Below are 40,851 nucleotides of genomic sequence, written 5' to 3'. Positions count from 1 at the left end.
GCCGGGGCGGCCGCCGCCGGGGCGGGGGCAGCCGCGGCAGCCGGCGCGGCGGCGGCCTTGGCGGCGGTGTCGATGCGGGCGATCAGCTCGCCCGAGGTCACGGTGCTGCCGTCACCCTTGACGATCTCGGCCAGCACGCCGGCCGAAGGCGCCGGCACTTCCAGCACGACCTTGTCGGTCTCGATTTCGATCAGGATCTCGTCGGCCTCGACAGCGGCGCCGGGCTGCTTCTTCCAGGTGAGCAGGGTGGCTTCCGAAACCGATTCGGACAGCTGGGGGACAACAACGTCAGTAATAGCCATGGTGATGAATTCCGTTAGATAAGTATTCTGTGATCCGCGACCGCGTTTACTTGGTCAGCACGAAGCCCTTGAACTTGGGCGCGAAAGCCTGTTCGATCAGCGCCTTCTGCTGCTCCTGGTGCTTGGCCAGGTAGCCCACGGCAGGCGAGGCCGAGGCGGCACGGCCGGCGTAGCCCAGCTTCTGGCCTTCGGACATGTTCTCGTACAGGTGGTGCTGGATGTAGAACCACGGACCCTGGTTCTGCGGTTCGTCCTGGACCCAGATCACTTCGGTGGCCTTCGGGTACTTGCGCAGTTCGGTTTCGAACGCCTTGTGCGCGAAGGGGTAGAGCTGTTCGACGCGGATGATGGCGACATTGTCGGCCTCGCGTTCGCGGCGCGCATTGACCAGGTCGTAGTAGACCTTGCCCGAGCAAGCCAGCACGCGCTTGACCGAGCCGGCCTTGATGCTGTCGTCCAGCTCGCCGATGACCGGGCGGAAGCTGCCGCCGGCCAATTCGGTCAGGGGCGAACCCGCATCCTTGTTGCGCAGCAGCGACTTGGGCGTGAAGATCACCAGCGGCTTGCGGAACGGACGGATCATCTGGCGGCGCAGCAGATGGAAGATCTGCGAGGCCGTAGTCGGCTGGACGACCTGGATGTTGTTGTCCGCGCACAGCTGCAGGAAGCGCTCGATACGGCCCGAGGAGTGCTCCGGACCCTGGCCTTCGTAGCCGTGCGGCAGCATCATGGTCAGGCCGGATTGGCGGCCCCACTTGGCTTCGCCGGCGGTGATGAACTGGTCGATCACGACCTGGGCGCCGTTGACGAAGTCGCCGAACTGGGCTTCCCAGATGGTGAGCGTATTGGGTTCGGCCGACGAATAGCCGTATTCGAAGGCCAGCACCGCCTCTTCGGACAGCACGGAATCGATCACGGTGAACGGCGCCTGGCCTTCCGAGACGTTCTGCAGCGGAATGTAGGTGCCGTCGTTCCAGCGCTCGCGGTTCTGGTCATGCAGCACGGCATGGCGGTGCGTGAAGGTGCCACGGCCCGAGTCCTGGCCAGTGATGCGCACGGCATAGCCCGAGGCCACCAGGGTGGCGAAGGCAAGGTGCTCGCCCATGCCCCAGTCGAGGTTCTGCTCGCCCTTGGCCATGTTGCGTCGGTCGTTCAGCAGCTTGGCCACCAGCGGGTGCACGGTGAAGCCTTCCGGCACGGTCGTGATGCGCTCGCCGATGCGCTTGAGCTCGGCCAACGGCACCGCGGTGTCGGCCTGGTCGGTCCACTTGGCGCCCAGGAAGGGCGACCAGTCGATGGCGTACTTGCTCTTGTAGTCGGTCAGCACCGGCTCGATGGTGCGCTGGCCGTCCTCCATGAGCTGGCGGTAATCCTTGACCATCTGGTCGGCATCGCCTTCGGCCAGCACGCCCTGCGTGGTCAGCTTGTCGGCGTACAGCTTGCGGGTGCCCGGGTGATGGCCGATGCGCTTGTACATCAGCGGCTGCGTCAGCGACGGGGTGTCCTGCTCGTTGTGGCCCAGCTTGCGGAAGCACACGATGTCCAGCACCACGTCGTGGCGGAACTGCATGCGGTAGTCCAGCGCCAGGCGGGTGGCGAACACCACGGCTTCGGGATCGTCGCCGTTGACGTGGAACACCGGCGCTTCGATCATCTTGACCACGTCGGTGCAATACAGCGTCGAACGCGAGTCACGCGGATCCGAGGTGGTGAAGCCGATCTGGTTGTTGATGACGATATGCAGCGTGCCGCCCGTGCCGTAACCGCGCGTCTGGGCGAGGTTGAGGGTTTCCATCACGACACCCTGGCCGGCGAAGGCCGCATCGCCGTGCACCAGCACCGGCAGGACCTGCTTGCCTTCCTGGTCGCCGCGGCGCTCCTGGCGGGCGCGGACGCTGCCCTCGACCACCGGATTGACGATTTCCAGGTGGGAGGGGTTGAACGCCAGCGACAGGTGCACCGGACCGCCACGGGTCGAGACATCGCTCGAAAAACCGTTGTGGTACTTCACGTCGCCGTCGGTCAGGCCTTCGGCGTGCTTGCCCTCGAATTCGGCAAAGAGGTCGCCGGGCATCTTGCCCATGATGTTGACCAGCAGGTTCAGGCGGCCGCGGTGGGCCATGCCGACCACGATCTCCTGGACGCCCGAGTCACCGGCGTGGTTGACCACTTCGTCCATCGAGGCGATGAAGCTCTCGCCGCCTTCGAGGGAGAAGCGCTTCTGGCCGACGTACTTGGTGTGCAGGAAGCGCTCAAGGCCCTCGGACTCGGTCAGCTGCTGCAGGATGTGGCGCTTTTCTTCGGTCGAGAAGGAAGGCGCGGACAGCGTCGACTCCAGACGCTGCTGGATCCAACGCTTGGCGGTCGGATCGGAAACATGCATGAACTCCGCGCCGATCGAGCGGCAATAGGTGTCGCGCAGCGCCTTCAGGATGTCGCGCAGCGTCATCGTGCTGGCGGTCGTGAAATAGGTGTTGGTCGCGGAGTAGGTTTGATCCAGGTCGGCTTCGGTCAGGCCATAGAAGGACGGATCGAGTTCGGGGATCGGGGGACGCTCCTGGCGCTTGAGCGGGTCCAGATCGGCCCAGCGCGAGCCCAGCGAACGGTAGGCGGCGATCAGCGATTGGACCGAGACCTGCTTCGAAGCCACCGACAGGTCGGGCTCGGCGGCGCGCTGCAGGAAGGCATTGGCGCGGGCGCGTTGAGCGAAGGATTCGACGATGGGAGCGTGCGCCTGGTCGCGCGTGGATTCTTGCCCGTCGGTGGCCGGCGTGTGCTGCAGCTGGTCGAAGTACTCGCGCCACTGGTCGGGCACCGAGCCGGGATTGTCGAGATAGGCTTCGTAGAGCTCTTCGACGTAAGGGGCATTACCCCCAAACAAATAGGAGGTAGATAGGGATTCTGATTCCGTAGACATAATGTCGCTTCACCTTGGCGAGTGCTTCACTCGCATACGATGCAGGAAAACCTTCCGCGACACGGGCTTCCCGGTTAGCGGATAGCAGGGGCAGAAGGCACGTACAAGCCTCGAAAGCCGTGTGATGAGTATACTCCTTCGAGTTTGCCCCCGTCTCGCTGCAATCGCATGACAGGACAGGAAAGTCGGGCATGCCGATATTCCTGGGCAGAATGCCTGCGCCAAGCTGCGGGTTACGGGCGTCTACGCGGCCCTTACGCGCGGCTTCATGGTCTCATCTCGCGGCGCGTATCCTGGCGCGCCGCCCGGCCTTCAAGTGACGAGGATACGACGCCCGGCCTAAGCCGCCAAGTCCCCCCGTCCCAGCACCCGGCGGCCAAATCCGGCCACCACCAGGGCGAACGCCGCCAGCCCCAGCCATTGCGCCGTCCGGGCAAAGCCGGGGCCGGCCAGGGCCAGGGGGGCGTCTTGCTGCGTGGCCCCGATCACGGCGGCCATGAGCACGCCGACCAGGCTTTCTCCCACGATCAGCCCCGACGCCAGCAGCACCCCTCGCCGCCGCGCCGGCGCCGCGTACTCCGCCACGGGCAGTCCGCGCGCCTGGGCCCGGCGGCGCAACAGCCGGTCCAGGACCCAGGCGAGCACGGCGCCGACCACGATGGGCGCGCTCACCGAGGGCGGCAGATAGATGCCGATGCCCACGGCCAGCACCGGCATGCGGGCGACCCGGCAATGGCGCTTGAGCAGCTGGTCCAGGAGGATCAGCGCCACCCCCACCCCCATGCCGACCCATATCATGGTCCAGTTCAGGTCGCGCAGGAAGATGCCGCGCGCGATGGCCAGCATGAGCGAAGCCTGCGGCGCGGACAACGCCCGGTCCGGGTCCATGCCGGGCCTGGGCAGGGCGCCGGCAAAGCCATAGGCGTTGTAGAGCAGGTCCAGGACCGGGGAGATGACCGCCGCGCCGACCAGGCAGCCGATCAACAGGGCGACCTGCTGGCGCCAGGGCGTGGCGCCCACCAGCCAGCCGGTTTTCAGGTCCTGCAGGTTGTCATTGGCGATGGAGGCCACGGCGACGACCGCCGCCGTGGTGAAAATGGCCAGCGCCGTGGCCAGGCGCAAGCCTTCGGGGCTGGCCAGCAGGCCATCCTGGCGATGCGTGGCCACCATGAGAACGGACACCAGCACGATGGCGACGATGCCCACCCCGGAAATCGGGCTGGTCGAGGACCCCACCAGCCCGGCCATATAGCCGCAGGCCGCCGCCACCAGGAAGCCAAAAACAAAGGCGAACAGCACGGCGTAGGCCACCAGCGGCCAGAGGCGGCCCTGGGCGGCCGGGGCCTGGCCCAGGAAGCTGGCGAACACCCCGACCAGGACGGCCACCAGGCCCAGCGTGAGCAGCGCGATCCAGAAGCCGGGCAGATCGCGCTCGGTGCGCGGCAGCTCGCCGCGGGGCCGCCCACCCCCGGACAGGGAGCCGAACATGGCGGCGATGCCCCGCATCATGGGCAGAAACAGCAAGGCCAAGGTCCAGATCGCGCCTACGCCGATCACCCCGGCGCCGATGAAGCGGACCTGCGAACGCCAGACCTCGGTGCCGAACTCGGCCAGGCTCTGGCCGGCGGCCGGCGCCGCTTGCAGGGTCAACGCCGGCACGGCCACGCCCCAGGCGATGACCAGCCCGGTCAGCATGGCCAGGCCCGCGACGATGCCGATCAGATAGCCCGCGCCCAGCAGCGCCAGGGAAAAGCCCATGGGCAGGCGCAGCACGGCGCCGCCCAGCGACCACCAGCCGTTGACGGCGTCGCCCAGCACGCGCAGCCCGCTGGCGGCAAAGCTGAACAGGGCGGCCACGCCGCCGCCGGCCAGGATATGGCTCATGCCGGTGGGCGCCGCCGCGCCCGAGGCCGCCTGCGTCCGGGCGCTGCTGCCCACGCGCAGGATTTCGGCGGCCGCCACGCCTTCCGGATACGGCAGCGGACTCTTGACGACCATCAGGTGGCGCAGGGGAATGGAGAACATCACCCCCAGCATCCCGCCGGCCGCGCAAATCGCCAGCGTCTGCCAGAACGGGAAATGCTGCCAGTGTCCCAGCATCACCAGCGACGGCAGGATGAAGATGATGGACGACAGGGTGCCGGCCGCCGACGCCTGGGTCTGCACCATATTGTTTTCCAGGATGTTGGCCCCCGGGAACATGCGCAGGACCGACATCGAGATCACGGCGGCCGGAATGGCCGAGGAGAAAGTCAGCCCGACCTTCAAGCCCAGGAAGACATTGGAGGCCGTGAAAACCACCGTGATGGCCGCGCCCAGCAAGACCCCGCGCACGGTCAATTCCGGCAAGGACATCGCATCCGGAACCCGCAACCCCTCGGCCATAGATACCCTCCGTGTCAGTCCGACGGGAAAACGCCGGCTGCCCACCATGGTAGCGCCCGGCGGCGGCGGCGCTGTTTCAGAGGGCAACGGAAACCCTGATAGCAGCATATTCCTCTGCCAAACCGGAGGTCGGCGGCAGGCCATGCTGCCGCGGCCCGTGCCGCCGCGCCGCTTTCGGTCACCCATGCTGGGGACTCGGATCTAGGATTACAAGAAAAATCCCCCTCGGAGACAGACATGCCCGCCCTGCCAGCCGCCATCGACAGCGATGCCATCGAAACCGCCGAATGGCGCGACGCCCTGAGTTCGCTGCTGCACGCCGATGGCAGCGAACGCGCCGCCTATGTGCTGCATTGCCTGCTGGAGCATGCGGATAAGCTGGGCCTGCGGCTGCCGCGCCGCGTCAATACGCCCTACCTGAATACCATCGCCCGCGCCGACGAACCGGCCTTCCCGGGCGACCTGGAGCTGGAGGCGCGCCTGGCCTGTATCAACCGCTGGAATGCCCTGGCCATGGTGGTGCGCGCCAACCAGGCGCATGGCGAACTGGGCGGCCATATCGCCAGCTATGCCTCGGCGGCCGATCTCTTCGAGGTGGGCTTCAACCATTTCTTCCGCGCGGGCTCGCCCCAGCAAGGCGGCGACCTGGTCTATATGCAGCCGCATTCGGCGCCCGGCATCTATGCGCGCGCCTTCCTGGAAGGCTTTCTCGACGAAGAGGACCTGGCGCTGTTCCGCCAGGAAATCACCGCCCGCGCCCAAGGGCGACGCGGCCTGTCATCCTACCCCCACCCCTGGCTGATGCCGGATTTCTGGCAATTCCCCACGGGTTCCATGGGGATAGGCCCGATCAACGCCATCTACCAGGCGCGCTTCATGCGCTACCTGGAGCACCGGGGCCTGGCCGCCCCCTCCGAGCGCCGCGTCTGGGGAATTTTCGGCGATGGCGAGATGGACGAGCCCGAATCCATCGCCGCCCTGACCCTGGCCTCCCGCGAAAAGCTCGACAACCTGGTGTTCGTCATCAACTGCAATCTGCAGCGCCTGGACGGCCCGGTGCGCGGCAATGGCCGCATCATCGATGAGCTCGAAACACTGTATGCCGGCGCCGGCTGGAATGTCATCAAGCTGCTGTGGGGCGGCGATTGGGACGCCCTGCTGTCGGCCGACCGCGAGGCCGCGCTGGCCCGCGCCTTTTCGCGCACCGTGGACGGGCAGTTCCAGACTTTCGCGGCCAAGGACGGCGCCTACAACCGTGAACACTTCTTCGGCCAGGACCCGGCGCTGGCGGCCCTGGTCGCCGACCTGGACGACGACGCCATCGACCGCCTGCGCCGCGGCGGCCATGACATGGTGAAGATCTATGCGGCCTACCACCGGGCCGTGCGCCATCGCGGCCAGCCCACCGTGATCTTGGCCCAGACCAAGAAGGGCTTCGGCATGGGCGAAGCCGGCCAGGGGCGCATGACCACCCACCAGCAGAAAAAGCTGGACGACCAGGCCCTGCTGGCATTCCGCGACCGTTTTGCGCTGCCGTTGTCCGATGAGGACTGCCTGGGCCTGCGCTTTTACCGGCCGGCCGCCGACAGCCCGGAAATGCGCCACCTGCATGCGCGGCGCCAGGCGCTGGGCGGTTATATCCCGCGCCGCCCGCGCGGCGACCATCCGCTGGCCACGCCCGCGGCCTCGGAATTCGCGCCTTTTGCCCTGCAGGCCCAGGGCAAGGAGATGTCCTCGACCATGGCGGTCGTGCGCATGCTCACCCAGCTGCTCAAGCATGCCGAGCTGGGCCCGCGCGTGGTGCCCATCGTGGCCGACGAGGCGCGCACCTTCGGCATGGCCAATCTCTTCCGCCAGATCGGCATCTATTCCGCGCAAGGCCAGCTCTACGAGCCCGAGGACATCGGCTCGGTGCTGTCGTACCGCGAAGCCCGCGATGGCCAGATTCTCGAAGAAGGCATCACCGAGGCCGGGGCCATATCCTCCTGGACCGCCGCCGGCAGCAGTTACTCCACGCACGGCCTGCCCACCCTGCCCTTCTATATCTATTACTCGATGTTCGGCTTCCAGCGCATCGGCGACCTGATCTGGGCCGCCGCCGACCAGCGTTGCCGCGGCTTCCTGGTCGGCGCCACCTCGGGGCGCAGCACCCTGGGCGGCGAAGGCCTGCAGCACCAGGACGGCGCCAGCCATCTCATCGCCTCGACCGTGCCCAATTGCCGCGCCTACGACCCGGCCTACGCCTACGAGGTGGCCGTGATCGTCGAGGCCGGCATGCGCCGCATGCTGGCCGAACAGCGCGATGAGTTCTATTACCTGACCGTCACCAACGAAAACCTGCCCCAGCCCGATATGCCCCGGGGCGCGGCCGACGGCATCCTGCGCGGCATGCATCGCGTGCGGGCGCCGTCGGCGCCGCTGTTGCGCCTTTTGGGCGCCGGCCCCATGCTGCCCGAGGCCGAGGCCGCCGCCGCGCTGCTGCAGGCGCGCCATGGCATCGAGGCCGAGGTCTGGAGCGTGACCAGCTTCAGCGAACTTGCCCGCGACGGCCGGCGCGCCGAACGCGAGGCCGCCCTCGGCCTGGACGGCGAGCCCGCTTGGATACAGCAATGCCTGGACACCGCCCTGCCCACGGTGGCGGTCTCCGATTATGTGCGCGCCGTGCCCGACCAGATCCGCGCCTGGGTGCCCGGCGCCTACCGCTGCCTGGGCACCGATGGTTTCGGCCGCAGCGACACCCGCCAGCGCCTGCGCGATTTCTTCGAAATCGGCGCCGAGTGGATCGTGCTCCATGCCCTGGACCTGCTGGCCGGCCAGGATAGCGCCTGGCGGGCGGCCCGGGATGCCCAGCGGCAACGCCTGGACATCCGGGACAGCGCCCCGTGGCAGAGCTGATGCGGTAATCGCGCCGGGGGCGCGCTGCATTGCAGCAGCGGCGGCCCAAGCACGATTACGCGCTTTCTGTTGAAATACGTTGTTATCCCGAAGATTCGGGACGGGTCTACGCGCCCGTTCAACGGTTTTTCATAGTTGGCGCACTCGCACGCACAAAGGCAGTACCTCATGGACGAAACCCTCACCAAGCTGGCGTTGGACTACCACGCCTATCCCACTCCGGGCAAAATCTCCGTCACCCCGACCAAGACGCTGGCCAACCAGGACGACCTGTCGCTGGCCTACTCGCCCGGCGTGGCCGCGGCCTGCATGGCGATCTACGACAAGGGCAACGAGGCTGCCTCGATGTACACCTCGCGCGCCAACCTGGTCGGCGTGATCACCAACGGCACCGCCGTGCTGGGCCTGGGCAACATCGGCCCGCTGGCCGCCAAGCCCGTCATGGAAGGCAAGGGTTGCCTGTTCAAGAAATTCGCCGGCATCGATGTGTTCGACATCGAGTTGGCCGAAAACGACCCGGACAAGCTGGTCGACATCATCGCCGCGCTGGAACCCACCCTGGGCGGCGTCAATCTCGAAGACATCAAGGCGCCCGAATGCTTCTATATCGAGAAGAAGCTGCGCGAGCGCATGAAGATCCCCGTCTTCCATGACGATCAGCACGGCACCGCCATCATTTCGGCCGCCGCCATCCTCAACGGCCTCAAGGTGGTCGGCAAGGACATGGACAAGGTCAAGCTGGCCTGCTCGGGCGCCGGGGCCGCCGCCATCGCCTGCCTGGACCTGCTGGTGCACCTGGGCATCAAGCGCGAGAACATCTATGTGGTCGATTCGCGCGGCGTGATCTGGGAAGGCCGCGAAGAAAACATGGAGCCCAACAAGCGCCGCTACGCGCAGAAGACCGATGCGCGCACCCTGGCCGACGTGGTCAAGGACGCCGATGTCTTCCTGGGCTGCTCGACCGCCGGCGTGCTGACCGGCGACATGGTCAAGACCATGGCCGCCCAGCCGCTGATCCTGGCGCTGGCCAACCCCGAGCCGGAAATCCGCCCGGAGATCGCCCGCGCCGCGCGCCCGGATTGCATCATCGCCACCGGCCGCTCGGACTATCCCAACCAGGTCAACAACGTCCTGTGCTTCCCCTTCATCTTCCGCGGCGCCTTGGATGCCGGCGCCACGCGCATCACCGAAGAGATGAAGTTGGCCTGCGTCAAGGCCATCGCCGAACTCGCCCAGGCCGAGCAGAATGATGAAGTGGCCCGTGCCTACGCCGGCCAGGAACTGTCGTTCGGCCCCGAGTACATCATTCCCAAGCCCTTCGATCCGCGCCTGATCGTGCAGATCGCGCCGGCCGTGGCGCAGGCGGCCGCCGACTCCGGCGTGGCCAGCCGCCCCATCGAGGACATCGAGGCCTACCGCCAGAAGCTGATGGGCTTTGTCTATCACTCGGGCCAATTGATGCGCCCGCTGTTCAAGCAGGCCAAGACCGCGCCCAAGCGCGTGGTCTATGCCGACGGCGAAGACGAGCGCGTGCTGCGCGCCGTGCAGGTGGTGGTCGACGAGAAGCTGGCTCATCCCATCCTGATCGGCCGTCCCGCCGTCATCGAGATGCGCATCAAGAAGTTCGGCCTGCGCCTGGCCGCCGGCCAGAACATCGAGATCGTCGATCCCGAGGACGACAGCCGCTTCAACGACACCTGGCAGGCCTACTATCAGCTGCAGGGCCGCAACGGCGTCACGCCGACCGTGGCCAAGGCCATGATCCGCAAGCACAACACGCTGATCGGCGCGATGCTGCTGCGGCGCGGCGATGCCGATGCCCTGCTGTGCGGCGTGGCCAGCAAATACGACAACCAGCTCAAGTACATCGACGAAGTCATCGGCACCAAGCCGGGCCAGACTTTCGCCGCCCTCAACGTGCTGATGCTGCCCGACCAGACGCTGTTCGTGGCCGACACGCACGTCAACGAGAACCCCTCGGCGGAAGAAGTCGCCAACATCACCATCCAGGCCGGCGAGGAAATGATGCGCTTTGGCGTGGTCCCCAAGATCGCGCTGCTGTCGCACTCGAACTTCGGCAGCCGCCCGACCGAGTCCTCGCGCAAGATGGCGCATGCCCGCCGCCTGGTGGCCGAGCGCGCGCCGCACCTGGAAGTCGACGGTGAAATGCATGCCGACGCGGCGCTGTCCGAAAAGATACGTGTGCAGGCCTATCCCGACAGCTCGCTCAAGGGTCCGGCCAATCTGCTCGTGATGCCCAATCTGGATACCGGCAACATTACCTACAACATGCTCAAGATGACCGGCAGCAACGGTGTGGCCATGGGCCCCATCCTGCTGGGCGCCGCCCGTCCGGTGCATATCCTGACCACCAGCGCCACGGTGCGCCGCATCGTCAACATGACGGCGCTGGCCGTGGTGGACGCACAGCAGGAAGCCGAAACCCGCTAACAGCAGGTATCAGCATGACCCGCCGGGGCTGCCGCCCCGGCTTTTTTTTGCCCGAGGAAAGCCGGACCGCTCCCCATTCGCCGGGAAATTTCGCTCAATAAGAAAAGAATCGACTGATACCTCAGCAATCTGGCCGACCACATCATCGTGTCTCCCAGTTTTTGAATACAAATGAGTATCAGTTGCAAATGACTATTCCCGCCATCCGCGCCGCCGCGCTGCCGCCGTCCTGCCGCCTGGGCAGCGCCTTTGTCGCCCTGAGCCTGTCGGCCGCCACCAGCCATGCAGCCTCCCCCCCGCCGGCGCCGGCCGAACTTGCGCCGGTCGAAGTCAACGCGACGGCGGGGCCCAAGGTCGATCATTCGGCCTCCCCGAAGTACACGCAACCCCTGCTCGACATCCCCCAGACCATCAACATCATTCCCGACAGCCTGATGGAAGAGCAGAACGCCCATGGCCTGCGCCAGGTGTTGTCCAATGTGTCCGGCGTGACCTTCAATGCCGGCGAAGGCGGCGGCGGTTCGGGCGACAACATCAATATCCGGGGTTTCAACGCCAGCACGAACATCCAGTTCGACGGCCTGCGCGACAGCGCCCAGGCCTATCGCAGCGACCTGTTCAACATGGAATCGGTCGAGGTCATCAAAGGCCCGAATTCCGTCTTCGGCGGCGCGGGCACCACGGGCGGCAGCATCAACCTCATCAGCAAACGCCCCCAGCAAGAGGACTTCATCCATGCCGAGGCCGGACTGGGCACGGACCGCTATCGCCGGCTGACCCTCGACGCCAACCAGACATTGCCGGCGGCCGGTGCCGCCTGGCGCCTGAACCTCATGGCTCACGGCAACGACGTTCCCGGGCGCGGGCCGGTGGATCGCAAACGCTGGGGTTTCGCGCCCTCGCTGAAACTGGGTTTGGACGGCCCGACGCAATGGACGCTGAGCTACTTCTACCAGACCGACCGTAACCTGCCTGACTACGGCGTGCCGGCGCGGGACGGCCGGCCCCTGGCCAGCCGCCATGCCTATTTCGGCTGGCGCAACCTGGACCACGAGCGTGTCCATTCGCATATCGCCACCTCGGAAATCCAGCATCGTTTCGCCTCCGGCCTGACCGTGCAGAACCTGACCCGCTATTCGCAGCTGGACCGCGACACGGTGATCTCGGCCTCGCACATCAATGTCGCCGGCCTGCCGCCCGGCCGCTACAAGCCCGCCGGGCCGCAGGGCTATGGCCGCGACACCAGCACCAAGCTGTTCGCCAACCAGACCCATCTGAACATGAAGGGCGAGTTGCTGGGGATGACGCATGAGCTGGGCGCCGGGCTCGAACTCTCGCGCGAAACCTATCGCCTGCAGAACTCCAGCTACAACCTGAGCCGCCTTTTCCCCGCCGACGGCTATCCGCTGGCCAACCCGCCCGGCTACTGGCCAGGCCCGCGCCTGCGCACAGACTCGTCGCGCCAGCGCTCCACCCTGCTCACCCGGGCGCTCTATCTCACGGACAGCATCGCCCTGGCGCCCGCCTGGGATCTCTCCCTGGGCCTGCGACACGACTGGATCGAAGGCCGCGCCCGCGTCAGGCCCGCCGCCGGCGCGGAAAGCCGCGAGACCTCCAAGACCCGCGCCTTCAGCGGCCGCGCGGCGGTGACCTACAAGCCGGCCGACAATGGCCGTGTCTATCTGGCTTATGGCAATTCCTTCAACCCCTCGTCCGAGAACCTGGTCAGCAATGGGCGCGGCTTGAGCGCGGCCACCAGCGACTTGGCGCCCGAACGCAACAACAGCTGGGAACTCGGCACCAAATGGGATGTGCTGCAGCGCCAGCTCGCCCTGAACGCCGCCTTGTTCCAGGTCACCAAGCAAAATGCCCGTGAGCGGCAGGTCGACGGCAGCAATACCCTGAGCGGCAAGCAAAGAGTGCGCGGCCTGGAACTCGGCGCCACCGGCAAGCTGACGCCGCAATGGGAGATCTACACCGGCTATACCTATTTGCACAGCCGCACCCTGGCGTTTGCCAGCCAGCCTGCCCAGGAGGGCCGGCCACTGGCCAACACGCCCAGCCACAGCCTGAGCCTGTGGACCAGCTATGCGTGGCCCTCCGGCTGGAAAGCCGGCTATGGCATACGCGCCGTCGGCAAGCGCGCCGTCAGCTCATCGGGCGGAGGAGACATCGCCGGCTATGCCGTGCATAGCCTGATGGTGGGCTATACGGTCAACGCCCATCTCAGCCTGCAGCTGAACGTCGACAACCTGACCAACAAGGCCTATATCGAAAGGGCGCGCCTGAGCACCGGCAGCAACACGCGCTCCTCGGCGGTCGAGTTCGGCGATGGTCGATCGGCCATGCTGAGCGCCTTCTGGCGCTATTGAGGCCGGCCCATGTTGCTCCACATACCTGCCGTGCTGGAGCCAGCCGTGGCGCGCCAATACCTGCTCGATCTGGAGAACACCGCGTGGGAGGACGGCGCGCGCACGGCGGGCTTCCAGTCCGCCCTGGTCAAGCACAATCGCCAGTTGCCAGCCGACAGCGCGGTTGGCCGGCGCATCGCCGCCCATATCGAGCAGCAGCTGCTGCGTCATCCGCTGTTCATCTCGGCGGCCCTGCCCGCGCGCATCTTCCCGATGCTGTTCAATCGCTACAGCGCGGGCGACGCCTTCGGCATGCATGTGGACAATGCCATCCGCTACCCGCCGGGCGAGACGCGCGGGCTGCGCACGGATCTGTCAGCCACGCTGTTCCTGTGCGAGCCCGCGCAATACGATGGCGGCGAACTGGTGATCCGGGACACCTATGGCGAACATAGCGTCAAGCTGCCGGCCGGCCACATGGTGCTCTACCCGGCCACCAGCCTGCACCGTGTGACCGAAGTCACCCGGGGGGCGCGCGTCGCGGCCTTCTTCTGGGTGCAGAGCCTGGTGCGCGATGACGGCCAGCGCACCCTGCTCTTCGAGCTGGATGGCGCCATCCAGGAGACCGCTGCCGCATTGGGCGCGGGCAGTCCGCAGGCCGTCGCGCTCACGGGCGTCTACCATAACCTGCTGCGCCGGTGGGCCGACCCCTGAGCGCCAGATTCCGAGTCCGGCTGTTTTAAGGTAAAAACAGCGCATGGCCGGCGCCCGCCGGCCGCCAAGGACAAGGAAGTTCCCATGTTGCAAGACGCTCTGCTGGCCTGGCTGCACTATCTGGCCATCTTTCTCGTCGTGGTGCTGATCACTGCCGAATCCGTGCTGCTTCGCCCCTCGCTGACCCGCGAATCCATCACCCGCCTGGTCAAGTACGACCGGATTTACCTGCTGGCGGCCTTGCTGGCGCTGGGAACCGGCGTGCTGCGCTTCGCTTTCGGGGCCAAGGGCGGGCTTTTCTACATGGTCAACCCCTGGTTCCACGCCAAGCTCACCGTGTTCGTCATCATCGGCCTCTGTTCGATCAAGCCGACGCTGACGTATCTGCGCTGGCGCGACGCGGCCGCCAAAGATCCGGGCTTCCTGCCGGCGGCCGAGGCCATACGCGGCGCGCGCCGCTGGGTGCTGATCGAGGCGCACCTGCTCATTCTGTTGCCGCTGTTCGCCGCGCTGATGGCGCGCGGCATCGGCCTCTGATCATGAAGACCGGTGGCGATTTCTGGCGCGACCCGGCCCTGCCCTATGCGGAGAGCCGGCGCGCCTGCGACAGCCGGGCGGCCTATCGGCCGCATAGCCATGCCACCTGGTCCATAGGCGCGGTCGATGCCGGCCGCAGCCGCTTTCATGGCGCCGGCCCCGAAGCCCTGTTGCTGGAGCCCGGCACGGTGGTCATCGTGCCCGCGGGCCAAGTCCACGCCTGCAACCCCGAGCCGCGCCAGGCCTGGAGCTACCAGATGCTGCATCTGGATGCCGCCTGGGTCGATGCCATCCTGCCGGCCGGCACCGCCATCCGGGTATTGCGCGAGCCCTGGGCCTATCGTCTTTTCTGCCAGACCAATACGCTGCTGTTCTCGCACGCCAGCCCGGCCCTGAAAGAAAACGCGCTCATCGAATTGGTAGCCAAGCTGCATGGCGCGCCGGCCCAGATCCTATCTCACCCGCGCACCCCACGCGGGCTGTCCGGGCTTATCGCGGCCTTGCGCGAACAAGCCGCCGCGCCCCCCGCGCTCGGCGAGCTCGCCCGGCAGGCCGGGATGAGCCGCTATCAGCTGATCCGGACCTTCCGCAAGCTGACCGGCCTGCCTCCCCACGCCTGGATACTGGACCAGCGCATCATCCAGGCACGCGAACATCTGCGCGCCGGACGGCCCCTGGCCGAGGTTGCGCTGGAGCTGGGTTTTGCCGACCAAAGCCATTTCCAGCGCGTATTCAAGGCGCATACCGCCACGACCCCCGGCCATTACCGCGCGGCCGGCTGAGGCCGCGCAATTTCCTTCAATACGGACATGGCCGCCGGAAGGCAGACTGGCGTGTCTTGTGCGCCCAGGTCCGTCATGCCTTCCTTCCTGCTCATTGCCTCTGCCCATTTCCTGGCCTTGCTCTCGCCGGGTCCCGATTTCTTCCTGGTGGCGCGCAGCGCGCTGGCCGCCGGCTGGCGCACGGCCAGCGGCGCCTGCCTGGGCATCGCCCTGGCCAATGGGCTGTTCATCGTGCTGGCGTTCGGGGGCGTATCCAGCCTGCGCGACGGCGGCTTGCTGTTTCGGGGCCTGCAGGCCGCCGGCGGCGCCTATCTGGTCTACCTCGGCCTGCTTTTCCTGCGCCACGCCGGACGCACGCCGCTGGACGGCCAGGGCAAGGCCGCGGGCTCGTGGTGGCGCGCGCTCGGCATGGGCTTGTTCTCGGGCGTGTTGAACCCCAAGAACGCGCTCTTCTATGCCAGCCTGGCCACGCTCCTGGCGCCCGGCCTTTCGCCGGGCCGCCAGGCTGCCTATGGCCTGTGGATGTTTGGCGTGGTGCTGGGCTGGGACCTGCTGGTGGCGGTCCTGATCAGCCGGCCGCGGGTGCTGCGCCGCTTCGGCCGGATGCTGCCCTGGCTGGAGCGTGGCTGCGGGCTGATTCTGGGTGCCATGGGCGCGGGCTTGCTGGCGAGCCTGGCCCTCGCCTTCTGATTGCCGCGCCCCGGGCGCGCTCAGCCCAGCACATCCGCCACTGCCCGCTCGCCGATGGCCAAGCCTACCGTCATGCCCACGCCTGAATGCATGACCGCCACCGTGGTCTGCGCATCGGCCCGCATGACGGAGTAAGGCGCCGGGCCATGGGCGCCATAGACGCCCTGCCAGCGCTCCAACACCCGCAGGCGGGCGCCCAGCGCCTGCTGGGCCAGCGCCAGGAGCGCATCATCGATCGCCTCGTCATTGAAGGGCGGCGCGTCCGCGCCGTAGCGATGCGAATCGCCCACGATCAATTCGCCATAAGGCGTGGGGCTGATAAGCAGATGAATGCCCTCGCGCATCAGGAAGGGGCTGCGCGCCTCGAAGAGCGCTCGCAGGCGTTGCGCGCTGGGCAGATCCGAAAACGCGCCATAGTGCACGCAGGACAGCCCCGTCAATAGCGGCATGTCGAGGCTGAAAGCCTGTCCGGCAAACGCCGCGCGCAGCATCTGCAGGCGCGAGACCTCCAGGTCCAGGGGGGCGAACAGTTCCGGCCATAGTGTCAGGTAATCGTGTCCCGGGCAGACGAAAACATGGCGCGCGCGCAGATTCCCCGCGGTGGTATGGACCTCGCCGCCCTCGGCGCGGCGCGCCAGCGTGCCATCGATGACCCGCACGCCCATGTCTTCGGCCAGGTGGCGCGTGATGGCGGGCAAGGCCTCGCGCGAATAGATCTGCAGATCGTCGGTGCCGCGCAGGGCCGCGCAATGATGATCCAGGCGGCCGCCATAGAAGGCGCCGAGTTCGCGGCCACTGAGCAACTGGGCCGCATAGCCTTCAGTCTGCAGGCGCTCGCTGGCGAACTCTTCCAGCACGTCGCGCTCGTGCGCGTTGCGGGCCAGCACCAGGCAGCCGTTGGCCCGCACATGAAAACCCGCCTGCCCGGCGAGCTGCAGCCACAAGGCGCGTGTCTGGCGCGCCAGGCCGGCCATTTCGCCGGGCGCCTGGCCGGTCACCAGGACCTGGCCGAAGTTGCGGATGGTGGCGCCATGTGCCTGGCGGGCGCGTTCGACCACCGCCACGGACAGGCCGCGGCGGGCGCAAGCCCAGGCATGGGCCATCCCCAGCATTCCGCCGCCGACGACGACGGCATCAAAATCTCTCATTGCAATATCCCGTATCGACATGGGCGGGCGCGTCCCCGGCCGCGCCCGCCACGGCTGACTTACTTCTTCTTCGGCTCGGACTTGCTGTCGTAGCGCTTGGTCCACTCGGCGATGATGCGGTCGCGCTGCGTGGCGGCCCACACGAAATCGTTCTTGATCATGCGCGAAGCCAGGTCGGTCGGCAGATTGGGATTGGAGGTCGCTACCGAAGGAATGGCCAGCACGGCGAAATTGGCCTTGTACAGTTCATTGGCGGCGCGGCTGGCCGAGAAATCCGCCACCTTGCGCGCCGCGTCGGCATTCTTGGTGCCGCGCACGATGGCGGTAGCCTCCACTTCCCAGCCCAGCCCCTCGGAGGGAAAGATGGGCTGGACCGGAGCGCCGTCGGCCTTGAGCTTGGCGGCGCGGTAATCAAAGGACACGCCGATGGGGAACTCGCCCGAAGCCGCCAGGTTGCAAGGCTTGGAACCCGAATGCGTGTAGCTGCCGATGTTCTTGTGCAAAGCGTCCATGAACGCCCAGCCCTTGTCTTCGCCGAAGATCTGCAGCCAGGCGCTGACGTCCAGAAAGCCCGTGCCCGAAGAGGCGGGATTGGGCATCACGATCTTGCCGGCATACTCGGGACGGGTGAGGTCCTGCCAGGACTTGGGCTCCGGCAGATTCTGCTTCTTGGCCTCCACGGTATTGAAGCAGATCGCCGCGGCGAAGGCGTCCATGCCCACCCAGGCGGGCACGGGCTTGGCATCGCGCATCTGCGGCGAGATCTGATCCAGGCCTTTGGGCGCATAGGGTTCCAGCATCCCTTCCTTGTCCATCAGGCCCAGCGAGGTGCCGGCCAACCCCCAGATTACGTCGGCCTTGGGATTGTTCTTCTCGGCCAGCAACTTGGCGGTGATGATGCCGGTGGAGTCGCGCACCCACTGGATCTTGATGTCGGGATACTCGCGCTCGAAGGCGGCCTGGTAGGCCTTGATCTGGTCGGCTTCGAGGGCGGTGTAGACGGTCAGCGTGGTCTGCTGCGCCATCACGGGCGCGGCGGCCAGGGCCAGCAGGCCGACGGCGCGGCGCGCGAGCAGGTGAAATTCAGGCATGGTTCAACTCCGGTAGAGGGCAGGGGAAACTCAGGGCCGTTCGCCGCGCGCCAGGCGGGCCGAGATATCGCTCAGCACGCCGGGCAGCCCGGCCACGGTATCGATGAAATAGTGCGGTTCGGCGGCGGCGAAGGCCTGGCGCGCGCGCTCGCGGGCCGCGGCGCGGCCCGCCTCGTCCAGCGACCGGTAGGCATCCAGGCCGAGGCCGGCGGCGTTGCCCGACAGCAGCAGCCCCACCGACCACATGCCGGCGCGCCGGCCCTCCTCGACACCTACGCCGGTGTCATCGACTTTGACGCAGCCGGCCACATCATCGATGCCCAGGGCGACGGCGCTCTTGAGCGCCATGCCGGGTGCGGGACGCGCGCGCGGCACCTCGTCGCTGGCCACGACCGTTTCGATCTCGATGCCGCCGGCACGGGCGCGCTCCAGCACCCGGTCCATCACCGACGCCGGATAGCCCGAGCAGGATCCGATCTTCAGGCCGCGTGCGCGCAGCTCGCGCAAGACATCCGGCGCGCCAGGGATCACATCCGAGTACTGGGCGACCTTCTCCCGCTGCATCGGCAGGAAACGCTCATAGATGGCGGTGACCGCGGCGTCGTCGGGCAGCACGCCGAAGCGCTGCCGATACTGTTGCGCGATGTCCGGCTCGTTGCATAGGGCACGGATGTGGTCCCACTTGCCCAGGCCCATGGGGCCGCGCGCCTGCTCCAGGCTGAGCGAGACGCCAAACTGCGCGAAGGCCTCGACAAACACCCGCGTGGGCGCAAAAGAGCCGAAGTCGACCAGCGTTCCGGCCCAGTCGAAGATGACCGCCTCAAGACGGGTAGGAAGAGCGTTCATGGCATATCCAAGGTAAGCAAAAAAGGAGTTCAATCGCGCGGGGCCATGCGCCAATCCTGCGTGCGTCGCAGCAACGCGCGGCTGGCGCCATGCAGCAGCAGCGACACCACGGCGGAACTGGCCATGATCACGGTGCACATGGCGGCCGCCGGGCCGATGAAGCCGGCGTCGTCCATATTGAGCACAGCCACGGCCGCCAGGACCGTTGAAGGGCTGTAGAGAAAGACCACGGCCGAGACCGTGGTCATGGCCGACACGAAGAGGTAGCGCGCCGTGGCGAGCACGGCCGGCAGGCACATGGGCAGCGTCACGCGCCAGAAGGTCAGCAGCGCGGGCACCTTCAGCGCCGCCGAGGCCGCCTCGAACTCCGGGTCCAGCGCGCCCAGCGCGGTCACGGCGGTCAGGTGCGCACTGGTGTAGAAATGCACCACCGTACAGATGACCAGCAGGGCCATGGTGCCGTACAGGCCGCCCAGCGGATTGAGCGGACTGTTGAAAAAGAAGATGTAGCCCAGGCCCAGCACCAGCCCGGGCACGGCCATCGGCGTGAGCGCCAGCAGGCTGACCAGGCCGCGCAGCGGGCGGGCCACGCCGCGCGCCGGCAGTTTCTCTATCATCCAGGCGCCGCCGAAAACCAGGGCAGTGCCGATGACGGCGGTCAACGCCGCCAGCGTGAGGCTGTTGCGCCAGGCCAGCCAACCGCCGCCATCCATATTGTCGAAGTCATAGGAGCGCAGCGACAGCGACAGGTTGTAGGGCCACATCTTGATGAAGGAGGCCCAGACCGCCACGCCCACCAGCGCCGCCAGCATCAGCGCGATGCATCCGCCGGCCAGCAGGAAGGACAGGTCGCGCGCGCCGTGCCGGCCGGGCGCATAGCGCTGCGACCGGCCCGTCAGGCCGGCGCCCTGGCGGGTGCGCAGGCGGCGGTCCAGCAAGAAGGTGAGCACCGCCGGGATCAGCAGCATCAGGCCGATGGCCGCGCCTTTGGAGAAGTTCTGTTGGCCGACTACGGCCTTGTAGGCCTCCACGGCCAGCACGTTGTAATCGCCCCCCACCACCTTGGGCACGCCGAAGTCCGTCACCGCCAGGGTGAAGACCAGGCAGCATGCCGAAAACACGGCGTAGCGCGTGCCGGGCAAGGTCACCGTCAGAAAGGTGCGCAAGGGTCCCGCCCCCATGGCGCGCGCCGCGTCATACAGACGGCCGTCGGCCAGCGTCAGTCCCGTGACCAGGATCATCAGCGCATGCGGAAAGGTGTAAAACACCTCGCCGGCCACGATGCCCCAGAAACCATAGATGGTGGCGCCGCCCGTCCAGGTCTTGAGCAGGCCTTGGTTGCCCAATAGATAGATGAGCGCGATGCCCGGCAGCAGCGAAGGCGCCAGCAGCGGCAAGAGCGCCAGCATGCGCAACAGGCCCTTGAAGGGCATGAGCGTGCGCGTCAGGCCGTAGGCATAGCAATAGGCGCAGGGCACGACCACGGCGGCGGTCGTCAAGCCCACCGCCAGGCTGCGCCCCACCATGGCCAGGAAGTCGCTCTGCAGCACGATGTCGCGCATGAGGGCCAGGCCGCCCTGCTCGCCCATGGCCGCGCGCGCCAGGATAGCCGCCAGGGGCAAGGCCAGGCAGATCACCAGCGCCAGGGCATAGCTGCCCTGGCCGGCCAGGGCGGCCCAACGGCCTATCCAGCCGGGCAGGCGGCGCCGGGCGGGCACCTGAAGGCGTTCGGGCGAGGGCTTGCCCGCCGACACCGCGGCCGGGGCTTCAAGCGTAGGAACGTAGCGCATCACGCGGCAGCTCCACCCAGCACCGGCCGGCAGCGTATTGATCCAGCAGCGCATCGCCCGCCTGCGGCGGGACGATGGCCTGCAACACTTGTCCGGGCATCCCGTCGATGCGCAAGGTCAGGCGATAGTTGCTGCCCAGGAATACCCCATCCTGCACCTCGGCAAGAAAGGTATTGGCCGAAGGCAGCCCGCCGGATTCGGCCAGGCGTATGGCTTCGGGCCGCAAGAACAGACGTCCGCGCTCAGCGGCCGGCGCTTCATTCACTTCCAGCACCTGACGGCCGACGCGCACATGGCCGGCATCGATGCGCTCATAACCCAGCCAGTTGGCCTCGCCCACGAAATCGGCGATGAAAGCCGTGGCCGGGCGGCGATACAGTTCGCGCGGTGTGCCGAACTGTTCGATGCGCCCGCCGTTCATGACCGCGATACGGTCGGCCATCTCCATGGCCTCGTCCTGGTCGTGAGTCACCATGAGCGTGGTGATGGCCAGCCGGCGCTGCAGCGCGCGCAGCTCGGCGCGCAGATGCGTGCGCACCCGGGCGTCCAGCGCCGACATGGGCTCATCCAGCAACAACAGCGACGGCGCCGGCGCCAGCGCGCGCGCCAGCGCCACACGTTGCTGCTGGCCGCCGGACAACTGCCCGGGGTATTGGCCGGCCGCGCCGCTCAGCCCGACCAGGTCCAGCATTTCCTCCACGCGCGCGGCGACGCGCTGGCGATGGGCGCGCTGGCCGCTCAGGCCATAGGCGACGTTCTGCGCGACGGTCAAGTTGGGAAACAGCGCATAGGACTGGAACAGGATGCCGTAGTCGCGCTCGGCCGGCGCGGCGCGCGAGATATCACGGCCGGACAGGACGATGCTGCCGCTATCCTGGGGGTCCAGGCCGGCAATGGCGCGCAGCAACGTGGTCTTGCCGCAGCCCGATGGGCCCAGCAGGCAGACCAGTTCCCCGGCGCATATATCCAGCGACACATCCGCGAGCGCGGTATGGCCGCCATAGCGCTTCCCGAGATTGCGCACCGACAGAAATGTGTCGTCGGCTAGGCTCATTACCCCTCCCTACTGATGCGGTTTCTTGCCTGGCCGCCAGTATCGGGAGCTTGCATGGACTGTCTATGACAGTTCGCGCAAATGCAGTAATGAAATCATCAAAATATTTTGGTCTACTGGCCTACCTTGCCGCCACTTCGGACACGCCGCGCGCGTGCCATCGCCTTTGCTCGTCGCCGAACTCAAATCCTTTTATGCCGTCGCCCGCTGCGGATCCGTCACCAAGGCGGCCGCGCAGCTGGGAGTAAGCCAGCCCACCGTGACAGGCCAATTACGCCAGCTTGAATCCCGCTACGGTATCGAACTCTTTTATCGCCAGGGCCGCTCATTGCGCCTGTCGGATGCCGGCCACCGGCTCATGCCGCTGGTCGAACAGCTGATGCTCCAGGAAAGCGAGATTGAATTCCGCCTGCGCGATGCTTGCGAACTGCGCGAAGGCAATCTGCGCATCGGCGCCACCGGCCCCTTCTACATCATGGACACGGTCAGGCGCTACAACGAGCGCTACCCTGGCATAGAACTGCAGCTGACCATAGGCAATTCGCAAAGCATGCTGCAGGCCCTGCACGAATATCGCATCGAGATCGCGACCTCCTCCTACGCCACGGAGGACAAGCATCTCTACCGGCGCACGATCGCCGCCGACCCCTTGCGCGTGGTGGTGCACCGCGAACATCCGCTGGCCGACCGCGCCTCGGTCTCGCTGGCCGATCTGCGGCCCTATACCCTGCTGCTGCGCGAGCCCGGCTCCATGACCCGGCAATTGACCGAGCAGGCCCTGGCCGAGGCCGGCGTGACGCCCGCCACGATACTCGAAATCGGCAGCCGCGAATCCATCCGCCAGGCCGTGTTGTGCAATCTGGGTCTGAGCCTGATACCGGCCCGCGAGGCGCCCGCCCATCCTCAACTGGCCGCGCTGGAGCTCTCGGGCACGCGCATCATGATGCATGAGTATCTCTATTGCCTGCGCGAGCGCCAGCCCGTGCAGCTGATCGCACGCTTCCTGGAGCTGGCGCCGCAAACCTAGGCGGGACGCCGCCGCCCGGACCGCCTGCCCAAAAAAAAGCCCGGCCTGGGCCGGGCACCGCGCCGGCCGCCTGCGGCAGGCGGCCGGGGACTGCGATCAGCGCTTCGGGACGTTGCGCACGACCGAGCCGGTGTAGAGCTGGCGCGGACGGCCGATCTTGTAATCGGGATCGGACAGCATTTCGTTCCACTGGGCGATCCAGCCCACCGTGCGGGCCAGCGCGAAGATGGCCGTGAACAGCGAGGTCGGGATGCCGATGGCGCGCTGCACGATGCCCGAGTAGAAGTCCACGTTGGGGTAGAGCTTACGCTGCACGAAATAGTCGTCCTCGAGAGCGATGCGCTCCAGCTCCATGGCCAGCTTGAACAGCGGGTCGTTTTCCAGGCCCAGGGCACCCAGCACTTCCTTGCAGGTTTCCTGCATCAGCTTGGCCCGCGGGTCGTAGTTCTTGTAGACGCGGTGGCCAAAGCCCATCAGGCGCACGCCCGAGTTCTTGTCCTTGACCTTTTCCATGAACTCGCCGACCTTGGCCACGCCGCCGTTGGCTTGCAGTTCTTCGAGCATCTGCAGGCAGGCTTCGTTGGCGCCGCCATGGGCCGGACCCCACAGGCACGCCACGCCGGCGGCGATGGCGGCAAAGGGGTTGGTGCCCGAGGAGCCGCACAGGCGCACGGTCGAGGTCGAGGCGTTCTGCTCGTGATCGGCGTGCAGGATGAAGATGCGGTCCAGCGCGCGCTCGACCACTTCGTTGACCTTGTATTCTTCGCACGGCGTGGCGAACATCATGCGCAGGAAGTTGCCGGTGTACGACAGGTCGTTCTGCGGATAGATGAAGGGCTGGCCTTGCGAATACTTGTACGCCATGGCGACCAGCGTCGGCATCTTGGCGATCAGGCGGATCGCGGAGATGTGGCGATGCTGGGCGTTGGTGATGTCGGTGGAATCGTGATAGAAGGCCGACAGCGCGCCCACCAGGCCGGTCAGCACGGCCATCGGGTGGGCATCGCGGCGGAAGCCGCGCAGGAAGAAATGCAGCTGCTCGTTGACCATCGTGTGATGGGTCACTTGCGAGTCGAAGTCGGTCTTCTGTTCACCGTTGGGCAGGTCGCCGTTCAGGATCAGGTAGCAGATGTCGAGGAAGTCGCAGTTGACGGCCAGCTGTTCGATCGGATAGCCGCGATACAGCAGCTCGCCCTTGTCGCCGTCGATATAAGTGATGCCCGAGGAAGTCGCGGCGGTCGACATGAAGCCGGGGTCATAGGTGAACATGCCCGTCTGGCCATACAGCTTGCGGATGTCGATGACATCCGGGCCGAGGGTGCCCTTGTACACCGGGAGTTCGATAGGTGCGCTGCCATCCGATAGGGATAGAGTGGCTTTTTTGTCAGACAGGTTCATCGCTGTTTCCTCGTAATGAATCAGAGCTCTCGCATCCGGGCAATGATGGCGCGCAGCCTCGGGGTGTCCAATGCCCCCTCCGGCTCCTTGCGCGCCAGCAGCAGATCGAGCAGATCATTATCTCCAAGCTCGAAGAGCTGCGTCAGCGCCGATACGTCTTCGTCGGTAAGCTGGAGTTCATTGGCATCCAGGTACCGGGTGATGATGAGGTCATTCTCGAGCAAGCCACGGCGCGCACGCCAGCGTAGCCGAGCCCTTTGCAGTTCCGTGAGCTTGCTCATTGAAGGCCTTCGATACTAATAAGCACTAGACCGTACGCCGGACCATCAGTTCCTTGATCTTGCCGATCGCCTTGGTCGGGTTCAGTCCCTTGGGACAGACGTCGACACAGTTCATGATCGTGTGGCAGCGGAACAGGCGGTACGGGTCTTCCAGGTTGTCCAGACGGCGGCCGGTGGCTTCGTCGCGGCTGTCGGCGATGAAGCGGTAGGCTTGCAGCAGGCCGGCGGGGCCGACGAACTTGTCCGGATTCCACCAGAACGAGGGGCAGGAGGTCGAGCAGCAGGCGCACAGAATGCACTCGTACAGGCCGTCCAGCTCTTCACGCGCTTCCGGCGACTGCAGGCGCTCGCGCTCGGGCGGCGGCGTGTCGTTGATCAGGAAGGGACTGACCGAGTGGTACTGGTTGAAGAAGTGCGTCATGTCCACGATCAGGTCGCGGATCACGGGCAGGCCGGGCAGCGGCTTCAGGACGATGGGTTCCTTCAGTTCGCGCAGGTTGGTCGTGCAGGCCAGGCCGTTCTTGCCATTGATGTTCATGGCGTCGGAGCCGCAGACACCCTCGCGGCAGGACCGGCGCAGGGCCAGGCTGTCGTCGACGTCGTTCTTGATGCGCACCAGCGCATCGAGCAGCATCTTGTCGGTCGGCTGGAGCTCGACTTCCAGCTTCTGCATATAGGGACGCTCGTCCTTGTCCGGATCGTAGCGGTAGATTTCGAATTTAACGATTCGTTTGGTGCTCATACCGGCATCCTGCTTAGAAAGTACGGGCCTTGGGCGGGAAGGATTCGACCGTCAGAGGCTTCATCTGAACCGGCTTGTAGTCCAGGCGGCTGCCTTCGGAATACCAGAGCGTGTGCTTGAGCCAGTTTTCGTCGTCGCGGTTCGGGAAGTCGTTCAGGGCGTGCGCGCCACGGCTTTCGGTGCGGTTGGCGGCCGACTTGATGGTGGCGCGGGCCACTTCGGTCATGTTGGCCAGCTCCAGCGCCTCGACGCGGGCGGTGTTGAACACCTTGGACTTGTCCTTGAAGTAGATGCTGCCGGCCACCTTGGCCAGGTCTTCGATCTGCTGGACGCCTTCGTTGAGCAGGTCCAGCGTGCGGAACACGCCGCAGTGACGCTGCATCGACATGCGGATGGCGTTGGCCACGTCCTGGGTCTTTTCCCCGGAGGTGCGCGATTCCAGCTTGTTGACGCGGTCCATCGAGAAGTCGACGGCTCCCTTGGGCACCGGCTTGTGGGCGTGCTGGCGCTCGGGATGCGAGTTGACGATGTGGTTGCCCGTGGCGCGGCCGAACACGATCAGGTCCAGCAGCGAGTTGGTGCCCAGGCGGTTGGCGCCGTGCACCGACACCGCGGCGCATTCGCCGATGGCGTATAGACCGTTGACGATCTTGTTCTCGCCGTTGACGCGCTCGAGCACCTGGCCATGGTAGTTGGCCGGAATGCCGCCCATCTGATAGTGGATGGTCGGCACGACAGGGATCGGTTCCTTGATGGGATCGACGTTGCCGAACTTGATGGCGATTTCACGGATGGACGGCAGGCGCTTGTTGATCACGTCGGCACCGAGGTGATCGAGCTTGAGCACCACATAGCTGCCGTCCGGACCGCAGCCGCGGCCTTCCTTGATTTCCTGGTCCATCGAGCGCGACACGAAGTCGCGCGGCGCCAGGTCCTTCAGGGTGGGCGCATAACGCTCCATGAAGCGCTCGCCGTCCTTGTTCAGCAGGATGCCGCCTTCGCCGCGCACGCCTTCCGTGATCAGCACGCCCGCGCCGGCCACGCCGGTGGGGTGGAATTGCCAGAACTCCATGTCCTGCAGCGGAATGCCCGCGCGCGCCGCCATGCCCAGGCCGTCACCGGTGTTGATGAAGGCGTTGGTCGAGGCCGCCCAGATGCGGCCGGCGCCGCCGGTGGCCAGCACCGTGGTCTTGGCTTCGAGGATGTAGATGTCGCCGGTTTCCATTTCCAGGGCGGTCACGCCCACGACATCGCCCTCTTCGTTGCGCAGCAGGTCCAGGGCCATCCACTCGACGAAGAACTTCGTGCGGGCGGCGACGTTGCGCTGGTAGAGCGTGTGCAGCAGGGCGTGGCCGGTCCGGTCGGCCGCGGCACAGGCGCGCTGCACGGGCTTCTCGCCGAAGTTGGCGGTGTGGCCGCCGAAGGGGCGCTGGTAGATGGTGCCGTCCGGATTGCGGTCAAACGGCATGCCGAAGTGCTCCAGCTCGTAGACGGCATTGGGCGCTTCGCGGCACATGAACTCGATGGCATCCTGGTCGCCCAGCCAGTCCGACCCCTTGACGGTGTCATACATGTGCCAGTACCAGTTGTCTTCGCTCATGTTGCCCAGCGAGGCGCTCACGCCGCCCTGCGCGGCAACGGTGTGCGAGCGCGTGGGGAACACTTTGGACAGGACCGCCACCGACAGTCCCGCCTGGGACAGTTGCAGCGAACAGCGCATGCCGGCTCCGCCGGCGCCCACGACCACCACGTCAAATTGGCGGCGCGGCAATGAATTCATGACAGCGACCACGGCTTAGATTCTCCAGATGATTTGCGCGAAGTACACGACCGTGCCAACGAGCCAGAGGATGGTCAGCACTTGCAGCAGCAGGCGAACACCCACCGGCCGTACATAATCCATCCAGATGTCGCGCACGCCGATCCAGGCATGCCAGGCCAGCGCAAAGAAAGCGAGCGAGGCCAGGATCTGGCCCAGGGGAAGAGCGAACACATGGAAGGTGAACAGGGCCTTCCAGTTTTCATAGGTGTAGGCCGGCATGACCAGCAGGCCGATGATCAGCACCAGGGTGTAGACGGCCATGATGATGGCCGTCAGGCGCTGGGCGATGAAATCCACCGTGCCGTAGTGCGCGCCGACGACGAGGCGCTTGGGGCCGAAGTTCTTGGTGTCTTGCATTACAGGACTCCGAACAATTTGAGAGCGAACACCAGGGTCAGGACCAGGCTGACCGCGAACACGGCCGCGGCGCTCTTGCGGCTCGAAGCCTTGTCGATGCCGATGTGCAGATCGAGGACCAGGTAGCGGATGCCGGCACAGAAGTGATGCAGATAGCCCCAGATCAACACCAGGAGCACGAGCTTGACCAGGGGATTGGCCGCATATTGGGCCACTTGCGCAAAGCTTTCCGGCGAGGTCACGCTAGCCGCGAACAGCGGCACGATGACCAAGGGCAGACAGAGAAAGAGCAAGGCGCCGCTGACGCGATGCAGGATGGACAGTTTGCCGGCCAGGGGCAGGCGGTAACTGAGGATTTGCGGAACGCTGATATTGCGAAACTGTGGACGCGGCTTGGCAGCTGAGTCGGACATGACGGCCTCGGTGTTTCGGAACTAGGGAATCGTGACGGCGGAAACGCCATTGCCCAAATGGGCAAACAAGCTATTTTCGCTCAGAGAGCGGGTTCGTATCAAATCGTAGGGAAAAAGCTCATCAATTCAAACTATTGCGGTAGTGATAGTGATCGGTAAGGTACAGCCCGCGGCGCACTTCCATGGGCCTGTCGCCATAGGTGTACGAAATGCGGTCCACCTGCAGAAGCGGTGTACCCGGCGTAACGTGCAGCAACGCGGCAACCTCTTCGGAGGCCGCCACGGCACGGATTTTTTCGTCGGCACGGACCATGCTGACGCCGAACTCGGATTCGAACAAGCCGTAGAGCGGCACCCGGTTGGCCTTGAGCAGGTCCAGCGTCAGGCCGCGGAACGCCGCGCCGGGCACCCAGATATCGTCGATGATGACCGGCGCGTGGTTCATGGCCAGCTGCCGCCGGATGGAAACCACGGTTTCGCCGGCCCGCAGCTCCAGGGCGCGGGCGATCTCGGCCGGGGCTCTGATCCGCCGGCATTCCAGGACGTGGTTTTCGGCCCGCCCGCCCTCGCCGGCCTCGTCGGGCGCCAGGCGCAGAAAGCGGTAGCGCACACGGGCCTCGTGATGCGTGGCCACGAAGGTGCCCTTGCCCTGGCGGCGCAGCAGCATGTGCTCGGCGGCCAATTCGTCGACAGCCTTGCGCACCGTGCCCTGGCTTACCTGGAAGCGGGCGGCGAGATCGATTTCGGAGGGGATGAGTTCGCCGGGTTTCCATTCGCCTCGCTCGAGGCTCTGGACCAGCAGATCCTTGATCTGGCGATACAGCGGACTGAAAGCCGCGCCCTCGCCCGCCTGCCGGGCAGTGCGGGTACGTAGCGGAGAGTCGGGCCGGGGATCTGCCATGGATCGTCTTGAATTCTTCATATTTGCCCGGCCTGCCGGGGACGGACCCGAAGCGTTACGCTAGGACCTGCCTGCTTGGAGGCCGACAGCGCGAATGCGGGCTGGCCCGGTGTCGGGCAAACGCATTATTGTGGCACAAGCCCGCCCATTATGTCCAACGTCTTATGTCTTATATAAGATATAAGATAAATTGACGCAGGGGTAAATTCGATCTAGGATTTCGGGCTGTCGGAGCGCCGTGCCAGACCGAGTTCGGCGGGCTCCAAGGATTACACTGTCTGGCGCGATTCATCTCGCCCGTCCATATTTGGAGAACATACATGTCTAAGCCCGCCATGCGAGTCGCCGTCACCGGCGCCGCCGGCCAAATTGGTTACGCCCTGCTGTTCCGCATCGCCTCCGGCGAAATGCTCGGCAAGGACCAGCCGGTCATCCTGCAACTGCTCGAAATCCCCGACGAGAAGGCCCAGAAGGCGCTCAAGGGCGTGATCATGGAGCTCGAAGACTGCGCCTTCCCGCTGCTGCAGGAAGTCACCGCCCACAGCGATCCGAAGACCGCCTTCAAGGACGCCGACGTGGCCCTGCTGGTCGGCGCCCGTCCGCGCGGCCCCGGCATGGAGCGCAAGGACCTGCTGACCGTCAACGCCCAGATCTTCACCGCCCAGGGCCGCGCCCTGAACGAAGTGGCCAGCCGCAACGTCAAGGTGCTGGTGGTCGGCAACCCGGCCAACACCAACGCCTACATCGCCATGAAGTCGGCGCCGGACCTGCCCGCCAAGAACTTCACCGCCATGCTGCGCCTGGACCACAACCGCGCCCTGTCGCAACTGGCCGCCAAGTCCGGCAAGGCCGTGGCCGGCATCGAGAAACTGGTCGTCTGGGGCAACCACTCGCCCACGATGTACCCGGACTATCGCTTCGCCACCGTTGACGGCCAGCCGCTGGCCAAGCTGATCAACGACGAAACCTGGAACCGCGACGTGTTCATCCCCACCGTGGGCAAGCGCGGCGCCGCCATCATCGAAGCCCGTGGCCTGTCCTCGGCCGCGTCGGCCGCCAACGCCGCCATCGACCACGTCCGCGACTGGGTCCTGGGCAGCAATGGCAAGTGGGTCACCATGGGCATCCCCTCGGACGGCTCCTACGGCATCCCCGAAGGCATCATCTATGGTTTCCCCGTCACCACGGCCAACGGCGAATACACCATGATCAAGGATCTGGAAGTCGACGCCTTCTCCCGCGAGCGCATGGACTTCACCCTGAAGGAACTGCTCGAAGAGCGTGACGGCATCAAAGACCTGCTGAAGTAATTCAGCCTGTTCCGGATTGGGCCCGCTTGCGCGGGCCCAATTTCCAGGAGCCTGTGCCGGAGCATCAGTGTGTCTCTTTCGATTGTCGCCAAGGGGACAGAGTTATTTTCCGGACGCCGCTAGGGTGTGGCCAAAGCCGCCCCCTTGCACAAAAAGAAGCCGCCTGGCCCCGCGAGGCAGGCCACAACATCACTCGGAGACCCCAAACATGTCCAGACCCGACTCTCCCGGCGCCCTCTTTCGCCGCGCGCTGGCCCAAGAGCAGCCGCTGCAGATCATCGGCGCCATCAACGCCAATCACGCCCTGCTGGCCAAGCGCGCCGGCTACCGCGCGATCTATCTTTCCGGCGGCGGCGTGGCGGCGGGCTCCCTGGGCCTGCCCGACCTCGGCATCAACACCCTTGATGACGTGCTCACCGATGTGCGCCGCATCACGGACGTCTGCGACCTGCCCCTGCTGGTGGACATCGACACCGGCTTCGGCCCCTCGGCCTTCAATATCGGCCGCACGGTCAAGAGCCTGATCAAGTTCGGCGCGGCCGCCTGCCATATCGAGGACCAGGTCGGCGCCAAGCGCTGCGGCCACCGCCCGGGCAAGGAAATCGTCAGCACCGAGGAGATGGCCGACCGCGTCAAGGCGGCCGCCGATGCGCGCACCGACAGCGACTTCTACCTGATCGCGCGCACGGACGCCATCGCCTCGCATGGCGTGGACGCCGCCATCGAGCGCGCCCTGGCCTGCGTCGAGGCTGGCGCCGATGCCATCTTCGCCGAGGCCGCCTACGACCTGGCCACCTACCGCCGCTTCGTCGACGCCGTGAAAGTACCGGTCCTCGCCAACATCACCGAATTCGGCAAGACGCCGCTGTTCACGGTCGAGGAACTCAAGAGCGCCGGCGTGGGCATGGTCCTCTATCCGCTGTCGGCCTTCCGCGCGATGAACAAGGCCGCCGAAGCCGTCTATGAAGCCATCCGCCGCGACGGCCACCAGAAGAATGTGCTGGACCTGATGCAGACCCGCGACGAACTCTACGACCGTATCGGATACCACGCCTTCGAGTCGCAGCTGGATTCGCTGTTTGCCAAGGACAAGTCGAAGTAATGCGCGCTGGCCCGTCCATCCGGCCGGGCCGGCTCCGTCTGTGTCTATTCCCATCGGAAGGAGAACGAGAGACATGAGCACCTCGCAGAAAAAGGCTGCGCCCGCCCCGGCGCAAACCGAAGAAAAGGCCGGCTTCAAGCCCAAGAAATCGGTGGCCCTGTCGGGCGTGGTCGCGGGCAACACCGCGCTGTGTACCGTGGGCCGCACGGGCAACGACCTGCACTACCGCGGCTATGACATCCTGGATTTCGCCGACGCAGCCGAGTTCGAAGAGATCGCTCACCTGCTGGTGCACGGCAAACTGCCCAACAAGGCCGAACTGAAGGCCTACAAAGAGAAGCTGCGTTCGCTGCGCGGGCTGCCGGCGCAGCTGCAGACCGCGCTGGAGTCGCTGCCCGCGGCCAGCCACCCCATGGACGTGATGCGCACCGCCGTATCCGTGCTGGGCTGCGTGCTGCCCGAGAAGGATGACCACAACACCCCGGGTGCGCGCGATATCGCCGACCGCCTGATGGCCAATCTGGGCTCGGCCCTGCTCTACTGGTACCACTACAGCCACAACGGCCGCATCATCGATGTGCAGACCGATGACGACAGCATCGGCGGCCACTTCCTGCACCTGCTGCATGGCCAGAAACCCAGCGATGACTGGGTGCGCGCCATGCACACCTCGCTCATCCTGTACGCCGAGCACGAGTTCAATGCCTCGACCTTCACCGGCCGCGTGATCGCCGGCACGGGTTCCGACATGTATTCGGCCATCACCGGCGCCATCGGCGCGCTGCGCGGCCCCAAGCACGGCGGCGCCAACGAAGTGGCCTTCGAAGTCCAGAAGCGCTACGACTCGCCCGACGAAGCCGAGGCCGACATCCGCCGCCGCGTCGAGAACAAGGAAGTGATCATCGGCTTTGGCCACCCGGTCTACACCATTTCCGACCCGCGCAACAAGGTCATCAAGGAAGTCGCCCGCAAGCTGTCCAAGAAAGCGGGCAGCACCAAGATGTTCGACATCGCCGAGCGCCTGGAGACCGTCATGTGGGACATCAAGAAGATGTTCCCCAACCTTGACTGGTTCTCGGCTGTGAGCTATCACATGATGGGCGTGCCCACCGCCATGTTCACGCCGCTGTTCGTGATCGCGCGCACGGCGGGCTGGTCGGCCCACATCATCGAGCAGCGCATCGACAACAAGATCATCCGGCCCACCGCCAACTACACCGGTCCGGAGAACCTGAAGTTCGTCCCGCTCGAAAAGCGCAAGTAAGTCCTTGATCCGGCGGGGCCATCCGGCCCCGCCCATGCATAGGGGGTTACGCTTCTATGTCCGCTTCCCCTCCCTCGGCCCGCCCGGACCAGGTCCTGGCCGACATCGCCGACTATGTCATCGGCGATGACATCCAAAGCCCGCTGGCCTTCGAAACGGCCCGCAACTGCCTGATCGACACCCTGGGCTGCGGCCTCGAGGCGCTCGAATACCCCGCCTGCAAAAAGCTGCTTGGCCCCATCGTGCCGGGCACGGTCGTGCCCAACGGCGCCAAGGTGCCCGGCACCTCGTTCCAGCTCGATCCCGTCCAGGCGGCCTTCAATATCGGCGCCATGATCCGCTGGCTGGATTTCAACGACACCTGGCTGGCAGCCGAATGGGGCCATCCGTCGGACAATCTGGGCGGGATCCTGGCCACCGCCGATTGGCTCTCGCGCAGCGCCGTGGCGGCCGGCAAGCCGGCCCTGACCATGCGTGACGTGCTTGCCGCCATGATCAAGGCGCACGAAATCCAGGGTTGCCTGGCGCTGGAAAACGCCTTCAACAAAGTAGGGCTGGATCACGTCGTGCTGGTCAAGGTCGCCACCACGGCCGTGGTGGCGCGGATGCTGGGCCTGTCGCGCGATGAAATCATCAATGCCGTCTCCCTGGCCTGGGTGGATGGACAGAGCCTGCGGACCTACCGCCACGCCCCCAACACAGGCAGCCGCAAGAGCTGGGCGGCGGGCGACGCCACCAGCCGCGGCGTCCAGCTGGCACTCATCGCCAGAACGGGCGAAATGGGCTACCCCACCGTGCTGACGGCCAAGACCTGGGGCTTTTACGACGTGCTGTTCAAGGGCCAGCCCTTCCGCTTCCAGCGGCCCTATGGCAGCTACGTGATGGAAAACGTCCTGTTCAAGATCTCGTACCCGGCCGAGTTCCACGCCCAGACCGCGGTGGAATGTGCCATGCAGATCCACCAACAGCTCAAGGCCACGGGCCGCTCGGCCCAGGATATCCGGCGTATCACGATACGCACGCACGAGGCCTGCCTGCGCATCATCGACAAGCAAGGGCCGCTCACCAATCCCGCCGACCGCGACCACTGCATCCAGTACATGGTGGCCGTGCCGGTGCTCTTCGGACGGCTCACGGCAGCCGACTACGAGGATTCGGCGGCCGCCGACCCCCGCATCGATGCGCTGCGGGCGCGCATCCTGTGCATCGAAGACCCGGCTTTCACCCGCGACTACCACGACCCCGACAAACGCTCGATCGCCAATGCCCTGACCGTGGAGTTCAATGACGGCAGCCGGCTCGATGAGGTCGTCTGCGAGTATCCCGTCGGCCACAAGCGCCGCCGCGCCGAAGGCAAGCCCCTGCTGGAAGCGAAATTCCGCCGCAACCTGGCGCGCATGCTGCCCGCGCGCCAGCAGCAGCGCATCCTGGACGTCTCGCTCGACCCGCAGCGGCTGGAAGCCATGCCGGTGCATGAATATGTCGACCTCTATGTGATCTGACTCCGCTTTTCTGTCGCCTACAATGGCGTGTTTTCGAATAAGGACGCGCACCATGGGCATGCTTTGGGTCAAGACTTTTCACATCGTCTTCATTGCTTCGTGGTTCGCGGGGCTGTTCTACCTGCCACGCATCTTCGTGAACCTGGCGCAGCAATCCGACCCCGCCATCCAGGCCTGTCTGCTGGGCATGGCACGCCGCCTCTACCGCTTCATGACCATCCTCGCCGTGCCTGCCATTCTGCTGGGCCTGTGGCTCTATGTCGGCTATCGCATTGGCGTCGGTCCGGGCAACGGCTGGATGCATGCCAAGCTTTTCCTGGTGCTTTTGCTCATCGGCTACCATCACGCCTGCGGTGTGATGCTGCGCAAGTTCGAACAGGGGCGCAACACGCGCTCGCACAAGTTTTATCGCTGGTTCAACGAGGTTCCCGTCTTGCTGCTCGTGGTGGTGGTGGCGCTCGTCGTCCTCAAGCCATTTTGATTGCCTAGCCGACCAAGGCCTTCCCGTATGTCCCAAGATGCAAACGACCGCCCGCGCAAGACGCTGACGATCAAAGCCAAGCCCGCCCCTGCCAAGGACGAGCAGAGCGACCGCCCCTCCCGCAAGCGCAGCGGCGCGCGGGCACGCCAGGCCGCGCAGATCGAACGCGCCCAGCAGGCCCACAAGCGCCCCGGCGACCCGCCGCCGCGCACGCCCGAGACCGAGGCCGGCTATGCCGAACGCCCGGCCCAGCGGCGCAAGCCCCTGCCCTATGCTTCGGCCGAGCGCGGCACGCGCTCGCGCGGCGATGACGGGGCGGGGGAAAACCGGCGCCGCAGCGGCATGGGCGTGGTGCGCGCCGAGCCGGCGCCGGACTGGGATGATGTTTTCGCGGCGGAGGACGCACCCGTCAGCGACACGCCCCAGGCCCAGCGCCGGCCGCGCCATCCGGGCCGCCAGGCCGAGACCTTCCGCTGCTACGCCCCCTGCCCCCAGGGGCTGGAAGAGGCGCTGACCGCGGAAATGCAGGCGCTGGGCTTTGATGACGCCCAGGCCGGCCGCGCGGGCTGCGCCTTCAGCACCGACTGGTCCGGCATCCAGCGCGCCAACCTCTATTCCCGGCTGGCCACCCGCATCCTGGTGCAGGTGGGCCAGGGCGATCTCGACCACGAGGACGACCTGCTCGACCTGGCCTACAGCGTGCCATGGGAGCGCTGGTTCGGGCCCGAGGACACCCTGCGGGTGGACACCTCGGCCATCAAGAGCCCGGTCCACAGCCTGCAATACTGCAATCTGCGCGTCAAAGACGGCATCTGCGACCGCCTGCGCGATCGCGAGGGCGCGCGTCCCAGCATCGACACCGTGCGGCCCGATGCCCGGGTGCAGCTCTTCATGGAAGGCACGCACGCCACGCTCTACCTGGACACCTCGGGCGAATCCCTGTTCAAGCGCGGCTGGCGCCTGGACAAGGGCGAAGCGCCCTTGCGCGAGAACCTGGCCGCCGGCATGCTGGCGCTGGCGGGCTGGGACCCGGCCGCGCCGCTGGTCGATCCCTTCTGCGGCAGCGGCACCATCCTGATCGAAGCCGCGTGGATCGCGCTGGGCGTGCCGCCCGGCATCTCGCGTCCCTTCGGCTTCGAGCGCATGCGCCAGCACGATGCGCGCCGCTGGCGCGATCTCAAGGACGACGCCCGCTCGCGCATCCGCACCCAGCTGGATACGCCCATCGTCGGCTATGACATCGACGAGCGCGCCATCGAGTTCGCGCGCGCCAACGCCGAGCGAGCCTGGTTGACCGACGAGACCATCCGCTTCGAGGTCGGCGATGCGCGCCACATCCAGGCCCCGGCCAGCGAAGGCTGGATCGTCACCAACCCGCCCTACGGCGAGCGCATGGAGATCGCCGACGAGTTCTGGCGCGAATGGTCAGCCTGCCTGAAGCGCCAGTTTGCCGGCTGGCAGGCCCATGTGATCTCCAGCGACATGAAGCTGCCGCAGCGCATGCGCCTCAAGCCGGTGCGCCGCATCCCGCTGCACAATGGTTCGCTGGACTGCCGCCTGTTTGCCTTCGAACTGGTGCCGGCGGGCTACCGCGATGGCGCCGGCGGCACGGTTTAGACGGATTTGGCGGGGTATGGGCGGCGCGGCTGCGCCCGCAAGTTGTAAAACTGCTGCAATGCCGCAACATTAAGGTGCCTGGGTGGGCCACAGCGGCGCCGAATTGGGGCATTATCAGCACCAGGAAGGCGCATGTTGCACAGAAGCACGGCAAGGCTTGCATTGGTCTAGGGTAAACCCTATAATTCGGGTTAACCCTAGACACACAACAAGTCAGCCCAATGGAGGCTACCGTGATCAACCTGAACAACACCACCCGCCTGACCGACGAACTTGAACGCCAACTGATGCTGCAAGCGATGGAAGAACAATTCCGTCCGCATCCCCTGCGCGCCCTGGCCCATGGCCTGCGCAAGCTGGGCCACGGCATCAAGGCGCTGTTTGGCAAGACCGACTCGGCCGCGCACACCGCCGCCTGAGCCGCGGCCCCGGCAGGGGCTGCGCAGTAGCACCACAAGCTGTACCGAATTCAGGAATTGTTGTCAGTTTTCCCCTTGGGGGCTGCAAAGCCCCTTTTAAGACCCGCCCTAACCGGCGGGTTTTTTTTATCCGCGTTTTCCATTTCGCGGCGTCCGACCCCAAGATAAAAAGCCCGGCGCGGCCGAAGGCTTGCATAATACGCAGCCATGACCGCTACCCTCGCTCCCCGCCTCCCCGTGCCGGACACGCCCAGCCGCCTGCGCCGCTTCGCCTGCATGATGTACGAAGGCGTTCTGTTGTTCGGTGTCGTGTTCCTCGCCGGCTATCTCTTCGATACGCTGACACAGAGCCGCCATGCCCTGGCCTTGCGGCACGCCCGCCAGGCTTGGCTGTTCCTGGTCATCGGCGTCTATTTCGTGCTGTGCTGGCGCTACCGCGGGCAGACCCTGCCCATGAAGACCTGGCATATGCAGTTGGTGGACCGCGAGGGCCGCGTGCCTGGCCTGCCGACGCTGGCGCTGCGCTACCTGCTGCTGTGGCCCCTGCCGCTGGCGGGCGCGGGCCTGGTGGCGCTGGCCTCGCACCTCACCGGCTGGCCCTCGATGGACCTGTTCATCGTGGCCGCCCCCTTTGCCATCTTCATCCCGAGCTGGTTCGATCCCGAGGGGCAGTTCCTGCACGATCGCGTGCTCGGCACGCGCCTGCGCAATCTCGCTCCGGCAACGGCGTAACAGCCTCGTCACTGTTTTTTCATCCAGGCGTCATCTGTACCTGTTTTCATATCCTGGCCGTCTGCCCAGGAGGAAAACGCCGTGAACGAGATCCGCCCCAATCATTGGCGCACCCTGTGGATATCCGACATCCATCTGGGCACCGCGGGCTGCAAAGCCGATTTCCTGCTTGATTTCCTGGAGCACAACGACTGCGACACGCTATACCTGGTCGGCGACATCATCGACGGCTGGCAGTTGCGCAAGCATTGGCACTGGCCCCGGGCTCACAACGACGTTGTGCAGCGCATCCTGCGCAAGGCGCGCAATGGCACCCGGGTCATCTTCGTGCCCGGCAACCATGACGAGTTTGCCCGGGAGTTCGCCGGTTTCGCCTTCGGCGACATCGAGATCCTGGACGAAGACATCCATGTCACGGCCCAGGGCCGGCGCTTTCTGGTCCTGCACGGCGATCAGTTCGACGGCGTGATCCAGCACAGCAAGTGGCTGGCCCACCTCGGCGACAATCTCTACCAGCTCGCCCTGTGGATGAACAACCACTTCAACCGCCTGCGCCACCGCCTGGGCCTGCATTATTGGTCGCTCTCGCAATACCTCAAGCACAAGGTCAAGAATGCCGTGGCCTTTATTGACGACTTCGAGCAGACCCTCGCCACCGAGGCGCGGCGCCGCGGCCTGGACGGGGTAATCTGCGGCCATATCCACAAGCCCGCCATGCGCGAGGTCGACGGCGTGCTTTATTGCAACGATGGCGACTGGGTCGAGAGCCTCTCGGCCCTGGCCGAAGACCATGACGGCAACCTGCGCCTGCTGGACTGGGCCGGCCAGTTGGCCGAGCGGCCCGCCACGGCCGCGCCGCGCCGTTCCCTGGCGCTGCCGGCCCTGCCCTCGGCCCTGCGCCGCCAGGGGCGGCACCCGTAAATACCCTTATACGTCCCCCTTACGGATACGGGAATGTTGCAGTTCCCGCCCCTCTCGTTCATGCTTGTAGCCGCGGTCACAGGAAGGCCGCTGCCGGGCCGGCCCGAGGCAAGATGGATTGCCAGCGCTCCGGCTTAGGGGCATTCCTGCCACTCGTTGCCACCGAGCTCACAACAAAGGGCCATGAACGACCAATATCAGGCGCTCTACCAATCTTTCCGCTGGCTGGTTCCGACGCAATTCAATATTGCGGAAGTCTGTTGCCACCGCTGGGCCACCAGCAGTGCCGACGCGCGCCGCATTGCCATCTTCTATGAAGACGAAGCCGGCAACCGCGAAGTCTGGACCTATGCCCGGCTTGCCGAGGCGGCAAACCAGCTGGCCCACGGGCTCACGAAGATGGGCGTGGAACGCGGCGATCGCGTCGGTGTCGTATTGGGGCAACGCCCCGAGACCGTCGTCGCCCATATGGCGATCTACAGCGTGGGCGCCGTGGTGCTGCCGCTATCGTCCCTGTTCGGCCCGGAAGCCCTGGAATCCCGCCTGCGCGACTCGGAGGCCCGGGTGGCCATCGTGGACGCGGCCTCCAGCGCCAATCTCATGGCCGTCAGCGACCACTGCCCGCAGCTGCAGCAGATCATCGGCATCGGCTTTGCCGACGAGCGCGTCCTGCCCTGGCGCAGCCTGCTGGCGCGCCAGCCCGGCGAGTTCAAGGCCGTCGCCACCCGCGCCAGCGACCCGGCCATCCTGCTCTATACCTCGGGCACCACCGGCGCGCCCAAGGGCGCCCTGCTGCCGCACAGCGTGCTGATCGGCAACCTGCCCGGCTTTGTCGCTTCGCAGGATTGGTTTCCCCGCCAGGGTGACGTGTTCTGGTCGCCCGCCGACTGGGCCTGGACGGGCGGGATGATGGACGCCCTGCTGCCCACTCTCTACTTCGGCCACCCCATCGTGGGCACCCGCGGCCGCTTCTCGCCCGAACGCGCCTTCGAGCTGATGGAGCGCTACCAGGTCACCAATACCTTTCTCTTCCCGACCGCCCTGAAGATGATGATGAAGTCGGTGCCCGACCCGCGCAGCCGCTACCGGCTGGCGCTGCGGGCCATCATGAGCGCGGGCGAGAGCGTGGGGGAGACGGTCTTCGCCTGGTGCGAAAGCGCCCTGGGCATCCAGCCCAACGAAATGTTCGGCCAGACCGAGATGAACTACATCGTCGGCAACAGCAACAAGCGCTGGCCGGCGCGCCCCGGCAGCATGGGCAAGCCCTACCCCGGCCATCATGTGGCCGTGATCGACGACCAGGGCCGGCCGGTCCCGCCCGGCCAGGTCGGCGAAGTGGCGCTCAACCGCCTGGACATCCATGGCTATCCCGACCCGGTGCTGTTCATCGGCTATTGGCGCAATGACGCCGCCACCGCCGACAAATACACCGGCGACTGGTGCCGCACGGGCGACCTCGCCACCGTCGACGCCGATGGCTATCTCTGGTACGCCGGCCGTGCCGATGACGTGTTCAAGTCGGCGGGCTACCGCATCGGGCCGGGCGAGATCGAAAACTGCCTGCTGTCCCATCCCGCCGTGGCCAATGCGGCCGTGGTGCCCAAGCCCGACCCGGAACGCGGTGCCCTGGTCAAGGCCTACGTGGTGCTCACGGAGGATTACCTGGGCCGCGACAGTAACGGCATCACCCAGGCGCTGCAGGAACATGTGCGCGGCCGCCTGGCGCCCTACGAATACCCCAAGGAAATCGAATACGTCACGCATCTGCCCATGACCACCACGGGCAAGATCCAGCGCGCCGTCCTCAGGCGCCTTGAACAGGAACGCGCCGCCGGCGGCAATCCCTGACCCCTGTTTCCCCGCTCGACTTCATGCCTATCTACCAGCTCGACGACTATATTCCCCGCATCGATCCCAGCGCCTATGTGGCCGACAGCGCCGACCTGATCGGCCAAGTCGTGCTTGAGGCCGGCGTGAGCATCTGGTCTCATGTCGCCATCCGCGCCGACAACGAGCCCATCGTCATCGGCGAGGGCAGCAATGTCCAGGAAGGCAGCGTGCTGCATGTAGACCGGGGCTGTCCCATGCATATCGGCCCCCATGTCACGGTGGGCCACCAGGCCATGCTCCATGGCTGCACTATCGAAAGCGGCGCCCTGATCGGCATGCAGGCCATCGTGCTGAACAATGCCGTGATCGGCAAGAACTGCCTGATCGGCGCGGGCGCCATCGTTCCCGAGGGCCGCCGCATCCCGGACAACTCGCTGGTGATCGGCATCGGCAAGATCGTCCGTGAACTGTCCCCCGAAGAAATCGCCGATATGCATGCCGGGACCCGGCACTATGTCGAACGCGGCCAGCACTACAAGACGGCCTTGAAGCGCATAGGGTGAAGCCGCCGGCCGGGCCGCCGATCAGCTAACATTCCGGCATGAGCGATTTACTCAAGAAATACCTCTTCGAGGCGCGCACCGTGCGCGTGCAATCCGTGCGCCTGCAAGACACCTGGAAACAGGCGCAATCCCATCAGCAATATCCCGAGGCCATCACCCGGCTGCTGGGCGAAATGGTCGCCGCCTCCACCCTGCTGGCGGCCAACATCAAGTTCG

At 66.0% G+C, this 40,851-nt stretch carries 35 protein-coding genes (1 of these 35 cut by a window edge); 20 read left to right on the top strand and 15 right to left on the bottom strand.

Annotated features, from left to right (window positions below; genetic code table 11):
• The 3 genes from AXA74_RS10170 to AXA74_RS10160 all read right to left on the bottom strand — a co-directional run.
• Nucleotides 1-302 (bottom strand): biotin/lipoyl-containing protein (locus AXA74_RS10170; protein ID WP_032978272.1); only part of this gene is annotated, 302 nt, incomplete at its 3' end.
• Nucleotides 303-348: 46 nt separating this feature from the next.
• Nucleotides 349-3,219: a 2-oxoglutarate dehydrogenase E1 component gene (locus AXA74_RS10165; protein WP_029578625.1), complete on the bottom strand. Its 2,871-nt coding sequence runs from the start codon at nt 3,217-3,219 to the stop codon at nt 349-351.
• 339 nt (nt 3,220-3,558) lie between these two features.
• On the bottom strand, nt 3,559-5,604 hold the full coding sequence (locus AXA74_RS10160) for an OPT family oligopeptide transporter (RefSeq protein WP_029578626.1): 2,046 nt from the start codon (nt 5,602-5,604) through the stop codon (nt 3,559-3,561).
• A gap of 237 nt (nt 5,605-5,841) precedes the next feature.
• On the opposite strand from AXA74_RS10160, the gene mdeB reads away from it, so the two are divergent.
• From mdeB to AXA74_RS10125, 7 genes are all read left to right on the top strand, one after another.
• Complete coding sequence (gene mdeB, locus AXA74_RS10155) at nt 5,842-8,499, top strand: alpha-ketoglutarate dehydrogenase (RefSeq protein WP_032961917.1); 2,658 nt, start codon at nt 5,842-5,844, stop codon at nt 8,497-8,499.
• A gap of 168 nt (nt 8,500-8,667) precedes the next feature.
• Nucleotides 8,668-10,950: an NADP-dependent malic enzyme gene (locus AXA74_RS10150; RefSeq protein WP_029578628.1), complete on the top strand. Its 2,283-nt coding sequence runs from the start codon at nt 8,668-8,670 to the stop codon at nt 10,948-10,950.
• 188 nt (nt 10,951-11,138) lie between these two features.
• Nucleotides 11,139-13,322: a TonB-dependent receptor gene (locus AXA74_RS10145; protein ID WP_032978275.1), complete on the top strand. Its 2,184-nt coding sequence runs from the start codon at nt 11,139-11,141 to the stop codon at nt 13,320-13,322.
• 9 nt (nt 13,323-13,331) lie between these two features.
• Nucleotides 13,332-14,015 carry a Fe2+-dependent dioxygenase gene (locus AXA74_RS10140; protein WP_029578630.1) on the top strand — a complete coding sequence of 228 codons (684 nt, stop codon included), beginning with the start codon at nt 13,332-13,334 and terminating at the stop codon, nt 14,013-14,015.
• Between the two features lie 84 nt (nt 14,016-14,099).
• Complete coding sequence (locus AXA74_RS10135) at nt 14,100-14,552, top strand: DUF2214 family protein (RefSeq protein WP_029578631.1); 453 nt, start codon at nt 14,100-14,102, stop codon at nt 14,550-14,552.
• A 2-nt stretch (nt 14,553-14,554) separates the two neighbouring features.
• Nucleotides 14,555-15,334, top strand: a complete 780-nt coding sequence (locus AXA74_RS10130; RefSeq protein ID WP_029578632.1) for an AraC family transcriptional regulator — start codon at nt 14,555-14,557, stop codon at nt 15,332-15,334.
• A gap of 75 nt (nt 15,335-15,409) precedes the next feature.
• Nucleotides 15,410-16,024 (top strand): LysE family translocator, encoded by a 615-nt coding sequence (locus AXA74_RS10125; RefSeq protein WP_032978278.1) that lies wholly within the window; start codon nt 15,410-15,412, stop codon nt 16,022-16,024.
• 20 nt (nt 16,025-16,044) lie between these two features.
• Here AXA74_RS10125 and AXA74_RS10120 read toward each other — a convergent pair whose 3' ends face one another.
• The 5 genes from AXA74_RS10120 to AXA74_RS10100 are packed head-to-tail and all read right to left on the bottom strand — an operon-like array spanning nt 16,045 to nt 21,953.
• Nucleotides 16,045-17,172: a TIGR03364 family FAD-dependent oxidoreductase gene (locus tag AXA74_RS10120; RefSeq protein WP_032978282.1), complete on the bottom strand. Its 1,128-nt coding sequence runs from the start codon at nt 17,170-17,172 to the stop codon at nt 16,045-16,047.
• Between the two features lie 59 nt (nt 17,173-17,231).
• Nucleotides 17,232-18,263 carry a putative 2-aminoethylphosphonate ABC transporter substrate-binding protein gene (locus AXA74_RS10115; RefSeq protein WP_032957179.1) on the bottom strand — a complete coding sequence of 344 codons (1,032 nt, stop codon included), beginning with the start codon at nt 18,261-18,263 and terminating at the stop codon, nt 17,232-17,234.
• A 30-nt stretch (nt 18,264-18,293) separates the two neighbouring features.
• On the bottom strand, nt 18,294-19,109 hold the full coding sequence (gene phnX, locus AXA74_RS10110; RefSeq protein ID WP_029578636.1) for a phosphonoacetaldehyde hydrolase: 816 nt from the start codon (nt 19,107-19,109) through the stop codon (nt 18,294-18,296).
• A gap of 29 nt (nt 19,110-19,138) precedes the next feature.
• The gene (locus AXA74_RS10105) at nt 19,139-20,899 is read right to left on the bottom strand and encodes a putative 2-aminoethylphosphonate ABC transporter permease subunit (RefSeq protein WP_029578637.1); all 1,761 of its coding nucleotides are present in this window, start codon (nt 20,897-20,899) and stop codon (nt 19,139-19,141) included.
• Nucleotides 20,877-21,953, bottom strand: coding sequence for a putative 2-aminoethylphosphonate ABC transporter ATP-binding protein (locus tag AXA74_RS10100; protein WP_029578638.1), 1,077 nt, complete (start codon nt 21,951-21,953; stop codon nt 20,877-20,879). The genes AXA74_RS10105 and AXA74_RS10100 overlap by 23 nt, the downstream gene beginning before the upstream one ends.
• A 166-nt stretch (nt 21,954-22,119) precedes the next feature.
• Here AXA74_RS10100 and AXA74_RS10095 point away from each other — a divergent pair, with 166 nt between their 5' ends.
• Nucleotides 22,120-22,980: a LysR family transcriptional regulator gene (locus AXA74_RS10095; RefSeq protein WP_029578639.1), complete on the top strand. Its 861-nt coding sequence runs from the start codon at nt 22,120-22,122 to the stop codon at nt 22,978-22,980.
• A 96-nt stretch (nt 22,981-23,076) separates the two neighbouring features.
• Here AXA74_RS10095 and AXA74_RS10090 read toward each other — a convergent pair whose 3' ends face one another.
• The 7 genes from AXA74_RS10090 to AXA74_RS10060 all read right to left on the bottom strand — a co-directional run bounded on the left by AXA74_RS10090 (nt 23,077) and on the right by AXA74_RS10060 (nt 28,894).
• Nucleotides 23,077-24,378 carry a citrate synthase gene (locus AXA74_RS10090; protein WP_029578640.1) on the bottom strand — a complete coding sequence of 434 codons (1,302 nt, stop codon included), beginning with the start codon at nt 24,376-24,378 and terminating at the stop codon, nt 23,077-23,079.
• A 20-nt stretch (nt 24,379-24,398) separates the two neighbouring features.
• Nucleotides 24,399-24,659: a succinate dehydrogenase assembly factor 2 gene (locus tag AXA74_RS10085; protein ID WP_029578641.1), complete on the bottom strand. Its 261-nt coding sequence runs from the start codon at nt 24,657-24,659 to the stop codon at nt 24,399-24,401.
• Nucleotides 24,660-24,684: 25 nt separating this feature from the next.
• Complete coding sequence (locus tag AXA74_RS10080) at nt 24,685-25,401, bottom strand: succinate dehydrogenase iron-sulfur subunit (RefSeq protein WP_029578642.1); 717 nt, start codon at nt 25,399-25,401, stop codon at nt 24,685-24,687.
• 13 nt (nt 25,402-25,414) lie between these two features.
• Nucleotides 25,415-27,193, bottom strand: coding sequence for a succinate dehydrogenase flavoprotein subunit (gene sdhA, locus AXA74_RS10075; protein WP_032978285.1), 1,779 nt, complete (start codon nt 27,191-27,193; stop codon nt 25,415-25,417).
• 3 nt (nt 27,194-27,196) lie between these two features.
• Nucleotides 27,197-27,580 (bottom strand): succinate dehydrogenase, hydrophobic membrane anchor protein, encoded by a 384-nt coding sequence (gene sdhD, locus AXA74_RS10070; RefSeq protein ID WP_029578644.1) that lies wholly within the window; start codon nt 27,578-27,580, stop codon nt 27,197-27,199.
• Nucleotides 27,580-27,993 (bottom strand): succinate dehydrogenase, cytochrome b556 subunit, encoded by a 414-nt coding sequence (gene sdhC, locus AXA74_RS10065; protein ID WP_029578645.1) that lies wholly within the window; start codon nt 27,991-27,993, stop codon nt 27,580-27,582. The genes sdhD and sdhC overlap by 1 nt, the downstream gene beginning before the upstream one ends.
• 121 nt (nt 27,994-28,114) lie before the next feature.
• Complete coding sequence (locus AXA74_RS10060; protein WP_029578646.1) at nt 28,115-28,894, bottom strand: GntR family transcriptional regulator; 780 nt, start codon at nt 28,892-28,894, stop codon at nt 28,115-28,117.
• A gap of 320 nt (nt 28,895-29,214) precedes the next feature.
• Here AXA74_RS10060 and AXA74_RS10055 point away from each other — a divergent pair, with 320 nt between their 5' ends.
• From AXA74_RS10055 to hslO, 12 genes are all read left to right on the top strand, one after another.
• A complete protein-coding gene (locus AXA74_RS10055; RefSeq protein ID WP_029578647.1) occupies nt 29,215-30,204 on the top strand; it encodes a malate dehydrogenase in 990 nt (329 codons plus the stop codon).
• 208 nt (nt 30,205-30,412) lie between these two features.
• Nucleotides 30,413-31,306, top strand: coding sequence for a methylisocitrate lyase (gene prpB, locus AXA74_RS10050; RefSeq protein WP_032961929.1), 894 nt, complete (start codon nt 30,413-30,415; stop codon nt 31,304-31,306).
• Between the two features lie 73 nt (nt 31,307-31,379).
• Nucleotides 31,380-32,570 (top strand): bifunctional 2-methylcitrate synthase/citrate synthase, encoded by a 1,191-nt coding sequence (gene prpC / locus AXA74_RS10045; RefSeq protein ID WP_029578649.1) that lies wholly within the window; start codon nt 31,380-31,382, stop codon nt 32,568-32,570.
• A 56-nt stretch (nt 32,571-32,626) separates the two neighbouring features.
• The gene (locus AXA74_RS10040; protein ID WP_032978288.1) at nt 32,627-34,072 is read left to right on the top strand and encodes a bifunctional 2-methylcitrate dehydratase/aconitate hydratase; all 1,446 of its coding nucleotides are present in this window, start codon (nt 32,627-32,629) and stop codon (nt 34,070-34,072) included.
• Between the two features lie 58 nt (nt 34,073-34,130).
• On the top strand, nt 34,131-34,553 hold the full coding sequence (locus tag AXA74_RS10035; protein WP_029578651.1) for a CopD family protein: 423 nt from the start codon (nt 34,131-34,133) through the stop codon (nt 34,551-34,553).
• A gap of 27 nt (nt 34,554-34,580) precedes the next feature.
• On the top strand, nt 34,581-36,170 hold the full coding sequence (locus AXA74_RS10030; protein WP_032978291.1) for a THUMP domain-containing class I SAM-dependent RNA methyltransferase: 1,590 nt from the start codon (nt 34,581-34,583) through the stop codon (nt 36,168-36,170).
• Nucleotides 36,171-36,391: 221 nt separating this feature from the next.
• A complete protein-coding gene (locus AXA74_RS10025; RefSeq protein WP_029578653.1) occupies nt 36,392-36,589 on the top strand; it encodes a hypothetical protein in 198 nt (65 codons plus the stop codon).
• A gap of 207 nt (nt 36,590-36,796) precedes the next feature.
• Complete coding sequence (locus AXA74_RS10020; protein ID WP_029578654.1) at nt 36,797-37,321, top strand: RDD family protein; 525 nt, start codon at nt 36,797-36,799, stop codon at nt 37,319-37,321.
• 81 nt (nt 37,322-37,402) lie between these two features.
• On the top strand, nt 37,403-38,242 hold the full coding sequence (locus tag AXA74_RS10015; RefSeq protein ID WP_032957195.1) for a UDP-2,3-diacylglucosamine diphosphatase: 840 nt from the start codon (nt 37,403-37,405) through the stop codon (nt 38,240-38,242).
• 183 nt (nt 38,243-38,425) lie between these two features.
• Nucleotides 38,426-40,090 (top strand): acyl-CoA synthetase, encoded by a 1,665-nt coding sequence (locus AXA74_RS10010; RefSeq protein WP_029578656.1) that lies wholly within the window; start codon nt 38,426-38,428, stop codon nt 40,088-40,090.
• 23 nt (nt 40,091-40,113) lie between these two features.
• Complete coding sequence (locus tag AXA74_RS10005) at nt 40,114-40,635, top strand: gamma carbonic anhydrase family protein (protein WP_029578657.1); 522 nt, start codon at nt 40,114-40,116, stop codon at nt 40,633-40,635.
• A 38-nt stretch (nt 40,636-40,673) separates the two neighbouring features.
• Nucleotides 40,674-40,851: the start of an Hsp33 family molecular chaperone HslO gene (hslO, locus tag AXA74_RS10000; protein ID WP_032957198.1), read on the top strand. Its footprint extends 743 nt past the window's final position; the window shows 178 of its 921 coding nt (coding positions 1-178); the start codon lies at nt 40,674-40,676; its stop codon lies beyond the right edge, outside the window.

Origin of the sequence: Bordetella hinzii LMG 13501, from assembly GCF_001548475.1 — a bacterium.
Taxonomy (GTDB): domain Bacteria; phylum Pseudomonadota; class Gammaproteobacteria; order Burkholderiales; family Burkholderiaceae_B; genus Bordetella; species Bordetella hinzii.
Note: the sequence above shows the minus strand (reverse complement) of the source record. Positions and strands in the feature narration are given on the sequence as shown.

Excerpts from the sequence above, each read along its gene's own strand:
- AXA74_RS10100 (WP_029578638.1), bottom strand. The coding sequence starts at position 21,953 with ATGAGCCTAGCCGACGACACATTTCTGTCGGTGCGCAATCTCGGGAAG.
- AXA74_RS10085 (WP_029578641.1), bottom strand. The coding sequence starts at position 24,659 with ATGAGCAAGCTCACGGAACTGCAAAGGGCTCGGCTACGCTGGCGTGCG.
- AXA74_RS10025 (WP_029578653.1), top strand. The coding sequence starts at position 36,392 with ATGGAGGCTACCGTGATCAACCTGAACAACACCACCCGCCTGACCGAC.
- AXA74_RS10115 (WP_032957179.1), bottom strand. The coding sequence starts at position 18,263 with ATGCCTGAATTTCACCTGCTCGCGCGCCGCGCCGTCGGCCTGCTGGCC.
- AXA74_RS10120 (WP_032978282.1), bottom strand. The coding sequence starts at position 17,172 with ATGAGAGATTTTGATGCCGTCGTCGTCGGCGGCGGAATGCTGGGGATG.
- AXA74_RS10090 (WP_029578640.1), bottom strand. The coding sequence starts at position 24,378 with ATGAACCTGTCTGACAAAAAAGCCACTCTATCCCTATCGGATGGCAGC.
- mdeB (WP_032961917.1), top strand. The coding sequence starts at position 5,842 with ATGCCCGCCCTGCCAGCCGCCATCGACAGCGATGCCATCGAAACCGCC.
- AXA74_RS10010 (WP_029578656.1), top strand. The coding sequence starts at position 38,426 with ATGAACGACCAATATCAGGCGCTCTACCAATCTTTCCGCTGGCTGGTT.
- AXA74_RS10040 (WP_032978288.1), top strand. The coding sequence starts at position 32,627 with ATGTCCGCTTCCCCTCCCTCGGCCCGCCCGGACCAGGTCCTGGCCGAC.
- AXA74_RS10030 (WP_032978291.1), top strand. The coding sequence starts at position 34,581 with ATGTCCCAAGATGCAAACGACCGCCCGCGCAAGACGCTGACGATCAAA.
- AXA74_RS10160 (WP_029578626.1), bottom strand. The coding sequence starts at position 5,604 with ATGGCCGAGGGGTTGCGGGTTCCGGATGCGATGTCCTTGCCGGAATTG.
- phnX (WP_029578636.1), bottom strand. The coding sequence starts at position 19,109 with ATGAACGCTCTTCCTACCCGTCTTGAGGCGGTCATCTTCGACTGGGCC.
- AXA74_RS10035 (WP_029578651.1), top strand. The coding sequence starts at position 34,131 with ATGCTTTGGGTCAAGACTTTTCACATCGTCTTCATTGCTTCGTGGTTC.
- prpC (WP_029578649.1), top strand. The coding sequence starts at position 31,380 with ATGAGCACCTCGCAGAAAAAGGCTGCGCCCGCCCCGGCGCAAACCGAA.
- AXA74_RS10130 (WP_029578632.1), top strand. The coding sequence starts at position 14,555 with ATGAAGACCGGTGGCGATTTCTGGCGCGACCCGGCCCTGCCCTATGCG.
- AXA74_RS10005 (WP_029578657.1), top strand. The coding sequence starts at position 40,114 with ATGCCTATCTACCAGCTCGACGACTATATTCCCCGCATCGATCCCAGC.
- AXA74_RS10150 (WP_029578628.1), top strand. The coding sequence starts at position 8,668 with ATGGACGAAACCCTCACCAAGCTGGCGTTGGACTACCACGCCTATCCC.
- sdhD (WP_029578644.1), bottom strand. The coding sequence starts at position 27,580 with ATGCAAGACACCAAGAACTTCGGCCCCAAGCGCCTCGTCGTCGGCGCG.
- sdhC (WP_029578645.1), bottom strand. The coding sequence starts at position 27,993 with ATGTCCGACTCAGCTGCCAAGCCGCGTCCACAGTTTCGCAATATCAGC.
- AXA74_RS10140 (WP_029578630.1), top strand. The coding sequence starts at position 13,332 with ATGTTGCTCCACATACCTGCCGTGCTGGAGCCAGCCGTGGCGCGCCAA.
- AXA74_RS10145 (WP_032978275.1), top strand. The coding sequence starts at position 11,139 with ATGACTATTCCCGCCATCCGCGCCGCCGCGCTGCCGCCGTCCTGCCGC.
- AXA74_RS10105 (WP_029578637.1), bottom strand. The coding sequence starts at position 20,899 with ATGCGCTACGTTCCTACGCTTGAAGCCCCGGCCGCGGTGTCGGCGGGC.
- AXA74_RS10020 (WP_029578654.1), top strand. The coding sequence starts at position 36,797 with ATGACCGCTACCCTCGCTCCCCGCCTCCCCGTGCCGGACACGCCCAGC.
- AXA74_RS10135 (WP_029578631.1), top strand. The coding sequence starts at position 14,100 with ATGTTGCAAGACGCTCTGCTGGCCTGGCTGCACTATCTGGCCATCTTT.
- AXA74_RS10165 (WP_029578625.1), bottom strand. The coding sequence starts at position 3,219 with ATGTCTACGGAATCAGAATCCCTATCTACCTCCTATTTGTTTGGGGGT.
- AXA74_RS10055 (WP_029578647.1), top strand. The coding sequence starts at position 29,215 with ATGTCTAAGCCCGCCATGCGAGTCGCCGTCACCGGCGCCGCCGGCCAA.
- AXA74_RS10080 (WP_029578642.1), bottom strand. The coding sequence starts at position 25,401 with ATGAGCACCAAACGAATCGTTAAATTCGAAATCTACCGCTACGATCCG.
- prpB (WP_032961929.1), top strand. The coding sequence starts at position 30,413 with ATGTCCAGACCCGACTCTCCCGGCGCCCTCTTTCGCCGCGCGCTGGCC.
- AXA74_RS10125 (WP_032978278.1), top strand. The coding sequence starts at position 15,410 with ATGCCTTCCTTCCTGCTCATTGCCTCTGCCCATTTCCTGGCCTTGCTC.
- AXA74_RS10060 (WP_029578646.1), bottom strand. The coding sequence starts at position 28,894 with ATGGCAGATCCCCGGCCCGACTCTCCGCTACGTACCCGCACTGCCCGG.